This is a genomic window from Streptomyces sp. NPDC051987 (assembly GCF_040680735.1).
Classification (GTDB): domain Bacteria; phylum Actinomycetota; class Actinomycetes; order Streptomycetales; family Streptomycetaceae; genus Streptomyces.
In genome coordinates this window covers 1-57,671 of record NZ_JBFAXI010000020.1, presented here as the reverse complement: position 1 = coordinate 57,671, position 57,671 = coordinate 1, and the positions used below count along the sequence as shown (strand labels likewise).

49 protein-coding genes and 3 pseudogenes are annotated in these 57,671 nt (G+C 72.7%); 33 read left to right on the top strand and 19 right to left on the bottom strand.

Going from position 1 to position 57,671, the window contains the following annotated elements; all coding sequences use genetic code 11:
* Positions 1-108 precede the first annotated feature (108 nt).
* Together AB0M11_RS13760 and AB0M11_RS13755 are read left to right on the top strand one after the other, a co-directional pair.
* A complete protein-coding gene (locus tag AB0M11_RS13760) occupies positions 109-1,392 on the top strand; it encodes an adenylosuccinate synthase (RefSeq protein ID WP_365704771.1) in 1,284 nt (427 codons plus the stop codon).
* A 172-nt stretch (positions 1,393-1,564) separates the two neighbouring features.
* On the top strand, positions 1,565-3,397 hold the full coding sequence (locus AB0M11_RS13755) for a 5'-nucleotidase C-terminal domain-containing protein (protein ID WP_365704769.1): 1,833 nt from the start codon (positions 1,565-1,567) through the stop codon (positions 3,395-3,397).
* A 135-nt stretch (positions 3,398-3,532) separates the two neighbouring features.
* On the opposite strand, the gene AB0M11_RS13750 is transcribed toward AB0M11_RS13755, so the two are convergent.
* On the bottom strand, positions 3,533-4,381 hold the full coding sequence (locus AB0M11_RS13750; protein ID WP_365704767.1) for a LysR family transcriptional regulator: 849 nt from the start codon (positions 4,379-4,381) through the stop codon (positions 3,533-3,535).
* A gap of 102 nt (positions 4,382-4,483) precedes the next feature.
* Between AB0M11_RS13750 and AB0M11_RS13745 the strand changes: the two genes are divergently transcribed.
* Positions 4,484-5,212, top strand: a complete 729-nt coding sequence (locus AB0M11_RS13745) for an SDR family oxidoreductase (RefSeq protein ID WP_365704765.1) — start codon at positions 4,484-4,486, stop codon at positions 5,210-5,212.
* A 79-nt stretch (positions 5,213-5,291) separates the two neighbouring features.
* Positions 5,292-5,681 carry a hypothetical protein gene (locus AB0M11_RS13740; protein WP_365704762.1) on the top strand — a complete coding sequence of 130 codons (390 nt, stop codon included), beginning with the start codon at positions 5,292-5,294 and terminating at the stop codon, positions 5,679-5,681.
* Here AB0M11_RS13740 and AB0M11_RS13735 read toward each other — a convergent pair whose 3' ends face one another.
* Both AB0M11_RS13735 and AB0M11_RS13730 read right to left on the bottom strand, forming a co-directional pair.
* Positions 5,682-5,921 carry a DUF397 domain-containing protein gene (locus tag AB0M11_RS13735; RefSeq protein ID WP_365704759.1) on the bottom strand — a complete coding sequence of 80 codons (240 nt, stop codon included), beginning with the start codon at positions 5,919-5,921 and terminating at the stop codon, positions 5,682-5,684.
* Positions 5,918-6,760 carry a helix-turn-helix transcriptional regulator gene (locus AB0M11_RS13730; protein WP_365704757.1) on the bottom strand — a complete coding sequence of 281 codons (843 nt, stop codon included), beginning with the start codon at positions 6,758-6,760 and terminating at the stop codon, positions 5,918-5,920. The genes AB0M11_RS13735 and AB0M11_RS13730 overlap by 4 nt, the downstream gene beginning before the upstream one ends.
* Before the next feature lie 124 nt (positions 6,761-6,884).
* Between AB0M11_RS13730 and AB0M11_RS13725 the strand changes: the two genes are divergently transcribed.
* Both AB0M11_RS13725 and AB0M11_RS13720 read left to right on the top strand, forming a co-directional pair.
* Positions 6,885-7,292 carry a hypothetical protein gene (locus tag AB0M11_RS13725; protein ID WP_365704755.1) on the top strand — a complete coding sequence of 136 codons (408 nt, stop codon included), beginning with the start codon at positions 6,885-6,887 and terminating at the stop codon, positions 7,290-7,292.
* A 137-nt stretch (positions 7,293-7,429) separates the two neighbouring features.
* On the top strand, positions 7,430-7,777 hold the full coding sequence (locus AB0M11_RS13720) for a hypothetical protein (RefSeq protein ID WP_365704753.1): 348 nt from the start codon (positions 7,430-7,432) through the stop codon (positions 7,775-7,777).
* Between the two features lie 120 nt (positions 7,778-7,897).
* Here the strand turns inward: AB0M11_RS13720 and AB0M11_RS13715 are convergent, their stop codons facing one another.
* The 4 genes from AB0M11_RS13715 to AB0M11_RS13700 all read right to left on the bottom strand — a co-directional run bounded on the left by AB0M11_RS13715 (position 7,898) and on the right by AB0M11_RS13700 (position 13,456).
* Complete coding sequence (locus tag AB0M11_RS13715; protein ID WP_365704751.1) at positions 7,898-8,548, bottom strand: hypothetical protein; 651 nt, start codon at positions 8,546-8,548, stop codon at positions 7,898-7,900.
* A gap of 78 nt (positions 8,549-8,626) precedes the next feature.
* A complete protein-coding gene (locus AB0M11_RS13710; protein WP_365704749.1) occupies positions 8,627-11,050 on the bottom strand; it encodes a dolichyl-phosphate beta-glucosyltransferase in 2,424 nt (807 codons plus the stop codon).
* Positions 11,047-11,748: a GntR family transcriptional regulator gene (locus AB0M11_RS13705; RefSeq protein WP_365704747.1), complete on the bottom strand. Its 702-nt coding sequence runs from the start codon at positions 11,746-11,748 to the stop codon at positions 11,047-11,049. Before AB0M11_RS13705 ends, AB0M11_RS13710 begins: the two co-directional genes overlap by 4 nt.
* Positions 11,749-12,100: 352 nt before the next feature.
* A complete protein-coding gene (locus AB0M11_RS13700; RefSeq protein ID WP_365704745.1) occupies positions 12,101-13,456 on the bottom strand; it encodes an aspartate aminotransferase family protein in 1,356 nt (451 codons plus the stop codon).
* Positions 13,457-13,672: 216 nt separating this feature from the next.
* On the opposite strand from AB0M11_RS13700, the gene AB0M11_RS13695 reads away from it, so the two are divergent.
* Positions 13,673-15,496, top strand: a complete 1,824-nt coding sequence (locus AB0M11_RS13695) for a serine/threonine-protein kinase (protein ID WP_365704744.1) — start codon at positions 13,673-13,675, stop codon at positions 15,494-15,496.
* Between the two features lie 64 nt (positions 15,497-15,560).
* Here AB0M11_RS13695 and AB0M11_RS13690 read toward each other — a convergent pair whose 3' ends face one another.
* Positions 15,561-16,715, bottom strand: coding sequence for a Gfo/Idh/MocA family oxidoreductase (locus AB0M11_RS13690; protein ID WP_365704742.1), 1,155 nt, complete (start codon positions 16,713-16,715; stop codon positions 15,561-15,563).
* A 312-nt stretch (positions 16,716-17,027) separates the two neighbouring features.
* Positions 17,028-17,780, bottom strand: coding sequence for an SLATT domain-containing protein (locus AB0M11_RS13685; protein WP_365704740.1), 753 nt, complete (start codon positions 17,778-17,780; stop codon positions 17,028-17,030).
* A gap of 262 nt (positions 17,781-18,042) precedes the next feature.
* On the opposite strand from AB0M11_RS13685, the gene AB0M11_RS13680 reads away from it, so the two are divergent.
* The 10 genes and pseudogenes from AB0M11_RS13680 to AB0M11_RS13635 all read left to right on the top strand — a co-directional run bounded on the left by AB0M11_RS13680 (position 18,043) and on the right by AB0M11_RS13635 (position 26,204).
* Entirely contained in the window at positions 18,043-18,387 is a 345-nt protein-coding gene (locus AB0M11_RS13680) for a YbaB/EbfC family nucleoid-associated protein (protein ID WP_365704892.1), read from the top strand.
* Between the two features lie 93 nt (positions 18,388-18,480).
* Positions 18,481-19,080 (top strand): recombination mediator RecR, encoded by a 600-nt coding sequence (recR, locus tag AB0M11_RS13675; protein WP_181805265.1) that lies wholly within the window; start codon positions 18,481-18,483, stop codon positions 19,078-19,080.
* Complete coding sequence (locus AB0M11_RS13670) at positions 19,073-19,738, top strand: DUF5063 domain-containing protein (protein WP_365704737.1); 666 nt, start codon at positions 19,073-19,075, stop codon at positions 19,736-19,738. The genes recR and AB0M11_RS13670 overlap by 8 nt, the downstream gene beginning before the upstream one ends.
* 68 nt (positions 19,739-19,806) lie before the next feature.
* Positions 19,807-20,004: pseudogene (locus tag AB0M11_RS13665) on the top strand (VOC family protein); the annotation flags it as partial.
* 12 nt (positions 20,005-20,016) lie between these two features.
* The gene (locus AB0M11_RS13660; RefSeq protein ID WP_365704890.1) at positions 20,017-20,199 is read left to right on the top strand and encodes a DUF397 domain-containing protein; all 183 of its coding nucleotides are present in this window, start codon (positions 20,017-20,019) and stop codon (positions 20,197-20,199) included.
* A gap of 263 nt (positions 20,200-20,462) precedes the next feature.
* Positions 20,463-21,035 (top strand): Uma2 family endonuclease, encoded by a 573-nt coding sequence (locus tag AB0M11_RS13655; RefSeq protein ID WP_365704735.1) that lies wholly within the window; start codon positions 20,463-20,465, stop codon positions 21,033-21,035.
* Between the two features lie 282 nt (positions 21,036-21,317).
* A complete protein-coding gene (locus tag AB0M11_RS13650; RefSeq protein WP_365704733.1) occupies positions 21,318-22,589 on the top strand; it encodes an aspartate kinase in 1,272 nt (423 codons plus the stop codon).
* A complete protein-coding gene (locus tag AB0M11_RS13645) occupies positions 22,586-23,665 on the top strand; it encodes an aspartate-semialdehyde dehydrogenase (protein WP_365704731.1) in 1,080 nt (359 codons plus the stop codon). Before AB0M11_RS13650 ends, AB0M11_RS13645 begins: the two co-directional genes overlap by 4 nt.
* A gap of 512 nt (positions 23,666-24,177) precedes the next feature.
* Positions 24,178-24,780 (top strand): SigE family RNA polymerase sigma factor, encoded by a 603-nt coding sequence (locus AB0M11_RS13640; RefSeq protein ID WP_365704888.1) that lies wholly within the window; start codon positions 24,178-24,180, stop codon positions 24,778-24,780.
* A gap of 245 nt (positions 24,781-25,025) precedes the next feature.
* On the top strand, positions 25,026-26,204 hold the full coding sequence (locus tag AB0M11_RS13635; protein ID WP_365704729.1) for a hypothetical protein: 1,179 nt from the start codon (positions 25,026-25,028) through the stop codon (positions 26,202-26,204).
* 19 nt (positions 26,205-26,223) lie between these two features.
* On the opposite strand, the gene AB0M11_RS13630 is transcribed toward AB0M11_RS13635, so the two are convergent.
* Entirely contained in the window at positions 26,224-27,012 is a 789-nt protein-coding gene (locus AB0M11_RS13630) for an SURF1 family protein (RefSeq protein WP_365704727.1), read from the bottom strand.
* Positions 27,013-27,065: 53 nt separating this feature from the next.
* Here AB0M11_RS13630 and AB0M11_RS13625 point away from each other — a divergent pair, with 53 nt between their 5' ends.
* Complete coding sequence (locus AB0M11_RS13625) at positions 27,066-27,446, top strand: hypothetical protein (RefSeq protein ID WP_365704725.1); 381 nt, start codon at positions 27,066-27,068, stop codon at positions 27,444-27,446.
* 106 nt (positions 27,447-27,552) lie between these two features.
* Positions 27,553-29,361 (top strand): prolyl oligopeptidase family serine peptidase, encoded by a 1,809-nt coding sequence (locus tag AB0M11_RS13620; RefSeq protein ID WP_365704723.1) that lies wholly within the window; start codon positions 27,553-27,555, stop codon positions 29,359-29,361.
* Positions 29,362-29,431: 70 nt separating this feature from the next.
* Here AB0M11_RS13620 and AB0M11_RS13615 read toward each other — a convergent pair whose 3' ends face one another.
* The gene (locus AB0M11_RS13615; protein ID WP_365704886.1) at positions 29,432-31,384 is read right to left on the bottom strand and encodes an NAD-binding protein; all 1,953 of its coding nucleotides are present in this window, start codon (positions 31,382-31,384) and stop codon (positions 29,432-29,434) included.
* Positions 31,385-31,555: 171 nt separating this feature from the next.
* Between AB0M11_RS13615 and AB0M11_RS13610 the strand changes: the two genes are divergently transcribed.
* Both AB0M11_RS13610 and AB0M11_RS13605 read left to right on the top strand, forming a co-directional pair.
* A complete protein-coding gene (locus AB0M11_RS13610; protein WP_365704721.1) occupies positions 31,556-32,614 on the top strand; it encodes a permease in 1,059 nt (352 codons plus the stop codon).
* The gene (locus AB0M11_RS13605) at positions 32,611-33,411 is read left to right on the top strand and encodes a TIGR03943 family protein (protein WP_365704718.1); all 801 of its coding nucleotides are present in this window, start codon (positions 32,611-32,613) and stop codon (positions 33,409-33,411) included. Before AB0M11_RS13610 ends, AB0M11_RS13605 begins: the two co-directional genes overlap by 4 nt.
* A 142-nt stretch (positions 33,412-33,553) precedes the next feature.
* Here the strand turns inward: AB0M11_RS13605 and AB0M11_RS13600 are convergent.
* Positions 33,554-33,670, bottom strand: a pseudogene (locus tag AB0M11_RS13600) (potassium transporter TrkA); the annotation flags it as partial.
* A gap of 439 nt (positions 33,671-34,109) precedes the next feature.
* Positions 34,110-34,478: a peptidoglycan-binding domain-containing protein gene (locus AB0M11_RS13595; RefSeq protein ID WP_365704716.1), complete on the bottom strand. Its 369-nt coding sequence runs from the start codon at positions 34,476-34,478 to the stop codon at positions 34,110-34,112.
* 149 nt (positions 34,479-34,627) lie between these two features.
* Between AB0M11_RS13595 and AB0M11_RS13590 the strand changes: the two genes are divergently transcribed.
* Genes AB0M11_RS13590 through AB0M11_RS13580 form a run of 3 tightly spaced genes read left to right on the top strand, consistent with a single transcriptional unit; the run spans position 34,628 to position 36,578 of the window.
* Entirely contained in the window at positions 34,628-34,762 is a 135-nt protein-coding gene (locus AB0M11_RS13590; RefSeq protein ID WP_365704713.1) for a hypothetical protein, read from the top strand.
* Between the two features lie 26 nt (positions 34,763-34,788).
* A complete protein-coding gene (locus tag AB0M11_RS13585; RefSeq protein WP_365704711.1) occupies positions 34,789-35,787 on the top strand; it encodes an ATP-binding cassette domain-containing protein in 999 nt (332 codons plus the stop codon).
* On the top strand, positions 35,784-36,578 hold the full coding sequence (locus AB0M11_RS13580) for an ABC transporter permease (RefSeq protein WP_365704709.1): 795 nt from the start codon (positions 35,784-35,786) through the stop codon (positions 36,576-36,578). Before AB0M11_RS13585 ends, AB0M11_RS13580 begins: the two co-directional genes overlap by 4 nt.
* Here AB0M11_RS13580 and AB0M11_RS13575 read toward each other — a convergent pair.
* From AB0M11_RS13575 to AB0M11_RS13555, 5 genes are all read right to left on the bottom strand, one after another.
* Positions 36,556-39,789, bottom strand: coding sequence for a BTAD domain-containing putative transcriptional regulator (locus AB0M11_RS13575; protein WP_365704706.1), 3,234 nt, complete (start codon positions 39,787-39,789; stop codon positions 36,556-36,558). The genes AB0M11_RS13580 and AB0M11_RS13575 overlap by 23 nt on opposite strands.
* A 146-nt stretch (positions 39,790-39,935) precedes the next feature.
* Positions 39,936-41,546, bottom strand: a complete 1,611-nt coding sequence (locus tag AB0M11_RS13570) for an adenosine deaminase (protein ID WP_365704884.1) — start codon at positions 41,544-41,546, stop codon at positions 39,936-39,938.
* Positions 41,547-41,981: 435 nt separating this feature from the next.
* The gene (locus AB0M11_RS13565) at positions 41,982-42,815 is read right to left on the bottom strand and encodes a class I SAM-dependent methyltransferase (protein ID WP_365704703.1); all 834 of its coding nucleotides are present in this window, start codon (positions 42,813-42,815) and stop codon (positions 41,982-41,984) included.
* A gap of 79 nt (positions 42,816-42,894) precedes the next feature.
* Entirely contained in the window at positions 42,895-44,184 is a 1,290-nt protein-coding gene (locus tag AB0M11_RS13560) for a permease (RefSeq protein ID WP_365704701.1), read from the bottom strand.
* Between the two features lie 129 nt (positions 44,185-44,313).
* Positions 44,314-44,973: a zinc ribbon domain-containing protein gene (locus AB0M11_RS13555; protein ID WP_365704698.1), complete on the bottom strand. Its 660-nt coding sequence runs from the start codon at positions 44,971-44,973 to the stop codon at positions 44,314-44,316.
* 173 nt (positions 44,974-45,146) lie between these two features.
* On the opposite strand from AB0M11_RS13555, the gene AB0M11_RS13550 reads away from it, so the two are divergent.
* From AB0M11_RS13550 to AB0M11_RS13510, 9 genes are all read left to right on the top strand, one after another.
* Positions 45,147-46,445 carry an acyltransferase gene (locus AB0M11_RS13550; protein ID WP_365704695.1) on the top strand — a complete coding sequence of 433 codons (1,299 nt, stop codon included), beginning with the start codon at positions 45,147-45,149 and terminating at the stop codon, positions 46,443-46,445.
* A 286-nt stretch (positions 46,446-46,731) separates the two neighbouring features.
* The gene (locus AB0M11_RS13545; protein ID WP_365704692.1) at positions 46,732-47,679 is read left to right on the top strand and encodes an ATP-binding cassette domain-containing protein; all 948 of its coding nucleotides are present in this window, start codon (positions 46,732-46,734) and stop codon (positions 47,677-47,679) included.
* Positions 47,676-48,515: an ABC transporter permease gene (locus tag AB0M11_RS13540; protein WP_365704690.1), complete on the top strand. Its 840-nt coding sequence runs from the start codon at positions 47,676-47,678 to the stop codon at positions 48,513-48,515. The genes AB0M11_RS13545 and AB0M11_RS13540 overlap by 4 nt, the downstream gene beginning before the upstream one ends.
* A gap of 28 nt (positions 48,516-48,543) precedes the next feature.
* A complete protein-coding gene (locus AB0M11_RS13535; RefSeq protein ID WP_365704881.1) occupies positions 48,544-49,845 on the top strand; it encodes a sensor histidine kinase in 1,302 nt (433 codons plus the stop codon).
* The gene (locus AB0M11_RS13530) at positions 49,842-50,510 is read left to right on the top strand and encodes a response regulator transcription factor (protein ID WP_365704688.1); all 669 of its coding nucleotides are present in this window, start codon (positions 49,842-49,844) and stop codon (positions 50,508-50,510) included. The genes AB0M11_RS13535 and AB0M11_RS13530 overlap by 4 nt, the downstream gene beginning before the upstream one ends.
* A 464-nt stretch (positions 50,511-50,974) precedes the next feature.
* Positions 50,975-52,462 carry a hypothetical protein gene (locus AB0M11_RS13525; RefSeq protein WP_365704686.1) on the top strand — a complete coding sequence of 496 codons (1,488 nt, stop codon included), beginning with the start codon at positions 50,975-50,977 and terminating at the stop codon, positions 52,460-52,462.
* A gap of 5 nt (positions 52,463-52,467) precedes the next feature.
* Positions 52,468-53,418, top strand: coding sequence for a lysylphosphatidylglycerol synthase domain-containing protein (locus tag AB0M11_RS13520; protein WP_365704684.1), 951 nt, complete (start codon positions 52,468-52,470; stop codon positions 53,416-53,418).
* A gap of 153 nt (positions 53,419-53,571) precedes the next feature.
* A complete protein-coding gene (locus AB0M11_RS13515; protein WP_365704681.1) occupies positions 53,572-54,054 on the top strand; it encodes a hypothetical protein in 483 nt (160 codons plus the stop codon).
* A gap of 144 nt (positions 54,055-54,198) precedes the next feature.
* The gene (locus tag AB0M11_RS13510; protein ID WP_365704879.1) at positions 54,199-55,833 is read left to right on the top strand and encodes a multicopper oxidase family protein; all 1,635 of its coding nucleotides are present in this window, start codon (positions 54,199-54,201) and stop codon (positions 55,831-55,833) included.
* 55 nt (positions 55,834-55,888) lie between these two features.
* Here the strand turns inward: AB0M11_RS13510 and AB0M11_RS13505 are convergent.
* Positions 55,889-57,671, bottom strand: a pseudogene (locus AB0M11_RS13505) (hypothetical protein); the annotation flags it as partial.

Sequence of the window (57,671 nt, the reverse complement as noted above, 5' to 3'; positions counted from 1 at the left end):
CGGTCCGACGGTTGTGCGGCCAACGACGGTCGCGGTGGTACGCGGCGCTGAACAATACGCGTACGCCCCTGACCTTGGACATGCCCCGCCCGGAAGGGGTGTACGCGCGTGCCCGCACTTGTGCTGCTCGGTGCTCAGTGGGGTGACGAAGGCAAGGGAAAGGCGACGGACCTGCTAGGCGGCTCCGTCGACTATGTGGTGCGCTACCAGGGCGGCAACAACGCCGGTCACACGGTCGTCGTCGGCGACCAGAAGTACGCGCTCCACCTCCTCCCTTCCGGAATCCTCTCGCCCACGTGTGTCCCGGTCATCGGCAACGGTGTCGTCGTCGACCCGTCGGTCCTGCTCTCCGAGCTGAGCGGTCTGAACGAGCGTGGCGTCGACACGTCCAAGCTCCTGATCAGCGGTAACGCGCACATCATCACGCCGTACAACGTCACCGTCGACAAGGTGACGGAACGCTTCCTCGGCAAGCGGAAGATCGGTACGACCGGGCGCGGCATCGGCCCCACCTACGCCGACAAGATCAACCGGGTCGGCATCCGGGTCCAGGACCTCTACGACGAGTCGATCCTGACCCAGAAGGTCGAGGCGGCCCTCGACGTCAAGAACCAGATGCTCACCAAGCTCTACAACCGGCGCGCGATCGCCGTCGAGCAGGTCGTCGAGGAACTGCTGGGCTACGCGCAGAAGCTCGCTCCGTACGTCGCCGACACGGTCCTGGTCCTCAACCAGGCCCTGGAGCAGGACAAGGTGGTCCTCTTCGAGGGCGGCCAGGGCACGCTCCTGGACATCGACCACGGCACGTACCCGTTCGTCACCTCCTCGAACCCGACCGCGGGCGGCGCCTGCACCGGCTCCGGTGTCGGCCCGACGAAGATCAGCCGGGTGATCGGCATCCTCAAGGCCTACACGACCCGGGTCGGCGCCGGGCCGTTCCCGACGGAGCTGTTCGACGAGGACGGCGACGCGCTGCGCCGGATCGGCGGCGAGCGGGGCGTGACCACGGGCCGGGACCGCCGCTGCGGCTGGTTCGACGCCGTCATCGCCCGTTACGCGACCCGCGTCAACGGCCTCACCGACTTCTTCCTCACCAAGCTCGACGTGCTCACCGGCTGGGAGCAGATCCCGGTCTGCGTCGCGTACGAGATCGACGGCCGTCGGGTCGAGGAACTCCCCTACTCGCAGACCGACTTCCACCACGCGAAGCCGATCTACGAGACGCTGCCCGGCTGGTCCGAGGACATCACCAAGGCCAAGTCCTTCGCCGACCTGCCGAAGAACGCGCAGAACTACGTCAAGGCGCTGGAGGAGATGTCCGGCGCCCCGATCTCCGCGATCGGCGTGGGTCCGGGCCGCGACGAGACGATCGAGATCAACTCGTTCCTGTAGGCCGTGAAGTCGTGTGTACGCACGTCCACTTGGGCCGGTCTTGGGAATCCTTGACCGGCCCTTGGGCTTTCCGTGGTTACGCCGGTAACGGGCGGGGGTCAGCATCTACGCGGGTAGCCCGCCGCGCCCCGCACGCCAACACCCGTTCCCCGCGCCCCTTCAGGAGCCCTGAATGCCCGTCAATCCCATGAACCGACGTGAGTTCGTGCAGAAGTCCGCCGTCACCGGCGCTGCCGTGGCCGTCGCGGGAACCGTCGGTACCGGCAGCGCGCAGGCCGCCGAGGCCGGCCACGGCCACGCCAAGCCGCCGAAGGCGCCCAAGACCTGGAGCTTCTCCATCCTGGGCACCACCGACCTGCACAGCCACGTCTTCAACTGGGACTACTACACCAACGCCGCCCCGGTGGACTCCAAGGGCAACACGTACGGCATCGCGCGCATCGCCACCCTGGTGAAGAACCTGCGCAAGGAGAAGGGCGAGGACAGAGTGCTCCTCGTCGACGCCGGCGACATCATCCAGGGCACGTCCCTCGCGTACTACTACGCGAACGTCGACCCGATCACCGGCAAGGACGGCAAGCGCGGGCCCAAGCACCCCATGGCGATCGCCATGAACGAGATGCGCTACGACGCGGCCGCGCTCGGCAACCACGAGTTCAACTACGGCATCGAGGTCATCCGCACCTTCGAGAAGCAGTGCGACTTCCCGCTGCTCGGCGCCAACGCCCTGGACGCCAAGACGCTGAAGCCGGCCTTCCGGCCCTACACCGTCAAGCACATCAAGGTCCCGCACGGCCCGGACATCAAGGTCGGCATCCTCGGCCTCACCAACCCGGGCATCGCCCTGTGGGACAAGGACAACGTCTCCGGGAAGCTGGCCTTCACGGGCCTGGTCGAGCAGGCGAAGAAGTACGTGCCGCGGCTGCGCGCCCTCGGCTGTGACGTCGTCTTCCTGACCGACCACTCGGGCCTGGACGGCTCGACGTCGTGGGGCGACGAACTCCCCTACGTGGAGAACGCGTCCAACCTGGTCGCCGAGCAGGTCCCCGGCATCGACGCGATCCTGGTCGGGCACACCCACGTCGACGTCCCGACCTACACGGTGAAGAACGCGGAGACGGGCGAGGAGGTCCTCCTCTCCGAGCCGTACTGTTACGGCTACCGCCTCTCCGTCTTCGACTTCGAGCTGGAGCACGTGCACGGCTCCTGGAAGGTCACCAGGAAGACCGCCACCACGCTGAACAGCAACACCGTCGCCGAGGACCCCAGGATCACCGAACTCCTGGCCGCGGACCACCAGTTGGTGGTCAAGTACGTCAACACGGCGATCGGCACGTCGACTCAGGAGATGTCGACGGCGGAGGCCTGCTGGAAGGACGTGCCCGCCATCGACTTCATCCACGAGGTCCAGACCGAGGCGGTCAGGGCGGGCCTGTCGGCGGCGGACGCGGCGCTCCCGCTGATCTCGGTGGCGGCGTGCTTCAGCCGTACCGCCGACATCCCGGCCGGCAACGTGACCATCCGCGACATCGCCGGCCTCTACATCTACGAGAACACGCTGTACGGCAAGAAGCTCACCGGCGCCCAGCTCAAGGACTACCTGGAGTACGCGGCGAAGTACTACCACCAGGTCCCCAGCGGCACGAAGGTGGACACCGCCACCCTCACCAACGCCAACAGCTTCTGGGACTACATGTACGACACCGCGTCCGGCGTCTCCTACGAGATCGACATCGCGGCGGCCGAGGGCTCGCGCATCAAGAACCTGACCTACAACGGCGCGCCGGTCCCCGACGACCAGGTCTTCGTCGTCGCCGTCAACAACTACCGCGCCAACGGCGGCTCAGGCTACCCGCACATCGCCGCCGCGGAGACCGCCTACAGCTCCACCAACCAGGTCCGCGACCTGATGATCGCCTACGCCACGGCCAAGGGCACCATCGACCCGTCGACCTTCGCGGCCACCAACTGGAAGCTGACCCAGGACGGCACCCCGGTCTTCTAGCCCCCCGGCCCGGCTGCTTCACGGTTCCGCACCCTCCGATGCGCAGGGTGGTGGCGCTGCCGAGTGCAGTGCCACCACCCCGGTACAGCAGCAGGTCCCCGCGCTGCTGGTCACCCGGACGCCGGGTCGGCGGGGTCAGAGCTGGGTGGCGGTGCGGACCAGGTCGGCGACGGCTCGGGAGCGGCTGTGCGGCGGCCAGGCGATCACGGTGGTGACCGGCGGCGCGTCCACCACCGGTACGGCGGTGAGGTCCTCGCGCAGGAGCGTCCGGACGGACTCCGGTACGACACAGCAGGCGCGGCCCAGCGCGATCAGCTGGTACAGCTGGGCCTGGTCCCGGACCTCCGGACCGGCTCCCTCCGGATACCTGCCGTCGCGCTCCGGCCAGCGCGCCAGGGGCAGCCCGGCCGGCTCGCCGACCTCGGCCGTCCGCACCTGCTCCCGGAGGGCGAGGGGATGCCCGGACGGCACCACCAGCACCTGGCCCTCCGTCAGCAGTTCCTCGCTGTCGAAGCCCGCCGTGGAGTCGAACGGCAGGTGCAGCAGCGCCACGTCGGCCCGTCCGTCCCGCAGCATCCGCTCCTGCTCGCCGATCCCGCACAGCAGCAGGTCGACGGCGACCGCGTCCGGTTCGGCGGCGTAGGCGTCGAGCATCTTCGCCAGCAGTTCGCCGGACGCGCCCGCCTTCGTGGCCAGCACCACGCCCGCCTGGCCGGACGCGGCGAGCGCCGCGCGCCGGGTGCGCTGCTCGGCGGCCGCCACCGCGTCCAGCGCCGCGCGGGCCTCCCGCAGCAGCACCGACCCGGCCTCGGTCAGGGTGACCGTACGGCTGGTGCGTTCCAGCAGCGCCGCTCCGAGCCGGCGTTCCAGCCGGCTGATCGCTCGCGACAGCGGGGGCTGCGCCATCCCGAGCCGCCGGGCCGCCCGCCCGAAGTGCAGCTCCTCGGCGACGGCCACGAAGTACCGCAACTCCCGCGTCTCCACGCCCCCCATGCTACCGAGCCGGCCCGGACCGATACCCCTGCGGTATCGCTGCCCACCCGATCGGTCCTGGCCCATCCGCCCCGCCCCGGACAGGATCGAGGCATGACCGAACAGCAGAAGACCGCGCTGGTCACCGGCGCGAACAAGGGCATCGGGTACGAGATCGCGGCCGGCCTCGGCGCCCTCGGCTGGCGCGTCGGCGTCGGCGCCCGGAACGAGGAGCGCCGCGAGACCGCCGTGGCCAAGCTGCGGGCGGCCGGCGTCGACGCGTTCGGCGTGCCGCTCGACGTCACCGACGACGCGAGCGTGCAGGCTGCCGCCGCGCTGATCGAGGACCACGCCGGACGCCTCGACGCCCTCGTCAACAACGCCGGCATCACCGGCGGCATGGCGCAGACACCGACCGCCGCCGACCTCGCGACGGTGCGGGAGGCAGTCGAGACCAACGTCATCGGCGTCATCCGCGTCACCAACGCGATGCTGCCGCTGCTGCGCCGCTCGCCGTCCCCGCGGATCGTCAACGTGTCCAGCAGCGTCGGCTCCCTCACCCGGCAGACCACGCCCGACGCCCAGGTGGGCCCGATCGCCGTGGCCTACTCCCCGTCCAAGACGTTCCTCAACGGTGTCACCGTCCAGTACGCCAGGGAACTCCAGGACACGAACATCCTGATCAACCTCGCCTGCCCCGGCTACTGCGCCACCGACCTCAACGGCTTCCAGGGTCACCGCACCCCGCAACAGGGCGCGGCGACCGCGATCCGCCTCGCCACCCTGCCCGACGACGGCCCGACCGGCCGCTTCTTCGACGACGACGGGGAGGTGCCCTGGTGACCCACCCCGGGCACGAGCCCACATGGGTTGAGTAGCCGTACTCAGGCGGGGACGCGCGGGCACTGGCGCAATGGGAGGCATGAGTTTTCCACCGCCTCCGTACCCCCCGTCCTACGGTCCGGGGTTCCCGCCGCCGCGTCCTGTGCCGGGCAGGCCGCTCACCGTGGTCTTCGCCGTGACGGCCGGGCTGCTGCTCGCGGCCGCGGTCGCGGTCAACGGGCTGTTGTTCTTCGGCATGCTCTTCGCCAGTGACAGCTGCGGCACCGCGGCCGGGACAGCCCGGTTCTGCGACGACTCCGGCGGCTGGATGCTCGTGGCCATGTTCGGGCCGACGGTCGCGCTGGTCGCCGCGGCGGTCACCGTCGTGCTCGGGACGGTGCGGGCCCGACGGCCGTGGACCGCCCTGGCGGCGGGCGTCCTCGTGTACGCGGCCGGGCCCGCGCTGGCCCTCTTCACCGTCTTCGGCTGATCACCCGGCCGACGTCAGGAAGGCGACCCAGGCGGCGGGGGAGAGGGTGAGGTGGGGACCGTCGGCGCCGGTCTTGGAGTCGCGGACGTGGACGGCGTGGGGGCAGGGGGCTATTTCGAGGCAGTTCCCGCCGTCGTCGTCGCTGTGGGAGGACTTGCGCCAGGTGTAGGCGGTTTCGAGGCACTGGCCGCCGCTGTCATCGCTGTAGCTGGACTTGAACCACTGCAGAGTTCCCGTCATGTCCGCTCTTCTCCCGCCAACTTCCGGATGAGGCTGAGTGAGTCATCCGAACTCAGAGCCTGCGTTCGGATCTTGGCATACCGGTGGGTGAGGCGAGCGACTTTCGCTGGGTCGCTGACCAGGAGACTCTCCTCTTCGATCTCCAGGTAGACCAGGTCGTGGTGCTCCTTGGTCTTCACCAGGACCATGTTGCCGCGTGCGCCTGCATGGCCAGCCCGCAACCCCCGCTCCAACGGCAATACCTGCACGCTCACATTGTCACGCTCAGCGTCCTCCGCGAGCGACCGCAATTGGTCACGCGTCACCTCCCAGCTCCCGAACGGCCTCCGCAGCACCGACTCCTCCAGAATCACCTCGATCATCGGCGTCGGATCCGCCCGGTCGAACAGCGCCCGTCGTGCAACCCGCGCCTCGACCAGCTCCTCCACCTTCTCCTCCGGCAGCTTGGGGTAGCCGCCGCCGATCAAGGCCCGTGCGTACTCCGGTGTCTGGAACAGGCCGTCGATCACGAACGTCTGGTACGACGACAGGGTCACCGCCTCCTGCTCCACCAGCGCGAAGTTCTTGAACTGGGGCGGGTACTTGTCCAGCAGCACGAACTTGCGAGCCTTCTCGAAGATCCCCAGCCCGCCGCCGATCGCCTCCTCCAGCTTGGCGAGCATCTTGTCGCTGGCCGGCTGCGCCCCCGTCTCCATCGCGCTGATCGCGGACCCGGTGTAGCCGATGCGCTTGCCCAACTCGTCCTGGGTCAGTTGCTGTTGCTCACGGAAGGCCTTCGCGAGGGCGGCAAGGAGCTGTGCCGTACCCCCCGCTTCCTCTTTGTTCTCGGCTCGCGCCATTGCGGTCACCCCCGAACTCAACCGAACTCAACCGGACACAACCGACGCCCCCTGGTTTCTGACCGTATTCAGTGGTCAACTCAGAGTTATGGAAAAGCTAGCCGCGTCTGCCGACACTGGTCTCATGAACACCCAAAGTGACTCCTTAAATCTCGGCTGGCTGCCCGCCGCCGGGGTCCAACTCCGCAAGGCCGGTGTCCAGTTCGACGCGGTGCGGGTGGACGACGGGGAATGGGGGCGGCGGCTCGCCGACCGGCTCGCGGAGATGACCGGGGGTGACCCCGGGCCCGTCATCGAGGTCGCCAGCGGGCGGCGGTACGTGTACTTCCTGGTACCGGCCGGGAGTACGGACCACCTGCCCTGGCCTGCGGAGGTGACCCGGCTGACGGCCGTTCCGGCCCGCGTCTCCTACATCCCGATTCCCGCGCTGGACGACATGACGTGGCCCCTGTCGTGGCGCTATCGGCCCTCCGCGCACGGCCGTTTCGTGCACACGCGATTGCTGCGGACCGCTCTTCACTCTGCGGAGTGAATTGCGTCAACACGGTGGTACGAAAAAGGGATTGTGGCTTGCGCTCGGCTCTTTGTGTGGCCATAGAGTCACGATCAACAGATTGCCCCCGCGGTGCGCCAACACCCGGGGGCTCGACACAAGGAGCTAACCCTCCCGTGCGCGTTCATCGTACGGCGCCCCTGCGCGCCTTCGCAGCCCTCGCCACCTCCCTTTCCCGGGACCGACGTCTGTCCTGGGGCGCGGTAGGCGTACTGGCGTACCTCTTGAGCCTTCCGAACGGCTGCTGGATCACGGAGCGCATCCTCGCCGAGCGGCGTCGGGAAGGGTGCATGACGATCATCGCCTCCCTCCGTGAGCTGGAGGAACGGCGTTATCTGCGGCGGGTGGTGCACCGGGACCCGGTGACCCGGCAGTACTCGACGGTCTGCGAGGTATTCGAGAAGCCGTACGAATTCGCTGCACCGACGGGTGAATTGCAGAAAGTTCACCTCGGGGCGGCGTAGAAACGACCGTCGAGTGGCCGCGCGGCCGTGCGGTACTCACCAGGGCCCCGACGCGTCACCGGGGCACGGGCACCGCACCGTCCGGATCGTCGAGAACCGACCTCCTCGCCGCCCCGCCCGTCAGCTGAAGACGATCATCGAGCCCTGGGCCAGGCTGCGGGTCGCCGCCGCGTGCAGGCCGAGCCACACGTGGCGTTCGCGGGCGAAGGGGCTCGGGTCGTAGGGGGCGGGGACGGCCGGTTCCTCCAGGCCGGTGGGGGCGGCGGGGGGCTGCGGCGCGGCCGGCGGGTTCGCCGGGTCGATGCCGATGGACGGGGCGACGTACTCCAGCTCGCGCAGCAGCGCGTGGGAGGAGCCGAGGGGGCCGCCGCTGGCGAGGAGTTCGTCGCTGGAGAGCGGGTTCGGGAAGTCGACCGGGACGTAGGCGCCCGCGTGGTCGTAGTGCCAGACCAGGTGCGACTGCTGGGCCGTCGACTCGAACATCTCCAGCAGCTGCTCGTAGTCGCCGCCGAGGTCGTCCACGGGGGAGACGGGCAGGCCGCAGACCTGGAGGAGATAGGCGCGACGGAGGAAGTGGAGCGCGTCGTAGTCGAAGCCGGCCACCGGGGCGACCTCGCCGGACAGGCCCGGCATGTACTGGTACACCGGCACCGGGGGCAGCCCGGCCTCGGCCAGCACCTTGTTGTACTGCGCGAGTTCCTCGGCGAACGGATTGTCGGGGGTGTGGCACAACACGTCGACGAGCGGTACCAGCCAGAGGTCACAGGCCAAAGAGGGCTCCTAGTGTCAGCGCGTGCACAGCAAGTGCTCAGCCAGGTGGTCAGGGAAGAGTAGTCCGTGCGGCACCGGTCAGCTCCCCTCGTGCAGGTCCCATACCCAGACCCCACCGGTCCACTTACCGGGTTTTCCGGTCAGAGCCTCCACCGCCTGTCGTAGTTTGTCGTCGTTGGGTTGCGGGGCGACCACCAGGACCCCCGCCTTCCAGTACGCGAAGTCCTTCCTGGCCTGCGCCCGCCAGTTCTTGCCGATCACCGGCACCTTCCCGCTGTAGCGGACGTCCCGCAGCATGTCGGAGGTGAAACGCGGGACGGCGCCGTAGATGCCGGTGCGGTCCGCGCCGTAGGGGCCGTTGAAGTATCCGCCGGGGACCTTGAAGCCCATGTCGACGCTGGTCTGCCAGTGCAGGGCCTCGGCCGCGCCGGGGTCCGGGAGCGGGAGCGGGACGAGGGACTCGCCCTTGCCCACGTACGACTTCCACATCCCGCTGCTGATGAACTCCGGCACCGGCACCCGCGGATCGGCCTTGAGCGGGGCGGGGACGATCGGGAGCAGGGCGAGGGCGACGGCCAGCAGGCCGGCGTACTGGGCACCGATCCTGCGGGTGGCGAGGATCCGCTCCAGGGCCACGGCGAGCAGGACGCCCAGCGCGGGGGCGCAGATCATCGCCACCCGGCCCTCGATGACGGACTCGAAGAGCGGGAACTTCCGCACCAGCGCCCAGGGGCCCGGATACACCGTCTGCGTCAGCGGGATCCGGATCTTCGGGCCCATGGACAGGACCGCCGCGGCCACCGACGTGAACGCCAGCGCCTTGACCAGCGGCCGCTCCCACAGCCGTACGACGATCCCGAAGGCGACCAGGACCAGCGGCCAGCCGTAGAAGGCGTTCTGCTCGGTCGGGTTGAGGGAGAGCTCGTTGGCGCGGCCCGCGTCCCCGAAGAGCATCGAGCGCTCGGCGAAGGCCAGCAGGGAGAGCGGGCTGTTTCCGGCGTTGTCGCCGTGCAGGACGCTGTGGTAGCTCTGCGGCCCCGTGAACTGCCAGTACAGGGGGTAGGCGACCAGAGGCAGGCAGACCGCCCCGGCGATCAGCAGGCCCTTGGCCAGCGGGCGCCAGGCCTCCTTCGCCACCTGCGGGCGCGCGGCCGCGTACGCCAGGGCGAACAGAGTCATCCCCAGCGCCGCCAGCAGGAACGGCTCCTCGCCCAGGAAGACCTGGTAGGCAGCCATCAGTCCGAGCACGATCCCGTCCCGCCGGACCCGCTCGCCGGAGGCGAGGCGCAGGGCCCGGTCGATGATCAGCGGGATCATGAACAGGATCACGAAGTTGGGGTGCGCGTTGGCGTGGCTGACCATCGGCGGCGCGAAGGCCGCGAGCGCCGCGCCGACGAAGGCCGCGCCCCGGTGCCGTACCACCCGCTTCACGATCAGCCAGTACCAGGCGACGGCGGTCGCGGCGAGCCCGAGCGCCATGCAGACGGAGAGCGAGACGGCCGGACCGGCCAGCAGCGTCAGCGGGGCGAAGGGCACGGACAGACCCAGCATGACCGTGTTGGCCATGAGGTTGACGCCGTCGGGGAAGTTCTGCAGGTCGGAGAAGAGCGGGTTGCGCAGGTGCGCGAGGTTGTCCGCGGTCACCGCGAAGAACCACTCCCACTGGTTCTGGTCCTGGAGGGAGTCGGTGAGATAGCGGTGGCCGGGGTCGAAGAAGCGGCCCGAGTACAGGGCGATCGACAGGACCAGGAAGAGGACCGGGACCAGCAGGTCCGCCGGGCGCAGCCGGCGCAGCCTCAGCCGGACCAGGTCGGCGAGGACCCTCGGGTAGTCCAGCGGGCCCACCTTGGAACCGGGCTGGTGGCTCCAGCGGACCGGGACCTCGGCGATCGGGTGGCCGTCGCGGTGCAGGTGCCGGAGGACCTCGACGTCGATGCCCCACCCGTCCAGCCGGGAGTCGGCGAAGGCCTCCCGGGCCAGGTCGCCGTCGAAGAGCTTGAACCCGCACTGGGTGTCGCGGATGCCGGGGACGGCGGTCGCGCGTATCAGCAGGTTCCCGGCCCGGCCGAGCAGCTCGCGCAGCCGGTTCTGGTGGTCGGCTATCTCCGCGCCCGGCACCGCGCGCGAGCCGATCGCCGCCGCGCTGCCCTCGCTGAGCGCCTTGTCCAGCCGCTCCAGCTCCTCGATCGGCGCCGCGAGATCGGCGTCGGTGACCAGCACGCGGCTGCCGGCGGTCGCGGCGACACCGAGGCGCAGGGCGTTGCCCTTGCCCCGGTTGCGGTCGGCGGCGACCAGCCGGACGCGCGGATGCCCCAGGGCGGCGACGTCGCGCGTCCCGTCCGTCGAGCCGTCGTCGGAGACGATCACTTCCCAGGAGCCGAAGCGGCTCTCGTTGTCGGCGAGGTAGCGGGTGACGGCGCCGAGCGTGGGGCCGAGCCGCTCTTCCTCGTTGTACGCCGGGATGACGACGGATAGGTCGACGGTCTCCCTGCTCTCGGTCATCCGTTCTTCTCCGCCAGTCGCTCGATCAGGGCGAGGGAGTGCGTGTTGTACGCGGCGACGATCCCGCGGGCGGCCTCGGCGTCCCGGCGGGACAGCGCGTCGACCAACTCGGTGTGCCGGGACCACAGATACCCGCGTAGATCGGGCAGCCCGCGCAGATGCTGCACCGCGCACACCCAGGACTGCACGCGCAGCCGGTGCAGGAAGTCGGCGAGGTAGGGGTTGCCGAACAGCGCGGCCAGCTCGCGCCAGAACCGCAGGTCGTAGCCGATGAGTATGGTCAGGTCACCGGCGGCGGCGGCGCGCTGCGCCTCGTCGCCGCGGCGCCGGACCGTGGCCAGGGCGGCCGCCACCCGCGGTTCCTCGGGGTCCTTGAAGGCGGGGTGGAGGCCGTCGGTGAGGGCCTGGAACATGCCGTCGGTGACCAGGCTGCGGGCCTCGATCATGCCCCGGTAGTCGGCGGACGTGTACTCCGGCACCCGGAAGCCGCGGTGCTGGTCGGCGTCGAGGACGCCCTGCGCCGACAGGTCCACCAGCGCCTCGCGGACGGGCGTGGCGGAGACCCCGTACTGCTCGGCGATCTCCTTGACCGTGAACTCCCGCCCCGGCTGCAGCCGCCCGGCGAGCACCTCGTCACGGAGCGCGTCCGCGATCTGCTGGCGCAGGGTACTGCGGGTCACAGCGCCGTTGCCGGGCATCGTCGGGTGCCTCTCCTCACGCGTGCGGGTGACGTGCTCGCTCACAGATACATGTACGAGCACGCCACCTTACGCGTTCGGGTTCCGCGTGTACTCCATCTGCACCCGGGAAGCTACCCGTGGGTCCTTTCTACGGCTCGTCTGAGCCACCTGGGAGAAGCGCCCCGTGAGGGCGCCGGGGCGTACTCGGACGTGCGGCTACCGCCGCGTGGGCGCGACCAGCAGCCCCACGGCGCCGCACTGATCCACGGCGCGGGCGCCCCTTCAGGGGCGCGGGGCGTAGTCGGATCTGCGGCTACCGCCGCGTGGGCGCGACCAGCCCCCACCGGCCCGCGCCCGGCAACGGCGGCCCTTACACCGTGTACTCGTCGGCCACGCTCAGCGCAGCGTCCAGCGCCGCGAACCCCTCCTTCAGCTCGGCCTCACTCACGTTGCACGGCGGCACGACATGCGTCCGGTTCATGTTCACGAACGGCCACAGGCCGTGCTTCTTCGCGGCCGCCCCGAACGCGGTCATCGCCGCGTTCGCCTCCCCGGCCGCGTTGTACGGCACCAGCGGCTCCCGGCTCTCCCGGTCCCGCACCAGTTCGAGCGCCCAGAACATGCCGACCCCGCGCACCTCCCCGACGCTCGGGTGCCGCTCGGCGAGCGTGGCGAGCGCCGGTCCCACGACCTCCGCCCCCAGCCGCTTCGCGTTCTCGACGACCCCTTCCTCCGCCATCACGTTGATCGTCGCGACCGCGGCCGCGCAGGCCAGCGGATGCCCCGAGTACGTCAGACCGCCCGGGTAGGGCCGCCTGGCGAAGGTCTCGGCGATCTCCGGGCCGATGGCCACCCCGCCGAGCGGCACGTACCCGCTGTTCACCCCCTTGGCGAAGGTCATCAGGTCGGGTACGACCCCGAACAGGTCGGCGGCGAACCACTCCCCGGTCCGCCCGAACCCGGCCATCACCTCGTCCAGGACGAAGACGATCCCGTACTTGTCGCAGATCTCCCGGACGCCGGTCAGATACCCGGCGGGCGGAACCATGATCCCGGCGGTCCCGGGGATGGTCTCCAGCACGATCGCCGCGACCGTCCCCGGCCCCTCGAACGCGATCGTGGTCTCCAGGTGCTCCAGCGCCCGCGCGGTCTCCTGCTCCTCGGTCTCCGCGTAGAAACGGGAGCGGTACAGGAACGGCGCCCAGAAGTGCACGACCCCGGCGGCCGCACTGTCGGAGGCCCAGCGGCGCGGGTCCCCGGTGATGTTCACCGCCTGCTGGGTGCCGCCGTGGTACGAGCGGTAGGCGGACAGCACCTTCGGGCGCCCGGTGTGCAGCCGGGCCATCCGCACGGCGTGCTCGACCGCGTCCGCGCCGCCGTTGGTGAAGAAGATCTTGTCGAGGTCACCGGGCGTGCGCTCGGCGATCAGCCGGGCCGCCTCCGACCGCGCCTCGACGGCGAAGGCGGGCGCGAAGGTCGTCATCCTCGCGGCCTGCTCCTGGATGGCGGCGACGACCTTCGGGTGCTGGTACCCGATGTTGGTGAAGACGAGCCCGCTGGTGAAGTCCAGGTAGCGCCGGCCGTCGTAGTCCCAGAAGTACGACCCTTCGGCGCCGGCCACGGCGAGCGGGTCGATGAGGTCCTGCGCGGACCAGGAGTGGAAGACGTGCGCGCGATCGGCCGCCTTCACGGCGGCTCCGGCCTGGGGATGGGGCTGAGGGGTCATGGCCGGGAGCGTAGGAGCGCCCGGCACGGGAGCGGTATCGGCGACATGTTCCGTGGTCCGGGGGATTCCGCGACAGGTTGTCCAGCATGGGGGGACCCGGCCGGGCGACCGGCACCCGTGCCTGTTACGTAACCGTAGACATGGCGCCGCGCGATCCCCGGAAGGCCCGCATTATTCTCGGCTCGATCACAAGTGTGAGCGAGGGGCGGATCTGCCATGGAGAAGCTGGGGCCGGGGGATCCGCAGCACATCGGGAGCTACCGGCTGCTGGCGCGGCTGGGCGCGGGCGGCATGGGGCACGTCTATCTCGCCCGGTCGGAGCGGGGCCGCACGGTCGCCGTGAAGCTGGTCCGGGCGGAGCTCGCCGAGCACGAGGAGTTCCGGGCGCGCTTCCGGCAGGAGGTCCGCAACGCCCAGCGGGTCGGCGGGTTCTGGACCGCGCCCGTCCTCGACGCCGACACCGAGGCCGCGGTGCCCTGGGTGGCCACCGGCTATGTGGCCGGGCCGAGCCTGCAGCGGGTCGTCGAGCACGACCACGGGCCGCTGCCCGAGCGGTCGGTGCGCATCCTCGCCGCCGGGCTGGCGCACGCGCTCGGCAACATCCACGCGGCGGGGATCGTCCACCGTGACCTGAAGCCGTCCAACGTGATGCTCACCATAGAGGGGCCGCGGGTCATCGACTTCGGCATCGCGCGGGCCCTGGAGACGCTGCCCGGCGAGGGGCTCACCCAGACCGGCTCCCTCCTCGGCTCGCCCGGGTTCATGGCCCCCGAGCAGGTGCGCGGCGACCGGATCACGCCGGCCTGCGACGTCTTCTGCCTCGGCTCGGTGCTGGCCTACGCGGCCACCGGCCGGCTCCCCTTCGGCTCCGCGGAGGGCGGCGCGCACGCCCTGATGTTCCGCATCGCCCAGGAGGACCCCGACCTCTCCGGCCTCCCCGAGGACATCGCCGACGTGGTCCGCGACTGCCTGCGCAAGGACCCGGCGGCCCGCCCGTCCCTGGACGCGATCCTGGCCCGCACCGGAGCCGGGGACACCGTCTGGGAGGGCCGGTCGAGGGATCCCTGGCTGCCGGGTGCGCTGGTGGCGCAACTGGGCCGCCATGCCGTGGAGCTGCTGGAGGTGGAGGACCCGACGATCCACGGGGCCCTGACCGGGTCGTCCGGGTCCGCGGCGACCGATCCGTGGGCGCAGGGGCCGGCGGACCAAGGGGCGCGGGGCGTCGGAGAGTCCGCGGCCGCCGCCGCGGGGGCGCGACCGGCCACGAACCATCCACGGCCGGGACTCGGCACCCCGTCCCCCGAACACGCCCCCGCCCACCCGGCCTACGGCTACCCGAACCAGCCGCACCAGCACCCGCAGCCGCCGTACAACCCGTACGCGCAGACGGCCCCCGACCTCACCCCCGACCCCACCCAGAGCTACCCGCCCGTCCCCCCGCCCCCGCTCTACGACCCCCTTCCCGCCGACGAGCCGCGCCGCACCCCCCGCTCCACCGCCCTCCTCGTCGCCGTCGCGCTGATCGTGCTGCTGGCCGCGGGCGGCTCGGTGTACGCGCTCCTGAACAGCGGCGGCGACGGCACGGACGACAAGGCGGCCGACCGGACCACCCCCACCGCGACGGCCACCGGCCCCACCACCGCGGGCGAGCCGGCGCCGTCCGCGTCACCCTCCGCCTCGGCCACCGGGGCGGGCACCGGCCCCGTCCCCAGCGGCTTCCTCGGCACCTGGGCCACGTCGATAGACAACGACACCGGCCACAACACCCGCGAACTGACCATCCGGCAGGGTGCGGTGGGCGACACGGTGCTCACCCTGGTCGCGGACGGCCCCGGCTACCACTGCGAGTTCACCGCGCCGCTCGCCGACAAGCCCGGCACGAAGGGCCCGTTGGAGATCGGCCCGTCCAAGGTCACCTCCGGCAAGCCCCGTTCGGCGTGCACCGCCGGCGAGGCGACCGAGGTGACCCTGCTGCCGGACGGCAAGCTGAGGCGGGTGCAGAAGGACGGCGGCGAGAGCCTGACCTACGGCAAGGAGTGAACACCCGCCCCGTACGGTTCAGTTGGACGTCCGGCGAACATCGTCGCCGTGGTCTTCGCGGAGGTCAGCGCAGGCTCACCCAGGTGCGCTGCTCGGCCGAGCGGCTCATCGCGTCGAGGGCGGTGGCGCTGTGCACGGCGTCGTCGAGGGTGGGGCCGTGGTCGGTGCCGTCGGCGATCGACCGCAGGAAGGCTCGGGCCTCGATCACCTTGAGGTCGTCGTAGCCCATGGCGTTGGCCGCGCCGGGCTGGAAGGCGCCGTACTCGCCGTGGCCGGGGCCGACGAACACCGTGCTGACGGGCTGGTCCTGGTAGGAGGTGCCGCGGCTGACTCCCAGCTCGCCCATCCGCCGGTAGTCCCAGAAGACGGCGCCCCTGGTGCCGTGCACCTCGAAGCCGTAGTTGTTCTGCTCGCCGACCGAGACCCGGCAGGCCTCCAGGACGCCCCGGGCGCCGGAGGCGAAGCGCAGCAGGCAGTTGACGTAGTCCTCGTTCTCGACGGGCCCGAGCTCGCCGCCGGTGGCGAGGGTGTGGCCGGCCGTCGCGCCGGTGGGCCGGGCCCGCTCCGGGATGAACACGGCCGTGTCGGCGGCCAGCGACTCGATGTCGCCGAGCAGGAAACGGGCCAGGTCGACGCCGTGCGAGGCGAGGTCGCCGAGGACGCCGCCGCCCCCGCGCGCCCGCTCGTACCGCCAGGTCAGGGCCCCCTCCGGGTGAGCCGCGTAGTCGCTGAAGAGGCGGACGCGGACGTGCGTCACGGTGCCCAGCTCGCCGGAGGCGATCAGCTCGCGGGCGTGGGCGACGGCGGGGGCGTTGCGGTAGTTGAAGCCGACGGTGCCCCGCACGCCGGCCTTGGCGACGGCGTCGGACACGGCCCGCGCGTCCTCGGCGGTCAGCCCGACCGGCTTCTCGATCCAGATGTGCTTGCCGGCCTCGGCCATCGCCATGCCGATCTCGCGGTGCAGGAAGTTCGGCGCGGTGATGCTGACGGCGTGCACCCGGGGGTCGGCCGCCACGTCCCGCCAGTCCCGGGTGGTGGACGCGAACCCGAACTGGGCGGCGGCCTCCTCGGCCCGCCCCGGCACCTCCTCGGCGACGGCCACCAGCTCGGCACGGACCGGCAGCTCCGGGAAGTGGTGGGGGACGCGCTGGTAGGCCTGGGTGTGCACCCGCCCCATCCAGCCGAATCCGACGACGGCGACGCCGAGCGTACGCACCATGGGCTGCCCCTCCTTGGACCGTCCAGAGCCTGCGTGCTCACGATGAGGGGGCCGTCTTGACGATGTCAAGACATTCGGGCGTCCGGACAATTCCGGGTGCACCGCCGTCGTAGTCGGCCGCGCAGTTCCCCGCGCCCCTACGGGGCGCCCCCACGCCCCCGCCGCTTCAGCGCCCCTGAAGGGGCGCGGGGAACTGCGCGAATGCCACCACGGCGCCGCACCGGACCATGGCGGGAAGCCCCCTGAGGGGGCGCGGGGAACTGCGCGAATGCCACCGCGGTGCTGCACCGGACCGGCGGCGCGCGGCCCCCCTCACCGAGGCTCTGGTGGCCTCTGTCTCGGCATGTTGGGGCGAGCCCCGTTGGCCGGCGGCAGCGGAAAGCGGCCGTTCAGGTGGCCCGCGTCGGCCCGCGGCCCCGCCGCCACCGTCGCCTGCATGCCCAGCGGCGTCGGCCCCGTCCGGAACTCCACCATCCAGTCGGCCGTCTCCGTACGGACCAGCTCCGTCACGTCCTCCGAGAACCGCCGCAGCACCCCCAGACACCGCTCGGCCGCCTCGCTCGCAGTACCCTCCGCCGGCCCCAGCACCTCCCGCACGCTCTCCGACGCCCAGTCGAACTGCAGCACCTGCAGCCGCCGCTGCACGGCCTGCGCGGTGGCCATGTCCCTTATCCACCCGGACGTCACCCCGAAGAACCGGTCGACGCCGACGCAGGACACCGCCAGCAGCAGCGCCAGATACCCCCACGGCGCGACCCCGCCGACCGCCCCGGTCAGGTCGAGCAGCGGCAGCGCCGCCCCCAGCACCGCCCCCACCGCCGCCCCGCACCGCAGCGCCCGCGCCCCCCGCCGCTTCCACACCCGGTCCGTCAGATACCACCCGGCCGTCTCCAGCGCCCCGCGCTCCACCCACCGGTACAGCTCGTCGAGCCGCTCGGCCGGACGGCCCCAGTCCCCGAGCGGGAACGCCCGCCCGGTCAGATCACCCGGCCGCAGTCCGGCCGCACCCTCGCCGCCCCGCCCCTCCTGAGCCGGCCCCTCGGGCTGCATCTCCGGCTGACCCACCCGGTACTCCCTACTGATCCCGGCCGGTCACGTTCCGTGACTGGCGCTGGACCTGACCATGGATGCTGACGACGGGAACCCTTCCTACCGCCCAACGGGTGGCGAAGGCGGTGCTTTCGTCTCTTTTCAGCCCGGAAGGGGTGCTTGATCAGGTATAGGGCCGCCGGGAATCTCACTCGAAAGAGTGGCGGGGCGATGGCTGCGTCGACCACGTAGGCTCATGCACAGCAGAGAATGTCCGGACCCGACCCAGGAGCTGATCGTGATCCCCGGTGGTGGCCAGCCCAACATGCAGCAGCTGCTCCAGCAGGCCCAGAAGATGCAGCAGGATCTGGCACGGGCCCAGGAGGAACTCGCGCACACGGAGGTCGACGGACAGGCGGGCGGCGGCCTCGTGAAGGCCACCGTGACCGGTTCCGGCGAGCTGCGCGCGCTGAAGATCGACCCGAAGGCGGTGGACCCGGAGGACACCGACACCCTCGCCGACCTGATCGTCGCGGCGGTCCAGGCGGCCAACGAGAACGCCCAGGCGCTCCAGCAGCAGAAGCTGGGCCCGCTGGCGCAGGGGCTGGGCGGCGGCAGCGGCATCCCCGGCCTGCCGTTCTGATGTTCGTCGCCCGCGCGTCATCCGTACCGCCTTCCTAGGACAGGCGGCAGCCAACTACCGTACGTACCGAAAGTCTCCAGGAAGGGCAGTCCGTTGTACGAAGGCGTGGTCCAGGACCTCATCGACGAGCTGGGGCGGCTGCCCGGCGTCGGTCCGAAGAGCGCGCAGCGGATCGCCTTCCACATCCTGCAGGCGGAGCCCACGGACGTACGGCGTCTCGCGCAGGCCCTCCTGGAGGTGAAGGCGAAGGTCCGCTTCTGCGCGACCTGCGGCAACGTGGCACAGGAGGAGCTGTGCAACATCTGCCGCGACAGCCGCCGCGACCCCACCGTCATCTGCGTGGTGGAGGAGCCGAAGGACGTCGTCGCGATCGAGCGCACCCGCGAGTTCCGCGGCCGTTACCACGTGCTCGGCGGCGCGATCAGCCCGATCGAGGGCGTCGGCCCCGACGACCTGCGGATCAGGGAGCTGCTCGCCCGCCTGGCGGACGGCACGGTCACCGAGCTGATCCTCGCCACGGACCCGAACCTGGAGGGCGAGGCGACCGCCACCTACCTCGCCCGCATGATCAAACCCATGGGCCTGAAGGTCACCCGCCTGGCCAGCGGCCTCCCGGTGGGCGGCGACCTGGAATACGCGGACGAGGTGACCCTCGGCCGCGCCTTCGAGGGGAGACGACTCCTAGATGTCTGACGCCACGCTGCACGCGACCGCGCAGAACCCGGACGACTTCGCGGTCCAGATCGCGGACCAGGTGGAGAGCTTCCTGGTGGCCGTGACGGAGGTCTCGAAGGGCGACGAGCCGGACTCCGCGGTTCCCTTCCTCCTCCTGGAGGTCTCCCAGCTCCTGCTGGCCGGCGGCCGTCTCGGCGCGCACGAGGACATCGTCCCCGACGAGCGCTACGAGCCGGACCCGGGCCCGGAGCCGGACGTCGACCAGCTCCGCGAGAACTTCGGACGCCTGCTCGACCCCGTCGACGTCTACTCCGAGGTCTTCGACCCGTACGAGCCCCGCAAGGCGCCCGTCCCGGCCCGGATCTCGGACGACCTGGCCGACATCGTCACCGACCTCCGCCACGGCATGGCCCACTACCGCGCGGGCCGCACCACGGAGGCGCTGTGGTGGTGGCAGTTCTCCTACTTCTCCAACTGGGGCCCCACCGCCTCCGCCGTCCTGCGCGCCCTCCAGTCCGTCCTCATCCACGTCCGCCTCAACCAGCCCCTGGAAGAACTGGACGGCCTCGACACCGACCAGGCCACCATGGGCGACGAAACCCTCGAGTTCGAGGCGGGCCAGGTCATGCAGCAGGAGATCGGCGGGGCGATGGGGCTGGGCTCCTCCTCCAGGTAGGACAGTCCCCGTCCCAAGCGGTCCCTACGGTCGTCGGCGATGTTTCCGACACCGGTGAGGGGATCGCCATGCCCGAGCGGACCAGAGGCAACGCCACTCCGGAGGGGTACACCACCCTCGCGCCCTGGGTCGTCACCGACGACACGGGCGCGTTCCTGGACTTCGTCACCCAGGCGTTCGGGGGCGAGGAACTGGGGCGGGTGCGCACCGAGGACGGACTGATCGGGCACGCCGAGATCCGGATCGGCGACACCGTCGTCCTGGCCGAGCGGATCAGCGTGGGTGACCGGCTGAAGTGGTTCAAGTCCAGCTACAGCGACAACGAGGGCGGCAACTGCGTCGAAGTCGCCTTCTCCGCCGCCGTCCACATCCGGGACTCCAAGGTCCCCTCCGACCCCCGGCTCCGCGTCGCCGCCCCCGCCTGGTCGGCCTTCATCTCCGCAGTTCAGCCCGGAGCTTGAGCCTCGGGCTCCGCGCCTCGGGTTCCGAGCTCCTCCATTGGTTTTCCGGGTTGGCTGGAGACGCCGGAGGGCGAGCGCATCCCGCAGATGCCGGCGACTTTTCTGTCGAGGCCGATGCTCACAGCCGGGGAAGTGCACGAGTGGGCCACGCAGGTACGTGCGGCGGGCGGTCTGCGCTCTCCCGGAGGTCGGGCGCTGCGGAGGGGTGTATGAGCGTGCAGGAGGTGCCGGTCGGGGCAGTATGGGGTCGAGGAGGCGACGCCATGACCCCCGAGTACCAGCCCCAGATGTCCGTCGAGGAGTTCGAGGAACTCGAACGCCATGCCCCGGAGACCGTGTGGCTGGAGTTCATCAACGGAAGGGTCGTGGTCAAGCCCATGGGGGACGGTAACCATCGCGAGATGATCGCGTGGCTGCAACGGACGTGCATGCAGCATCGTCCGGATCTGTGGCTGCACGCCGAGAGCGGCCTGAAGACGGAGCGATATCGCAAGGGCCGCGCTCGTGCCGATGGAGTGCTCATCAAGGTGGGCGGGCTCAAGGGGCACGGGGAATGGTCCGAATCCGAGGGTGCCCTGATGGCCGTCGAGGTCACGTCGTACGACTCCGACACCAACAAGCGCGACCGCGTGGAGAAGCCCGACGGTTACGCCGCCGCCGGTATCCCTGTCTATCTCCTCATCGACCGTGACGACTGCTCGGTCGTCGTCTTCAACCAGCCGGAGGACGGACGCTACCGACACGAGGAGAAGTTGCCGTTCGGCGCGGTGGTGAATCTCCCGGAGCCGGTGAACATCACCCTCGACACCGAGCCGCTCAAGGAGTTCGCGGACTGATTCGCCGTACCGCGAAGGTCACGCTCGCGCCGAGCAGCACGAAGCCGGTCAGCGGTGTCAACGTCGTTCTCATGGGGTGACTGGCCACACCATGGCGGCGGAGGCGCGCTGCGCAGCGGTGATTGTGAGCCAGGGCACTTTTCCGCGTGGCGTTCCGTTCCCTGGGCAGGTACCGGCTGCGAGCGCGAAGGCCGGACGAGTCTCACCATGCGGGAGCAGTCGGGTGGAATTCGGACGCTCGTTAGACTGAGCCGACACAAACGAACCGAGCGAGGAGCGCACGTGGGCCTTGTCGTGCAGAAGTACGGAGGCTCCTCCGTTGCCGATGCCGAGGGCATCAAGCGCGTCGCCAAGCGGATCGTGGAAGCGAAGAAGAACGGCAACCAGGTGGTTGTCGTCGTTTCCGCGATGGGCGACACGACGGACGAGCTGATCGATCTCGCCGAGCAGGTATCCCCGATGCCTGCCGGGCGTGAGTTCGACATGCTGCTGACCGCCGGAGAGCGTATCTCCATGGCCCTGCTGGCCATGGCGATCAAGAACCTGGGTCACGAGGCCCAGTCGTTCACCGGCAGCCAGGCAGGCGTCATCACCGACTCGGTCCACAACAAAGCCCGGATCATCGACGTCACGCCGGGGCGGATCAGGACGGCGCTGGACGAGGGCAACATCGCCATCGTGGCGGGCTTCCAGGGCGTGAGCCAGGACAAGAAGGACATCACCACGCTGGGGCGCGGCGGGTCCGACACGACGGCCGTGGCGCTGGCCGCCGCGCTCGACGCCGAGGTCTGTGAGATCTACACCGACGTCGACGGCGTGTTCACCGCCGACCCGCGCGTGGTGAAGAAGGCGCGGAAGATCGACTGGATCTCCTTCGAGGACATGCTGGAGCTCGCCGCCTCCGGTTCCAAGGTGCTGCTCCACCGCTGTGTGGAGTACGCCCGCCGCTACAACATCCCGATCCACGTCCGGTCCAGCTTCAGCGGACTGCAGGGCACGTGGGTCAGCAGCAAGCCGATTGGGGACAAGAAGGTGGAGCAGGCCATCATCTCCGGTGTCGCGCACGACACCTCCGAGGCCAAGGTCACGGTCGTCGGTGTGCCCGACAAGCCGGGTGAGGCGGCCGCCATCTTCCGGACCATCGCCGACGCCGAGATCAACATCGACATGGTCGTGCAGAACGTGTCCGCCGCCGCCACCGGCCTGACGGACATCTCCTTCACGCTCCCGAAGACCGAGGGCCGCAAGGCCATCGACGCGCTGGAGCGCAACCGGTCGGGCATCGGCTTCGACTCGCTGCGCTACGACGACCAGATCGGCAAGATCTCGCTGGTCGGCGCCGGGATGAAGACCAACCCGGGGGTCACCGCCTCGTTCTTCGAGGCGCTGAGCGACGCCGGGGTCAACATCGAGCTGATCTCGACCTCCGAGATCCGCATCTCGGTGGTGACCCGCGCCGACGACGTGCCGGAGGCCGTGCGCGCCGTGCACACCGCCTTCGGACTGGACTCCGACAGCGACGAGGCCGTGGTCTACGGAGGCACCGGCCGATGACCGACAAGCCGACGCTCGCGGTCGTGGGAGCGACCGGGGCGGTCGGCACGGTCATGCTCCAGATCCTGTCCCAGCGCGCGGACGTCTGGGGCGAGATCCGCCTGCTCGCCACCCCGCGCTCGGCCGGCCGCAAGCTGACCGTGCGCGGGGCCGAGGTCGAGGTCGTCGCCCTCTCGGAGGAGGCCTTCGACGGCGTCGACGTCGCGATGTTCGACGTGCCCGACGAGGTGTCCGCCCGCTGGGCACCGGTCGCCGCCGCCAGGGGTGTCGTCGTGGTGGACAACTCCGGCGCCTTCCGGATGGACCCCGACGTCCCGCTGGTCGTCCCCGAGGTCAACCCGCACTGCGCCCGCAACCGGCCGCGCGGGATCATCGCCAACCCGAACTGCACCACCCTGTCGATGATCGTCGCCCTGGGCGCGCTGCACGCCGAGTTCGGGCTGCGCGAGCTGGTGGTGTCGTCGTACCAGGCGGTCAGCGGGGCTGGGCGGGCCGGCGTGGAGACGCTGCGGGCCCAGCTGTCGATGGTGGCCGGTACGGAGCTGGGCACCAAGCCCGGTGACGTGCGCCGGGCGGTCGGCGACCTGACCGGGCCGTTCCCGGAGCCGGTCGCGCTCAACGTCGTCCCGTGGGCCGGGTCGCTGCGGGAGGACGGCTGGTCGTCGGAGGAGATGAAGGTGCGGGACGAGTCCCGCAAGATCCTCGGGCTGCCGAAGCTGCCGGTCGCGGTGACGTGCGTGCGGGTCCCGGTGGTCACCACGCACTCCCTGACGGTGCACGCCCGCTTCCAGGGCGAGGTCACCGTCGGCAAGGCCCGGGAGATCCTGGACACGGCCCCGGGCGTCGTCCTCTTCGACAATCCGGCCGCCGGCGAGTTCCCGACCCCCGCCGACGTGGTGGGCACCGACCCGACCTGGGTCGGACGGGTGCGCCGGGCGCTCGACGACCCCACCGCGCTGGAGCTCTTCGTGTGCGGGGACAACCTGCGCAAGGGAGCCGCGCTGAACACCGCTCAGATCGCCGAGCTGGTGGCGGCGGAACTGACCGGCCGTTCAGGAACCGTGGATATCGTGTGAAAGGGCCGTGACCACGGCGAACGCCCCGGAGACGCCCCGTATGGGAGCGCGCCCATGGGTAGGATCAGCGTAAGAAATGTGGCCGGGAGCATGGTCCACACCTCTTGAACCGCGGCCGGTCCGCGTTCGAAGATTTTCCTCCCCGTCCTCCGCAACCAAGCGGGTGGCGGGGAGCGTCTTTGCGGTCGCCCACTTACCGGGCGCTTACACGACCGGGCCTTCGGCGGGCCGTGGGGACGCATGATCCTGGCGTGGGGACGCCGTGATCGGGGCGTGGGGACGCCCGTTCATATGGGACATAGGGGAAGAGCGGGACGCATGGCGGCAATTGAGGCTCCGTCCGGCAGGCTCGGCGTGCGCGCGTCCGGCAGGCCCGGTGCGAAAGTGATGCCCGGCACGTACAACCCCGGCGGGGTCAGACGTGTCCAACTGGCGTGGCAGAGGTACTCGAACTCCGTGCGCCCCGCGGCGCGACGGCCCTGCGGCCGCCCCGCGCCGGCCTGCGCCCCCGCATGCCCGGCACGCCCGGCGGCATGCCGGTGATCGCGCCCATGCCCGCAGCGCGGCCCACCCGCATACCCAGCCAGCGCGACGGCTCCGAGGAGACGACGACGGTCGCGGCCGGCACCACCGTCGACCACCTCACCGAGACCTACCGGGCGCACTACCGCTCGCTCCTCGGCCTCGCCGCGCTCCTCCTCGACGACACCGCCTCCTGCGAGGACGTCGTCCAGGAGGCCTTCATCCGCGTCCACTCCGCCCGCAAACGCGTCCGGGACCCGGAGAAGACCCTGGCCTACCTGCGCCAGACGGTCGTCAACCTCTCCCGCTCCGCGCTGCGCCGCCGCATCCTGGGCCTCAAGCTCCTCTCCAAGCCGATGCCGGACGCGGCCAGCGCCGAGGAGGGCGCCTACGACCAGCTGGAGCGGCGCGACCTGATCAAGGCGATGAAGGGCCTCCAGCGCCGCCAGCGCGAGGTCCTCGTGCTGCGCTACTTCGCCGACATGACCGAGGCCCAGGTCGCCGAGACGCTCGGCATCTCACTGGGCTCGGTGAAGGCGTACGGGTCGCGCGGTATCGCGGCCCTGCGGGTGGCGATGGAGTCGCAGGCATGACGGACCGCCCCGCGGGAGGCGACTCGCATGATCGCCACGAGCCCTACGCCTGGCACGAGCCGACGGGGAAGCACACGCCCGGTCCGGGGCACGGATCGGAGCGCGGCTCGGGGGAGCCGACACGAGGTGGCTCGGGGGAGCCGACACGAGGTGGCTCGGGGGAGCCGACACGAGGTGGCTCGGGGGAGCCGGCGCCTCGGCAGGACGAGCAAGAGCACACGCAATCGCACGCTGGGAACGGAACTGTGAACCACGGCCCCGAAGAAAAGGGTCCCGAGGGCCTGCGACCGGGCCCCGACGGGCTCGGCAGCGGCCCCGGCGCCGGATTCGGCGCCGGATTCGGCGCCGCCTTCCGAGCCGACGCCCACGGCCCGGACGGCCACGACGCCGGCCGTCCGGACGCCCTGGACGGGCTCGACGCGGACGAGCTGGCCCTGCGCCGGCTGCTGCACTCCGCGGTCGGCGACGTCACCCCGCGCGACGGCGCCCTCGACCACCTGCGCCGCGCGGTGCCCGCCCGCCGGGCCCGCAAGCGCCAGGCCGCCGTCGGCATGGTGGCCGCGGCCCTGTTCATCGGCACCGCGATCCCGGCCCTCGTGCACGTCTCCCACTCCGGCGGCGCCGACCCCAACACCTCCATGGCCGGCCAGGCCTCCCAGGCGCAGGGCGGCTCCACCGGCGGCAAGAACCCGGACGGCGGCTCCGGCACCTCGGGCGGCAGCGGCGGCCAGGCCCCCGGCGCGAGCCCCGGCGTCGGCAAGGGGGGCGGCAAGGGCGAGAGCACCGGAGCCGGCGGCGGCACCAAGGTCCTCCCCACGTCGAGCGCCGCCAGCAGCGCCCCGGTCTGCACGGCCGCGCAGCTCGGCACCCCGACGTCCACCGTGGACGCCCCCGACTCGACGGGCGTCGTCTACGGCACCTTCCGCGTCGTCAACGTCTCGAAGACGAGCTGTACCGTCGGCGGCCCCGGCACCGTGGGCGTCCTCGCGCAGGGCGCGGCGGACAGCAGCAGGATCAGCGCCGTCCGGCACGTCTCCGGTGACGCGGCGGCCGGGCTGCCCGACCCGACCACCGAGCTCACCGGCCTGGTCCTGGCGCCCGGTGCGGCCTACCAGGAGAAGTTCGGCTTCGTCCCCACGGAGACCTGCCCGACCAGCGGCTCCAGCACCGGCGGCACCGACACCGGCGGCACCGGAGGCGGCACGGCCTCCCCGAGCCCCTCCGAGGGCGCCAGCAGCAGCGCCGGTACGACCACCTCCGGGTCGGACGGCACCACCACCCAGCTGCTCACCGAGGACGGCACGGCCGACGGCGGAATCGCGGTCTCGTACACCCCGCAGGCCGGGTCCCCGACCGGCTCGGCGACGGTGACGAACGCGTGCGCCGGCACCGTCTACTGGACCGGCGTCCTGCCGGCGGTGTGAGGACCGCCGGGCCGGCCGGTCAGACGCCCGTCGGCTGCTGGGCCTCCTCGTCCGGGACCAGGCCGAGCGCCGCGTCCCGGGCGAACTCCGCCTCGCGGCGCAGCAGCCGGAACCACATGAACACCACGAAGCCGGCGAACACGAACCACTCACCGGTGTAGCCGAGGTTCTGGAACGCCTTCAGGTCGAGCCCCGAGTTCTCCGGCGCGGTCGCCGGCACGGCCGTCATCCCCGAGTCGGCCTTCTCCAGGGTGATCCAGGCGTCGTACACCGGGTAGGGCACCAGGTTCACCAGCGAGGCCGCGCTGATCGCCGCCGTCTGCCCCGCCGGGAGGCCGCTCTGGTTGCTGACGCCGTTGTCCCCCGGCGTCTCGGAGGCCTGCAGCGCGCCGGTGACGGTGACCTCACCCGCGGGCGGGGCGGGCGCCTCGGCGGCATCCGCCCGGCCCGGCAGCCAGCCGCGCACGACGGGCAGGGCCTTGCCCGAGTCGGTGCGCAGCAGGGTCAGGACGTAGAAGCCGTCCTTCCCGTCGACCTGACGGTCGGGGACGAGCAGCTGTGTGCCGTACCGCCCGCTGACGGTGGCCCGCTTGCCCGACGTCGCCTGGTCGACGGGGAGCAGATCGGCCAGCGGCCGGGCCGGTTCCGTCTTCGCCGTCTCGACCTGCTCGTCGGCGCTGCGATGCGCCGCGACCCGCGCGTCGAACCGGCTCAGCTGCCAGGACCCCATGAACACGCAGAACGGGATGGCGAGCAGCACGAAGACGTTGATGCCCCACCAGCGGGGTGTCAGCAGAAAGCGGTACACCCCGTCCACGGTACGGGGCGGTTCATGGCGGTTTACGGGCGGGGTGGGCGGACGTGACGGTCTCGCCGGGTCGATCTTCCGGACGGTCCGCGGAGGTTCGGACGCCACGCTCGGACCGGGGCCTGCCGGGCCGGAATGTTCGGGACGAGAACTGGCGCAACGGCCTGCGCGTCCTGGCCCTGTCGCCCGGCGCCGCACAGACCGAGTTCTTCGACGTGGCGGGCCAGGAGGCCGCCTCCGGCGTACGGCGGTTGCAGACCCCGCGGGAGGTCGTCGCCACCGCGCTGAACACCCTCGATCGCCGCAACCCGCCCCCCAGCATCGCGGTCGGCAGGACGAACCGGGCGATGCTCGCCCTGACCGGACTCGTCGGCCGAAGGCGCTCGGTGATGTTCATGGGCGCGCTGACCGATCGGGCCGCCGGAGCAGCGTGAGGAATCCAGAGGCTCACCTGGAGGTTCGCAAAGTTATCCACAGGCTGCGGACACTCCTCGACGCATTGCGGGCGGGGGCAGGCACTATGGGGCCATGACTGCGGCCATGAGTGAGAGCGACATGCCGGACTGGGAGAAGCGCTTCCGCGCCCCTCGGGTCTCCCTGCCGGACTGGGCGGAGGACGCCCCTGACCGTTCCCTGTTCGTGTCGAACGCGACGGGGACGTACGAGTTGTACGCCTGGGACCGCGCGAGCGGGGAGCAGCGCCAGGCGACGAACCGGCCGAACGGCACGACGGACGGGCTGCTCTCCCCGGACGGCGCGTGGATCTGGTGGTTCGACGACAAGGACGGCGACGAGTTCGGCGTCTGGCGCCGTCAGCCCTTCGCCGGCGGTCCGGACGAGGAGGCGGCGCCCGGCCTGGAGCCCTCCTACCCCTCCGGCCTGGCGCTCGGCCGGGACGGCCGCACGGCGGTCGTGGGCCGCTCCACGGACGACGAGGGTACGACGATCTACCTGGTCAGAGACGGAGAGGCGCCGCTGGAGATCTACCGGCACGCCGAGTCGGCGGGCGTCGGCGACCTCTCCCACGACGGGTCGCTGATCGCCATCGAGCACACCGAGCACGGCGACGCGATGCACTCGGCGCTGCGCGTGGTCCGCCCGGACGGCACGACGGTCGCAGAGCTCGACGACACCGACGGCGGCACGGAGGAGCTGGGCCTGGAGGTGCTGGGCTTCGCCCCGGTCGACGGCGACCCGCGCCTGCTCATCGGCCACCAGCGGCGCGGCCGCTGGGAGCCCCTGGTCTGGGACGTCGTCTCCGGCGAGCAGACGGATCTGACCCTCGACCTGCCCGGCGACGTCAGCGCGGAGTGGTATCCGGACGGCAGCGCGCTGCTCGTCGTGCACAGCCACAAGGCCCGCAGCGACCTGTTCCGCTACGACCTGGCCACGCGCGAGCTGACCCGTGTCCCGACCCCGCCGGGCTCCGTCTCCGGGGCCACGGCCCGGCCCGACGGCACCGTCGAGTACCTCTGGTCGTCGGCCGCCGAGCCGCCGGTGGTCCGCTCGACGACCGGCGAGGTGGTGCTGGACCCGCCCGGCATGAGGTGCCCGCCGTCGGTCCCGGTCTCGGACGCGTGGGTGGAGGGCCCCGGCGGCCCGATCCACGCCCTGATCCAGAAACCGGCCGGAGCGACGGGCCCCCTGCCCACCGTCTTCGACCTGCACGGCGGCCCGACCTGGCACGACAGCGACAGCTTCGCGGCCGGACCGGCGGCCTGGGTCGACCACGGGTACGCGGTGGTCCGCATCAACTACCGCGGCTCCACGGGCTACGGCCGGGCCTGGACGGACGCGCTGAAGCACCGGGTGGGCCTGATCGAGCTGGAGGACGTCGCGGCGGTCCGGGACTGGGCGATCGAGTCCGGCCTCGCCGACCCTGACCGGCTGGTCCTGACCGGCGGTTCCTGGGGCGGCTACCTCACGCTCCTCGGCCTGGGCACCCAGCCCGAGTCCTGGACGGTGGGCATCGCGGTCGTCCCCGTCGCCGACTACGTCACGGCGTACCACGACGAGATGGAGTCACTGAAGGCGATGGACCGCACGCTGCTGGGCGGCACGCCGGAAGAGGTCCCCGACCGCTTCGCCGCCTCCTCGCCACTCACCTACGTCGACGACGTCAAGGCCCCGGTCTACATCTCGGCCGGTCTCAACGACCCCCGCTGTCCGATCCGCCAGATCGACAACTACGTCAACCGCCTGGCGGCCCGCTCGGCCCCCCACGAGGTCTACCGCTACGACGCCGGCCACGGCTCCCTGGTGGTCGACGAACGCATCAAGCAACTCCGCCTGGAAATGGAGTTCGCCGAGCGCCACCTGACGCCTACGGCGGTGACACCGACAGACTGAGCCCCCCGAACCGCGGCGGGGGGCGCCCCGTCAGGGGCGCGGGGCGCCGGAACCCGCACCCCTCGGCCTCTCAGCGGAGCGAACGGGCCGGCGGTACTCCGCCCGTCAGCTCCGCCAGCCCCCTCCGCGTGGCCGCCACCACCACCCGATCCCCACCCCGCAACACGTACTCCCCCGCGGCAACCCCCTGTCGGCCCTCGATCGCCAGCACACGCCACGCCCCCGCCCGAAACGCCCCCTCCACCGTCCGCCCCTCCAACTGCGGATGCCCGCCCACCTCCACCACCGCCACCAGCAACACCTTCCGCTCCACCGGAATCGCCCCGAGGATCTGCCGCCCCAGCATCGCCCCCGCGAAGGACGGCGCCGCCAGGTACGAGACACTCCGGCTCCGGGTGATCGCCTGCGGATGCGCCGCCCGCAGCGTCCGGTACACGGCGGTCGCGAAGTCGTCGTCGTACAGCCGCAGCACCGCCGTCAGATCGGGCCGCACGGACCGCGCGTACAGCACGGCCTCCAGATTCGTCGTGTCCGCGCTGGTCACCGCGAGCAGCGCCTGCGCCCGATGGATCTTGGCGGCCTCCAGGACCCCCTCCTGGGTGACGTCCCCGAGCACCACCGGCACCCGCAGCCGCCGCGCCACCGCCAGTCCGCGCGCCTCGGGGTCCGACTCGACGCACACCACGGGCACATGCAGTTCCCGCAGCCGCGTCAGCACGCGCGTCCCGATCTTCCCCAGCCCGAGGAGCACCACATGCCCGCTCAGCCCCCGCGGCGGCTTGCGCAGCGCGGACGCGCTCCGGAAGGTCCCGAGCGCCTCCAGCACCGCGGCCAGCAGCACCGGCAGCAGCAGCAACCCGACCAGCCCCGACAGCAGTTGCAGGATCTGCCGGCCGACCGGAGCCCCGATCGCGGGATTGTCGATGGCGAACAGGTCGAGAAGCGTGTAGTAGAAGGCCCGTACCGGATGGATGCCCGTCACCACGGACAACGCGACCGCGAGCGCGACCACGCACGCCACGCTCCCGGCCAGCGACCACCTCAGCCGTCGCGAGAAGAGCGAGGCGAGCGGCGGGACAACCCCGACCCCGCGCCCGGCGGGCTCCGCCTCCCCGGCGGACGACGACACGTGCTCCAGCACCATCACGCCCCGCTCGCCCGCGGCGCGCACCTGCTCCGCGTCCGGCAGCAGCCGCGGCCCCCGCTCCCGGCCGCCGTCGGCGGGCTCCGGCCCGGTGCCGTTCGGCGAGAGCAACGCCAGCGGGAACAGGCCCTGTTCGGTGGTGTCCTGATCCGCGACGGCGCCCGGCGGCAGGTCCACCGCGCGCAGCACCAGCCCCTTGGTGTGGATGACTCTGCCGCGCCCGGCGAGCGCGGTGGCGGCGAGCGCCGGCGCGGCGGTGTCGGCGTCGGACAGCACGATGGTGGAGGCGTCCCCCACCGTCCCGGTCTCGCCGCCGTCCGCGTCGGCGACCGCCAACGCGGCCGCCTGGTCGAGGAGATCCTCGATGTGCTGTCCCAACCGGCGGTTGTACAGCCGCAGGACGAGCCGCAGCCGCGGATTCAGCCGGCGGGCGGTGAGGGCGGCCCGGATGTTGGTCTCGTCGTCGTCGTACACGAGCGCGAGCGCGGCGGCCCGTTCCACGCCCGCCTCGGCGAGCACCGCCTCACTGGCCTCGACGGCCTCCAGCACCCGCTCCCCACGCGGCCCTTCACCGGCAGCGCCACCGGCACCGGAACCGGCGACAGAACCACCCCCACCGGACCCGCCACCGTAACTCCCGCCGGAACTCCCGCCGGAGCCACCGCCGTTGCCGCCCCCGTTTCCGCCGCCCGTCCGTCCCACGGCCGCGCTGACCACGCGGTCGAACAGCGCGGCCGAGGCGGCCCGAGCGCGTCCGACGACCGGTGGCCGGGCGACGCGCACGTTCGGTGGTACGACAAGGGTGACCTGTTCGCCGTAGACCGTGCGCAACTCGGCTGCCAGCCGGTGCGCGAGCCCGTCGTCCCCGCACACCACCATGGACGCCGGGACCCCACCACCCTGATACGGAACGCTCGCCACGAGGGAAAGACTGCCTCAACGGGATGCATGGTTCCAGCAAGGAAGTGAACAGCCACCCCTGACCGCCCGTAGGGAGGGTGAGGGAGCATAATCCCCGGATCTGACCGAAGTGCCGGAGGTATCCGACCCGTGGCCATCACCGAGAAAGCCGCCCCGCCCGGCGCCGTGCCCGCGGACGGGCCCCCGGGCGGCGACGGCACCCCCACCCCGCCCGGCCAGGAGCCCGGCCAGGAGGGCGGCTGGCACCTCAGCTCTCCGCTTGCCCTGACCCTGCTCCTCCTCGTGGTCGTCGTGTTCCAGGGACCGGTGCGCGGGGCGCTGTCGAAGCCGGTGATGCAGAGCTGGATGACGGTGTTCGTGGCGGTGGTCGTCCAGGCGCTCCCGTTCCTCGTCCTCGGCGTGCTGCTGTCCGCGGCGATCGCGGTCTTCGTCCCGCCCTCCTTCTTCGCCCGCGCGCTGCCCGGCCACCCGGCTCTCGCGGTACCGGTCGCGGGGCTGGCCGGCGTGATCCTGCCGGGCTGCGAGTGCGCCTCGGTCCCGGTGGCCGGTGCCCTGGTCCGACGGGGCGTCACCCCGGCCGCGGCGATCGCCTTCCTGCTCTCCGCGCCCGCGATCAACCCGATCGTGCTGACGGCGACGGCGGTGGCGTTCCCCCGCAACCCCGAGATGGTGGTGGGCCGGTTCGCCGGCAGCCTGCTGGTGGCGTGCGCGATGGGCTGGCTGTGGCAGCGGCTCGGCCGTACCGACTGGCTGCGGCTGCCGACGCACGCGCACCACGAGGGCGAGACCAAGGGGGAGGCGTTCTGGTCCTCGGTCCGGCACGACACCATGCAGGCGGGCGGCTTCCTGGTGCTCGGCGCGATGGCGGCGGCGACGCTCAAGGCGGTGGCCCCGGCGGAGTGGCTGCGTACGGCCGCGGCCAACCCGGTGGTCGCGATCCTCGCCCTGTCGGTGCTGGCCGTGCTCCTGTCCATCTGCTCGGAGGCGGACGCGTTCGTGGCGGCTTCCCTGACCCAGTTCTCCCTGACCGCGAAGCTGGCCTTCCTGATCGTGGGCCCGATGATCGACCTGAAACTCTTCGCGATGCAGGCGGGCACCTTCGGCCGCGGCTTCGCCCTGCGCTTCGCCCCGGCCACCTTCGTGACGGCGATCGCGGGCGCGGTCCTGACCGGGGCGGTGCTGCTGTGAACCGGCAGGCGCAGGCGGCCGTGATGTTCCTGGTGGGCGCGGCCCTGCTGCACGCGGGCGCGACCAACCTCTACCTGCGCTACGTCAAGGCGGGCCTCCAGTGGCTGGTGCTGGCCGGGGGCGCCGTCCTGATCGTCTCGGCGCTGGCGACGGCGTGGTACGAGTGGAAGCACGCCCGCACCCGCAAGGCCGAGCGGCAGGCCGCCGTTCCGGCAGCCGCGGAGCAGACCGCAGTTCCGGCAGCCGCGCGGGAGGCCGAGCCCGAGGCGCATGCGCACGCGCACGTCCACCCGGAGCCCCGCATCTCCTGGCTGCTGGTCCTGCCCATCCTCGCCCTGATCCTCATCGCGCCGCCCGCACTCGGCTCCTACAGCGCGATGCGCGCCGGTACCGCCCTGCAACATCCCTACGGCTACCTGAAGTTGCCCGCGTCCGACCCGATCCCGATCAACCTGGTCGACTACGCGGGCCGCGCGGTCTACGACCACGGCCGGTCGTTCGGCGGCAGGAGCGTGCGCCTCACGGGTTTCGTGGCCCTGGACAAGAGCGGCGCCCCCTACCTGGTCCGCATGGCCCTCAACTGCTGCGCGGCGGACGCCCAGCCGGTGAAGGTGGCCCTGACCGGCAAGGTCCCCCCCGTCCTCCAGCCGGACGCCTGGCTCCAGGTGACGGGCACCTACACCGCCCGCGTGACACACGATCCGGTGAACAACGGCCCGATCCCCTACCTCAACGTCACCGAGGCCAAGCCGGTCCCGGTGCCGTCCGACCCGTACGACGAGAGCTGGAACAACTGACGGGCGGACGTCACAGGAGGGGGCGTCGAAGCGGAGTGCGGGGTCCTGCGGGACCCTGCTGCCACGGTCAGGGGCGGACCGTGTCCGGGTCGGGGGTTCCGGGATCCGGGACCGGGGCGGGTTCCCCGGGCTCGGACCGGCGGGTCCGTGAGCCGTCCCGGTGCGTGACCACGGACACCCGGCCCTGCTCCCGTGTGGCGAGGTCGTAGCGGACCCCGATCCCCGGCAACGGCGTCCTGCTCAGGCGTGGAGCACCCAAGGCTGTCTCCCCTGTCTCGTCGTCTCGCCCCTGATTCTTTGCGTTTTCTTTAACCACACCCTAACGGTGCGGCCGGGGGAGACGGGCGGGCGGGGAGACGATGCGGCCGGGGGAGACGGTGTGGGCCGAGGGCATAGTGCCGACGGGGAGCAGGTGCGGCCGGGGGAGGTGGTGCGGGCGGGGGAGACGGGCGGGCGGGGAGACGATGCGGCCGGGGGAGACGGTGTGGGCCGAGGGCATAGTGCCGACGGGGAGGTGGTGCGGCCGGGGAGCCAGTTCGGGTGGGGGAGTCGGTGCGGGCGGGGAGAGGGTTCGGCCGGGGAGACGGTGCCAGCGGGGGAGGTGGTGCGGGCGGGGAGAGGGTTCGGGTGGGGGAAGTGGTTCGGGCGGGGGAGATGGTTCCGTCCGAACCGCCCGCCGTGCCGGGCGGGCCCGGGGGTCAGGGCGGGTAGGGGACGTAGCAGTCGAGGGCCGGGTGGTACAGCACCTGCCAGGTGCGGCCCTCGACGACACCGCTGGCCGGTAGGCCGTGGCAGGTCTGGATCCACTCGATCTTCCGCTGCATGACCGGGCCGTAGAAGCCGTCGGCGGCCAGCTTGGGCGGCCGGCCGCCCCACGCGTTGCTGAGGCACTGCGCCTGCCTGACCGCCGCTCCGGTGTCGCCGTACGCGAGCGTCGGCCGGTAGCCCGCGGCCACGTAGGAGCAGTTCTGGCCGGGGGCGGCCACCGCGACGTGGGGCACCGCCGGGCCCAGGGCGACGGCCGCGCCCAGTACCGCGGCCGAGGTGAGCAGTCGGTTGCGTCTCATGCCCGCTCCTTCGAGAGCGACTCGACTTCTGCCCATGGTCGCGCGGGAGCGGCGCCGCCCGCGAGTCGAGCGGCCGCCACATGGGTCCCTCGCCGCCCGCCGCCCGCCGCCTGCCGCCTGCCGCCCGCCGGTCGCCTACGGCGGTGCGCGTGCCGAGCACCGCCGTCGCCAGGCAGCCGGGAGCGACGGCGGTGGAGCAGCCGGGCGCGACGGCGGTGGACGCGTTCGGTTTCAGCGCCGCCCAGCCGTCCGGCCGCGCTGAAACCCGGCTGAAGCCGGGTTGAATTCCGGTGGCCGCACGCTCTGCGGCATGACGACGACACACGAACCCGGACTCGCGATCGCGGCCACCGGGCTGCGCAAGGCCTACGGGGACAAGACCGTCCTCGACGGCATCGACATCCGCGTGCCCGCCGGCACGATCTTCTCCCTCCTCGGGCCGAACGGCGCCGGCAAGACCACCGCGGTCAACATCCTGTCCACGCTCATCTCCGCCGACGGCGGCACCGCCCGGATCGCCGGGCACGATCTCACCGCCGAGGCCCAGAAGGTACGGGCCGCGATCGGCGTCACCGGCCAGTTCTCCGCCGTGGACGGGCTGATCACCGGCGAGGAGAACATGCTCCTCATGGCCGACCTGCACCACCTGTCCAAGCGGGACGGACGGCGGGTCACCGCCGACCTGCTGGAGCGGTTCGATCTCACCGAGGCCGCGAGGAAGCCCGCCTCCACCTACTCCGGCGGCATGAAGCGCCGGCTCGACATCGCCATGACCCTGGTCGGCAGCCCGCGGATCATCTTCCTCGACGAGCCGACCACCGGCCTCGACCCGCGCTCCCGCCACACCATGTGGCAGATCATCCGCGAGCTGGTCTCCGGCGGCACCACCGTCTTCCTCACCACCCAGTACCTGGAGGAGGCCGACCAGCTCGCCGACCGCATCGCCGTGCTCGACGGCGGGCGGCTCGTCGCCGAGGGCAGCGCCGAGGAGCTCAAGCGGCTGGTCCCGGGCGGCCACGTCCGGCTGCGGTTCTCCGACCCGGTGTCGTACGAGCAGGCGGCGACCGCGCTGCGCGAGACCACCCGCGACGACGAGGCCCTCGCCCTGCAGATCCCCAGCGGCGGCACCCAGCGTGAGCTGCGCGCCATCCTCGACTGGCTCGACGCGGCCGGCATCGAGGCCGACGAGCTCTCCGTCCACACCCCCGACCTGGACGACGTGTTCTTCGCCCTGACCGCCACCACCGGTGACAAGAACACCGCCGACAACCACCACACCGACGACACCGCCAAGGAGACCGCCCGATGAGCACCGCCGGCTACGCGTTCCGCGACAACCTGACCATGCTGCGGCGCAACCTCCTGCACGCCCGCCGCTACCCCTCCCTCACCCTGAACCTGCTGCTCACCCCGGTCATCCTGCTGCTGCTCTTCGTCTACGTCTTCGGCAACGTGATGAGCGCCGGCATCACCGGCGGCCACGCCGACCGGTCCGAGTACGTGGCCTACCTCGTCCCCGGCATCCTCTTCCTCACCGTGGCCATGACCTCGCTCGGCACCGCGGTGGCCGTGTGCACCGACATGACCGAGGGCATCATGGCCCGGTTCCGCACGATGGCGATCTCCCGCGCCTCGGTGCTGATCGGGCACGTGATCGGCAGTGTGATCCAGACCATGGCGGCGCTGGTCCTCGTCCTCGGCATCGGCCTCGCCATCGGCTTCCGGCCCGACGCGTCGCCGGTGGAGTGGCTCGCGGCGGCCGGGCTGATGGCCCTGGTCAGCCTCGCGCTGACCTGGCTCGCCGTCGGCATCGGTCTGATCAGCCCCAACCCCGAGGGCGCCAGCAACATCGGCACGCCGCTGGTGATGCTGCCGTTCCTGTCCAGCGCGTTCGTGCCGGTGGCCGCCATGCCGGGCTGGTTCCGCTGGTTCGCCGAGTACCAGCCGTTCTCGCCCTTCATCGAGACCCTGCGCGGTCTGCTGCTGGGCAGCGAGATCGGGACGAAGAACGCGGTGCTGGCCGTCGGGTGGGGACTCGGCCTGACCGTGCTCGGCTACCTGTGGTCCAGGGCGCGGTTCAGCCGTGAGCCCCGGCAGTGAGCCCGTGCAGCGCCTGCCGGGCCGCCGCCCGCAACTGATCCGGTCCCAGGGCCGCGTACCCCGACCTCGCGTCGGCGTACGCGGCCCTGTCCGCGTCCTCGGCGGCCTGCCGGGACCGGGCCGAGGAGAGGGTCGGCAGGTCCCGCATCACCGGCAGCGCCTCCGCCAGCGCCAGCAGCCGCACCGCCGTCGGGTCGCCCTCGGCCAGTCCGGCGTAGCCGAGCGCGAGCAGCACCGAGCCGTAGACCGGCAGTTCCAGCAGGTCCCCGGGGGCCGGACGGTCGCCGGACAGCATTCCCAGCAGCCTCTCCCTCAGGTGCCCGGCCAGCCCGGCCACCGGCTCCAGCCGGCCGTGCTGCGCGTGCGCGGCGAGGGCGGCCGCCTGCACCTGGAGCGACCAGGACTCGAAGAACGGGTCGCCCGCGGCCTGCGCACCCGCCTCCCGGATACCGGCCGCCGCCTGCCGCCAGAGGCCGAGGCCCACCTCGGTCAGCCCCCGGGCCAGCGCGATCTCCGCGCGCGCCTGCAGCAGTTCCGGGCTGAAGGCCTGCGCGGACTCCGGCTGCGGGTCCGGTGCGGCGCGGCCCAGCCAGTACTCCGCCTCCGCGACCTCCCCGCGCTGCAGACAGGCGGACACCAGCCCGTAGCGGACCCCGATCGCGTCGGACCAGGTACCGGCCCCGCTCAGCGCGTCCGCGGCCCGGAGGTGGTCGTACGCCTCCGCGCCGCGCTCCGTCTTGAGGCACAGCTCGCCGATCCGGCCGTGGCTGAGCAGCAGCATGATCGGGTTGCCGAGCGGTGCCACCGCGGCGAGCATCCGGCGCGCGTAGCGGAGCGCGCGTTCCGTCTCGTACGCGGATTCCCACAGGTAGCTGGCGACGCCCGCGGCGGAGCCCGCCAGCAGGGGCTCGGAGGCGTCGCACAGTTCCTCCAGCCGCGTGTACTCGGGCGGCCGCATGTCCGGGACCGCGCACAGCACCGCGGCCAGGGCCCGCGGCACCGTGTCGGCCGGGGCGGGCGGCAGGCGGCGCAGCGTGACGAGCTGGCGTACGGCGTGCGGGCCGTAGCCCATGAAGAGCCCGGCCGCACACACCGCCGCCGCGCTCCGGGCCGTCTCCACGTCCTCCGGGTGCTCCGGTCCCGGGCGGAAGTGGGACAAGGGCCCGCCGGTCTCGGCGGCGAGGGTGACGAACCGGGTGTAGCTGTTGCCGACGGACCACAGGGCGGCCAGGACGGCGGTGACGGCGGCGATGGCCGGAGCGTCGGCGCGGGCCAGGGCGTGCCGCAGCGCGAGGACGAGGTTGTCCTGCTCGGCCCGGATGCGCTCGAAGGCGGCCGACGCGTCGGTGCCGTACATCGCGCCGTGGTGGGTCCGCCCGAACTCCCGGGCCCAGGCGAGGAACCGGCCCGTCACGGCCTCGGTCTCACCCGCCTCCGCCCGCCGGGCCGCGCCGAACTCCCGCAGCGTCTCCAGCATGTGGAAGCGCACCCCGGCAGGGCTCTCCCCCACCTTGATCAGGGACTGACCGGCCAACTGCTCCAGCAGCTCCATCACGTCCCCGGTGCCGGTGCCGGTGCCGGTGCCGGTGCCGGTGCCGGTGCCGGCGCCAGTGTCCGTGCCGGTGTCGGTGCCGCCCAGCACGTACTCCGCCGCGGCCGCGTCGAAGCCGCCGGGGAACACCGACAGCGCGCGCAGCGCCGCCCTCCCCTCGGGTTCCAGCAGGTTCCAGCTCCACTCGACCACGGCCCGCAGCGTGCGGTGCCGTTCGGGGGCGTCCCGGGCGCCGCCGCGCAGCAGGGCGAACCGGTCCCGCAGCCGGTGCGCGATGTCCGCCACGGAGAGCACCCGCACCCGGGCCGCGGCCAGCTCCACGGCCAGCGGCAGCCCGTCCAGGTGCCGGCAGATCTCGGCGACCCGGTCGGCCGGCAGCTCCACCCCGGGCCGGGCGGCCCGCGCCCGCTGCCCGAAGAGCTCGACGGAGGTCGCCAGAGAGAGCTCCGGCAGCGCGTACACCGACTCCGAGGTCAGCCCGAGCGGGGCCCGGCTGGTGGCCAGCACCCGCAGCTCCCTCGACCGCGACACCAGCGCCTGGACGAGCGCGGACGCGCCGGCGATCACGTGCTCGCAGTTGTCCAGGACCAGCAGCGCCGGCCGGGGACCCAGTGCGGCGACGATCGCGCTCACCGTGTCCGCGCCGCCGCCCGGGAGCTGGCGGCCCTCCCCGCCGCCGACGGCCGAGGCGACCTCGTCGGCCACGTCGTCGTCAGTGGCACCGGCCAGGGTGACGAAGTGGACGACGGGCTGTTCGGCCGCCCGGCTCACCGCGTGCGACAGCCGGGTCTTGCCGAGCCCGCCCGGACCGACGACCGTGACCACCCGGGCGTCGCGCAGCAGCCCGGCCACGGCGGCGATGTCGGCGTCCCGGCCCAGCAGCGGGTTCGGCTCGTGCGGCACCCCGTGCCGGACCGGCGCCGCCTCCGCGCTCAGCAACTCCTGGTGCAGCGACCGGAGTTCGGCGCCCGGATCACTGCCCAGCTCGTCCCGGAGCCGGCGCCGGTAGCCGTCGTACCGGGTCAGCGCCGCGGCCCGCCCGGCCCCGGCGGCCTCACAGCGCAGCAGCTCCGCCAGCACCTCCTCGTCCCGGGGCAGCGCCCGGTGCAGCTCGGCCAGCGGCGCGACGGCCTCCGCCCGCCGGCCCAGCCGGGCGAGCGCGAGGGCGTGCGAGCGCACCAGTGCCCGGTACGACCGCACCCGCTCCGCTCGCAGCGCCACCACCGGGTCGTGCAGCTCCTCGTCCGCCCCGGCGCCCACGCTGCCGTCCCACAGCGCAAGCCCCGCGGCGGCCCGCGTCAGGGCGCCTTCGTGGTCCCCGGCACGGGCGCGCTCGGCGGCGGCCGCCTCGTGCACGAGGAGCGCGGAACTGTCGACCCGCGTCTCGGCTAGCCCGAGCCGGTATCCGGTCGGCGTGCTCAGGACCAGGTCGGCGCCCAGCTGCGACCTGAGCCGGGAGACCAGCACCTGCACCGCCTTGCCCGGCCGCTCCGGCAGCTCGTCCGGCCACAGCCCCTCCACCAGCCGACCGGTGCTGCAGCCGGCGCGCAGATCCAGCGCGAGCAGCGCCAGCAGCCCGCGCAGCCGGGGTGCGGTGATCTCCCTTCCACGACAGGAGACTTGGGGCAACAGGATCAGCTCGGGGGGTTCGGTGGCCACCCGTGCAGACTAAGGGGATCCGGCAGCGCCCCAAAGGGGCGCGGGGCCGCATCCCTGTGCGGCACCGCCGCGTGGGCGCGACCAGCCGCGACGGCGCCTCGGTCGGCGGACGGCATATCGCTCCACTCTCCGCAGGCTTACCCGCTTCACGGTCGTGGCGCGGCCCGCCCCAAGGTCTTTTCGAAGGCCCGCCCGAAGGTCCGCTCGAAGGACGCCGAGGCGACTTCCTGGCGCCACTGGACCGCGGCCTTCACGCTCGCGCCGAGCAGCGCCCGGCACTCCGCGCCCGGCGGGCGGCCGCTGCCGGGGAGCCGGCCGGCGCAGGCGGCGACCGGGCGGTAGCCGTCGCGGGTGGGGTTGCCCCGCCACAGGCTCGGGCCGGGCAGGAAGGCGTACTGCACGGAGGCGCGGGCCAGATCCTTGAGCTCCGGGTAGCTCAGGCCGTAGGTCTCGGCCGCGTACTGGTACTCGTGACTGATGTCGGTGCGCGAGACACCGGGGTCATCGGTGGCGAGGACCACCGGCACCCCGTACGCCCGGTAGGTGTCGAAGGGATGGGCGGCGCCGCGCACCCCGAGGATCTGCGCGTTGCTGGTGAAGGGCACCTCCACGGCGATCTGCCGGGCGGCCATCGTCCGGGCCGTCCGCTGCCACTCGTCCTCGTGGCGGAGGTCGACGCCGTGGCCGACGCGCTCGGTGCCGGCGATGTCCACGGCCTGCCGGATGTGGAACCGCAGGTCCTCCGGCGGGACCAGCCCCGGTCGCAACTCGCCCGCGTGCAGGGTGACATGGGCCTTCGGATAGACCGTGTGCAGGAACCTCACCATGCGCATCTGCAGGGTGTAGTCGGCCAGCGCGACGGGCCCGTCCTCGGGCTGGACGAGGTTGACGGCGAGGAAGCGGGGGTCGCGTGCGGCGAGCCGCATGCCGAGGGCCAGTTCGGTGAAGACGCGGGCCGGGGACTCGCCGCGGAAGGCCTGGTAGACGAAGCGGACGGTGAGCCGGCAGCCGGGGCGGGGGCGGTCGGTGCCGCAGCGGGCGGCGGCCCGGAACTCGGCGTCCGCGTCGTCCGTCGCCGCGCGCGCCTCGGCGACCACCGCGTCGAGGCGGCCGCCCTCGACGAGCCGGGCGTGCAGGGCGGCGAGGTCGGGGTCCCAGCCGATCTCGTCGGCGAGCCGCTCGGCGAGGTCGGAGGCCGGGTTGACCATCGTCTCCAGATAGGCCTGGTGCTGCGCCGCGACCGAGTCGGCGACCTCGGCCAGCACCCTGCCCGGGTGCCGGGCGGCCACCAGCCCGAACTTGTCGAAGGTCGCGAAGAAGTGGTCGTGGCCGCTCCGGTCCGGCGGGAAGCCGTACATGGACCAGGCCCGCAGGATCGCTGCGCGGAAGCCGGGGGCGGTGCGGGCGTCGGCGGCCGGCCGGGTGCCGGGTCCGCAGGGCGGTACGACGGCGGTCAGCGTCGCCGTGTCGACGCACAGCCCGTCCTCGGCGGCGAGCGCGATCAGGTACTCGGTCCTGACCGCGCCGAAGAGATGGTTGTGCAGGTCGCCGCCCTTGGGCAGCGCCAGGAAGAACCTGCGCAGCGCCCGCGGGCCGTCCGGCGCCGCCGCCCGCAGCGACGTCAGGTAGGCGTCCACGCGGGCCTCGGCCTCCGTCGAGGGGCGGGGAACGGCGCGGGGCCGGGGGATGGCGGGGGCGGCCGGCGCGGCCGACAGGCAGGTCAACAGGGCCAACAGGCCGCAGAAGAGCAGGGGCAGGGCGGCGGACGCCGTGCGGCGGGGCGGGCCGGCGGTGCGAGCGCCGTCGTGGGTCGTCACGGACCGATGATCATCAAGTCGGCCCGGCCGGGAGCGGACAGCCACGCGGCACGCCCCCCGGAGCCACCCGAGCGGCCGCAACGAGCCGCGCGCCCTCGCGGCCACGAATCCGGACCGCGGGTCCGAGGTCGGGTCAGGTCTGGGGCCCGGTGCGGACAGCCACGCGGCACGCCCCCCGGAGCCACCCGAGCGGCCGCAACGAGGCGCGCGCCCCTCGGGGCCACGGATCCGGACCGCGGGTCCGAGGTCGCGGGTCCGATCTGGGTCCGGGTCCGAGGCCGGTCCGGGTCCGAGGTCAGGTCCCGGTCCGAGGCCGGTCCGTGGCCGAGGCAGGGGCCGGGTCCGGGTCCGGGGCCGGGGCTGGTCCGGGTTCGGTCAGGTGGCGGGCGGTGGGCGGTGGGCCGTTACGACGTAGTAGTCCAGCAGGCCGTCGCGGTAGGCCGGCAGGAAGTTGCGAGGCCAGCGCACGGGCATCTCGATCCCGGCGAGGAAGCGGTCCAGCCCCGGCCAGACCTCGCCGCCGATCGACTCGGCCCGTACGCCGGTCAGTCCGGCGGAGCCGAGCGCGTCCAGCAGGGACACCAGCGGGTGGGCCACGTCCAGGCCGGAGGCGAAGCTGTCCAGCCGTGCGGCCAGTTCGGCGCCCGCGTCCTCCGCACCGGCCGGCAGGAAGAAGCTGGTGACGGCGAGCCGGCCGCCGGGCCGCAGCACCCGCGCGGCCTCCCGGGCGAACGCCGCGAGGTCGCGGAAGTGCTGGGCGGCCTCCACCGAGTACAGCCGGTCGAAGTGCCCGTCCGCGAACGGCATCCGCTCGGCCGCCCCGTGCGCGAAGCCGAGCCGCTCCGGCGCGCGGGCGAGCAGGGCGGCGTTGGCCCGGCGGGCCCGCTCCAGCTGGTCCGGGTGGATGTCCAGCCCGGTCACCGCGGCGAAGCCGAACTCCTCCAGGGCGAGCGCGGCGCCGACCCCCAGCCCGCAACCGACCTCCACCGCGCGGGCGTCCGCGCCGTCCAGGGTGCCCAGCACGTGCCGGTAGAGGTCGCGCTGGCTGCGGACCCGGTCCTCCGCGGTCAGCGGCCGGTCGAGCGGGATCCCCGCCCAGTGGCCGAAGTTGATGAACCCGCCCGCGAACGCCGGTGCTGAGCTGAGGTCCTGGGGCCCGTAGACGGCCCGCACGGCGGGCGCGACGGCGAGGTCGCGGCTGCGGTCCACGTGATCTCCTTCTCCACGACGAGAGTGCCCGACCCGGACGTTCTCCCCGCCCACGGCGTCACTCAGTCGGCGCGCGGGATCAGGGCCGGTGCTCGCCGTGCGTGTGCTGGTGCTCCCCGTGCGCGGGCGCCTCCCCGTGCCCGTGCGCCTCTCCGGGGCCGGCTTCTCCGTGCCCGTGCGCGGACCCGTGCCCGTGCGCGGACCCGTGGCCGTGGCCCTCCTGGTGGTCCCCGTCGGCGTCGGGCGAACCGCCCATCATCCGGAGCATCGCCGGGCCGCCGGTGCGCAGGAACCGCACGACCAGCGCGGCGGCCAGCAGCAGGAAGGCGATGTTGAGCCAGGTGGTGTAGTTCCAGCTGATCCCCTCGTCGGGGATCTTCGCGTCGGCCTGGTCGGGGACCAGTCCCAGCCCCCCGAACACCAGCTCCACGGCGTATCCGGCCACCACCATCGAGGCGTAGAAGGTGCCCAGCAGGAAGGCGGTCATCCGGGCGCCGTAGTACTTCCGGTAGATGTTGAGGATCGGCAGGATCAGCAGGTCGGCGTAGATGAAGGCGATGACGCCGCCGAAGCTGATGCCGCCCTTCCAGAGGACCACGGCCAGCGGCACGTTGCCGATGGAGCAGACGAACGAGGCGATGGCCACCAGCGGCCCGATCAGCGGCCCGGTCAGCTTGGCCGCGACCGGGTGCCCGGACAGGAAGAGGCTCTGCCAGAAGTGGTCCGGCACCCACGCGGCGATCGCCCCGGCGATCAGCAGCCCCACCACCAGGTCGCGCAGGATCGCCGCCCACTCCATGACGAAGATGTGGGAGACGGACGTGAACCCGTTCCGGGACAGCAGCCTGCGGACGAAACCGCCCTCGCCGCCGACGGACATGTCCATCGCCGCGTGCCCCTCCATGGAGCCCGCCACGCCGCGCTCGGCCTGCTCCCGGGCCCCGCGCAGCAGCCGCTCCCGCAGCAGGACCCGGAACAGCACGGCGAGCACCACGATCATGATCGGCCCGCCGACGAACTCCGCGGCGGTGAACTGCCACCCCATCAGCAGGGCGAGGATCACGCCGAGTTCGATCACCAGGTTGGTGGAGGCGATCTCGAAGGCCATGGCCGCCGTGAAGTCCGCGCCCTTGCGGAACAGGGAGCGGGCGAGGGCGACGGCCGCGTAGGAACAGGACGAGGAGGCGGAGCCGAGCCCCGCGGACAGCGCGAGCGTACGGGGCCGGTCGTCCCCGAGCAGCCGGACGACCGTCTCCCGGCGCACCACGGCCTGCACGATCGCGGAGAGGGCGAAACCGAGGATCAGGGCCCAGGTGATCTCCCAGGTCATCGACCCGGCGATGGCGAGCGCGTGCCCGATCGCATGCATGGTGTCCACCTTCCGCAGCCGGCCGTGACCCTCAGGTTATATACCCCCTGAGGGTATGAGGCCAGTGGGGCCAGGGCGCACCCCGGACACCCCGCACACCCCGCACACCCCGCACACCCCGCCGGTCCGCTACCTGCGCGCACCGCATCCCGGGCAGAAGGCCGCACCGTCGGGTACCACGGCGGAGCAGGAGGAACACGTCGCGGACTGGGCCAGTCGGTGGCCGCAGCCCGAGCAGAAGGCGGCGCCGTGGGTCTCGGTGCGGCAGTTCGGGCAGACCAGCTGGCGGGGCGTGGTGGGGTCGTAGCTCTGCCCGGCCTGCTGCCCCGCCGCGTACGCCCGTTGCGAGGCCATGTCGTTCAGGCCGCGCTGCTGGGCCGCCATCGCCTCGGCCGCCGTGTCCGGAGCGCAGCGCAGGCACAGGCCCTGGGCCGCGTTCCAGCAGCGGCCGCACACGTAGTCGGTGCAGCGTGCGCAGCGGTTGAAGTGCCCCTGCGCGTTGTTGATCGCCCGCTGGAACGCCTCGTCGCGGGACCGTCCGTAACCGGCCCCGGCCAGGCCGTCGGCCGCCGACGTCAGCCCGGTGCCGGTGCGGCCGAGCAGCCCCCAGGCCACGTCGACGCCCTTGCGGAGCCAGGTGGCCGCCCGTTCCCCGGCGTACGGCTCGAACGGCGAGCGCCACGTGTCGTAGCAGCGCGCGCAGGAGAACTCGAACTGGAAGCCGGCCCCGGTCCCGTTCCGCTCGCACAGGTCCCGGTAGTTGTTGCTGAAGTAGATCTCGGCGCTCATGTGGTCCCCCCACAGGTCTGGCCATCGGCACACATGCCGTACGACGCTGGGAAAACGGTACTGGTTCTGGCCAAAGGCGCAGAGTTCAGGCCACATCGCCGGGCCGGGCCCCTGACGACTGCTCAGGCTCCCGGGGTGTGTGAGTCCGGCGCGCCTGGGCAGACGCGGCCATCATGAGCACCCTGTACCGGAGCACGGCGGCCGAGCCCGCGGAGCAGAGCGCGGTGGCGCGGGCGACGTCGCCCGCCGTCGCCGCGCCGTCGACGCGACCGCACGGAGGCGGCGGGCGGGGCGGTGACGGCCGGGGCGGTGACGGCGGTCGCGGTGGGCGGCGCGGTGCGCGGGGCTTCTCGCCGGCGGCGCGGGGTCGCGGCCGGGTGGCGGGGCTGGACGGACTGCGGACGGTCGCGGTGGTGCTGGTGATCGTGTACCACGTGGAGCCGGACCTGCTGCCCGGCGGCTCGGTGGGCGTGGACGTGTTCTTCACGATCAGCGGCTTCGTCATCACCCGGCTGCTGGTCGCCGAGTACGCCCGTACCGGCCGGATCGACCTGCGGTCGTTCTACCGGCGGCGCTGGCTGCGGCTGATGCCGGCCCTGCTGGTGATGTGCGCGGTCACCGTCCTGCTGAGCCTGGTGTTCCCGCTGCCGCTGTTCGACGGGGCGTGGGTGTCGGCTGTGCTGGCCGCGGGGTCGGTGGTCAATCTCGTACGGGCCGGGGACGCCGGGACGTACTCGGACCTCACCGCGCCCCTCGGTCACACCTGGTCCCTGGGGGTGGAGGAGCAGTTCTACCTGCTCTGGCCGCTCCTGCTGCTGGCGCTGCTGCGGCACCTGACGGCCCGCGCGGTGCTGGGCTGGGTCGCCGCGCTGTGCGTCCTGCCGGTGCTCTGGCGGACGGTGCTCTGGGACCCCACGGCGGCGCACCGCATCTACAACGGCCCCGACACCCGCGCCGACCAGCTCCTCGTCGGCGCTCTGCTGGCGCTCGTCCTGGCCCGGCTGCGCGCCGACGACCCCCGCCTGGCGCTGCTGCGCCGCTGGGCCGGACGGCTCTGCGGGCCCGCGCTCGCGCTGCTGGCGCTGATCGCCTGGCGGATCCCGATCACCGAGCCGAGCGGATGGCGTCCCGTCTGGTACACGGCCGGGTTCCTGGCCGCGGCCGTCCTGTCGGCCTGCGCGGTGGCCGCGCTGGAGCTGTGCCCGCGGGCGTGGGCCGCCCGGCTGCTGTCCCTGGCCGCGCCCGCCTGGGCCGGGCGCAACCTCAGCTACGGGATGTACCTCTGGCACTACCCCGTCCTGCGGCTGCTCGCCGATCTCGGGGTGCGCGGCGACGGGCTCCTCACCACCGGCCTCGCGGCGACGCTCGCCGCGGCCCTCGCCTCGTACGCCCTCGTCGAGCGCCCCCTGCAGCGACGCGGCCGGTTCCGCGCGCACCACCTGGAACCGGCTCCGGCCACGGCCGTCGCCTGAACACCGCGGCCTGATCACCACCGCCTGAACATCGCCGCCTGAACATCGTCGCCGCCCTTTCGCCGCCGCCCCTTCGCCGTCGCCGTTCGTGCGTCGGCGGCGTGAGCCGGGCGCCGTGGGTCGGCCGGTGCGACCGCAGGTGCAGCGGTGTGTAGTACCGCGGTACGACCCGGCGGGCGTGGATCAGTCCGCGGTACCACCGAATCGGGGCGTTTCGCCTCTTAGCGTGGTCGGTGAGGCGTCGAGGGCGACAGGCGGGCGCCGGTTCCGACAGGAAGGGACGCGCATGATCGACGCACAGCGGCTGACCAAGAGGTACGGCGAGAAGACGGCCGTCGACGGGCTGGACTTCGCCGTGCAGCCGGGCACGGTGACCGGGTTCCTGGGGCCCAACGGCGCCGGGAAGTCCACCACCATGCGCATGATCGTCGGGCTCGACGCCCCGACCAGCGGTTCGGTCACGGTCAACGGGCAGCGCTACGACCGGCACCGGGCGCCGCTGCAGGAGGTCGGGGCGCTGCTGGAGGCGAAGTCGATCCACCCCGGCCGCTCCGCCTACAACCACCTGCTGGCGCTCGCGCTGACCCACGGCATCCCGCGCCGCCGGGTCGACGAGGTGATCGAACTGGCGGGCCTCGGCAGCGTGGCGAGGAAGCGGGCCGGCGCGTTCTCCCTCGGCATGGGGCAGCGGCTCGGCATCGCGGCGGCGCTGCTGGGCGATCCGCAGACCGTGATGCTGGACGAACCGGTCAACGGCCTCGACCCGGAGGGCGTCCTGTGGATCCGCAACCTGCTGAAGGCCCTGGCCGGCGAGGGCCGGACCGTGTTCGTGTCGTCGCACCTGATGAGCGAGATGGCCCTGGTCGCGGACCATCTGATCGTCGTGGGGCGCGGTCGGCTGCTGGCCGACACCACCGTGGCGGACCTCGTCCGGGAGGCGGGCGGCGACACGGTGCAGGTGGCCACCCAGGACCCGGCCCGGCTGCGCGAGGTCCTGGCCGGACCCGGCGTGGGCATCACCGGCCGGGCCGGTTCCGAGGAGTTGCAGGTGACCGGGCTCAGCGCCCGGGAGATCGGCCTGAAGGCGGCCGAGCACGGGATCGCGCTGTTCGAACTGACCGCGCGCACGGTGTCGTTGGAGGAGGCGTTCATGAACCTGACCAGGGATGCCGTGGAGTACCACGGCTCGACGACCGGCATCGAGAGCCGCGTCACCGAGGGGAGTGCGGCATGAGCACCCTCACCGCGCCCGTCGAGGCGCCCCAGGCCACCCCGCCCCGGCCCGCCTACCGGGTCACCGGCCGGCGCGTGCTCGCCTCGGAGTGGTCCAAGCTGTGGTCGCTCCGCTCGACCTGGATCACCCTCGGCCTCGGCCTGCTCTTCCTCGTCGCCTTCGGGCTCATCGCCGCGAACCACTACAAGTCGGGCGTAGGCTCTCCGCGCCAGGACCGCGACTTCGCCACCGCGACCGCCGTGAGCCTGTCCCTCTTCGGCACCAACTTCGCCCAGCTCGCCCTCGGCGTGCTCGGCGTGCTGGTCACCGCGGGGGAGTACTCCACCGGGATGATCCGCTCCACGCTCACGGCCGTACCGCGCCGGCTGCCCGTGCTGTGGTCCAAGGCGGCCGTGTTCGGGCTGGTCGCGCTGGTGGTGGCGACGCTGGGGGCGTTCGTGGCCTTCCTGTTCGGCAGCCAGATCGTGTCCGGCACGCCCGCCGCCATGGGCCTCTCGCACGCGGGCGTCGTCCGCAGCCTGCTGGGCGCCGGGCTCTACCTCGGCCTGGTCGGCGTCATCGGCACCGCCCTGGGCGCCCTGCTGCGGTCGGTGGCCGGCGGCATCTCGGTCCTGGTCGCCGCCCTGATGCTGGTCCCGGGCCTGATCTCGCTGCTGCCCAGCTCCTGGCAGAACGACATCAGCCCCTACCTGCCGTCCAACGCGGGCGAGTCGATGTTCGCCCTCACGCACGACTCCACGACCCTGTCGCCGGGCGCCGGACTGCTGGTCTTCCTGGGCTGGACGGTGCTCGCACTGGCGGGGGCGGCGTACCGGCTGGTGCGCAGCGACGTCTGACGCCCTGCACCATGGGCGGGTGACCACCTTGACGACGACCACCTCCGCCGGGGGCTCCGGCGCGGCGGGACCGCTGGCCGCCCGGTTCACCCGGGCCGGCCAGCGGCTGCGGCAGGCGGACCGCGCCCACCCCTGGGTGCTGGACACCGCCGTCGCGGCGCTGGTCTTCCTCATGTTCTGCCTGCCGGACCTGCTGCACCACGGCGGCGCGGGGCGCGGCGACGGGGACTCCCGGCCCAGGTTCCAGTTCGCCTTCACCCACCTCCCGCTGGCGGCCGTGCTGGCGCTGCAGGCCGGCCTGGTGCTGCCGCTGCTGTGGCGGCGGCGCCGGCCCATGGCCACCTTCGTCGCCATCGCCGCCGTCTTCGTCCTGCAGTGGTCGCTGTATGCCGCGCTGCGCGCGGACGTCGCCCTGTTCGTCGCCCTGTACAGCCTGGCCCTGCACGGGCGGCTGGGCCGGCTGCCGTGGGCCGCCGCGGTGATGACGGCGTGTCTGGTGCTGGTCGCGGTGCGGGTCTCGCCGGCCGTCTCCGTCTGGGACGCCCTCTTCTTCCTGCTGAGCACGGCGACCGCGGCGCTGGCCGTCGGCCTGATGGTGCGCACCCGGCGGGCGCAGCTCGCCGGGCTGCGGGAGCGGGCCGCGCGGCTGGAGACGGAACGCGACCAGCGCATCAGGCTCGCGACCGCCACCGAACGCGCCCGGGTGGCCCGCGAGATGCACGACATCGTCGGCCACAACCTGTCCGTCATCATCACCCTCGCCGACGCCGGCGCGTACGCCACCGACACCGCGCCCGAACGCGGCAAGGAGGTCCTGCGGCTCATCGGCGACACCGGCCGCACGGCCCTCGGCGAGCTGCGCCGGGTGCTCGGCGTGCTGCGCGAGGCGTCGGACGGCGCCCGCCAGGCGCCCGAACTCAGCCCCCAGCCGGGCCTCGCCGACATCGAGGCGCTGTGCGACGGCGTACGCACCGCGGGCCTGGAGATCGTCTACCGGACCGTCGGCGAGGTGGACGCCCTGGACCGCGGGATGCAGCTGACGGTCTACCGCATCGTCCAGGAAGCCCTGACCAACACCCTGAAGCACGCCGGTGCCGGCACTCGGGTGAGCCTGTCGGTCGCCGTCGGGGACGACCGGCTCGTCATCCGGATCCGCGACAACGGTCAGGCCAAGGGTCCCGGACCATGGAACGAGGAAGGACACGGACTGGTGGGCATGCGCGAACGAGCGGCGCTGTACGGGGGGACGGTGAGCGCCGGACCGGCGGCCGACGGGGGCTGGGCGGTGGAGGCGGCGCTCGACCTGGCGCCGCGGGGAGGCGCCCGGTGACCACGGTGCTCGTCGTCGACGACCAGCAGCTGCAGCGCTACGGCTTCCGGGTGCTGCTCGACTCCATGCCCGAGACGGAGGTGGTCGGGGAGGCCGCCAACGGTGCGGAGGCCGTGCGCAGGACCGCCGAACTCCGTCCCGACGTCGTGCTGATGGACGTACGGATGCCCGGCATGGACGGCATCGAGGCGACCCGCCGGATCGCCGAGGCCGGGGGGCGCTCCCGGGTCCTCGTGCTGACCACCTTCGATGTCGACGAGTACGTGCACGCCGCCCTGCGGGCCGGAGCCAGCGGATTCCTCCTCAAGGACGCGCGCCCCGACGAACTCCTCGCCGGGATCCGCGCGGTCGCCGGGGGCGACGCGGTGATCGCGCCGGCCCTCACTCGCCGCATCCTGGACGAGTACGCCCGGCACGTGCCCGACGGAAGGGGCGGCCAGGCCGAGGACCCACGTCTGGCCTCCCTCACCGAACGCGAGCGCGAGATCCTCGTCGCCATCGGCAAGGGCTGGACCAACGGCGAGATCGCCGCCCGCTTCGTCGTCTCCGAGTCCACCGTGAAGACGCACGTCGGCCGCGTCCTGGCCAAGATCGGCGCCCGCGACCGGGTCCAGGCCGTCATCTTCGCCTACGACCACGGCATCGCCCGCCCAGGCACCACCTGATGAACACCCCCTCGCCCCTACAACCGCCGCGCACCTTGGGCCGCCGGCCGCCCGCCTTGGGCCGCCCGCCTTGGGCCGGCCGACTGCCCACACGCGTCTTTGGGCCGGCCGTCGGCCGCTGCCTGCTGCCCGCCGCCCGGTGGCGTCTGGCGTCGCCTGCCGCCTGCTGTCCGTCGCTCACCAGCCGCCACTCGCCTCCTGCCGCAGGCACTTGGTCGCCCCTGCCCGCTGCCAGCAGTCTGGTGCCCGGCGGCCGCTGCCCGCCGCTCCTCGGCCCGTGTCCCTCGGCCCGTGTCCCTCGGTCGGCGCCGGGCGTTGTGGGCGGGTGTCGTCGGGTGGTTGCGTAGACGGGGTGATGAGTGTCTTCTCACTCCCCTCTCACCCTACAAGTCGTAGGGTGGGTTGTTCTCCTGTCCGTGGCAGGAGGGTCCGACTGTGCGGCGTGCGACGAGGTGAGGTGTGCGATGGCCGACGGCGCGAACGCCACGACGACCGGTGTGCCCCGCACCCGTCTTCCCGCGCAGGCCGTCCGGCCGCGGCGGCCGCGAGGTGAACCCTGGCTCGGGATGGTCGCCGGCGCCTTCACGCTCGCCCAACTCGTCCTCGTACGGCCGGACCTCGGGCTCGGCTGGGACGAGGCCGTCTACGTCAGCCAGGTCAGCGGCGACGTGCCCGCCGCCTACTTCAGCGCGCCCCGCTCCCGCGGCATCTCGCTCCTCGTCGCCCCGATCGCGTCCTGGTCCGACTCCACCGTCCTGCTCCGGATCTACCTGGCCGTCCTCTCCGGCCTCGCCCTGTACCTCGCCCTGCGCGTCTGGCGCGGGCACCTCGCACCCGCCGTCCTGGCCCTGGCCGGCGGCCTGTTCGCCTCACTGTGGGTGACGCTGTTCTACGGCCCCCAGGCCATGCCCAACTACTGGGTCGCCGTCGGCGCCCTGGCCTGCGTCGGCTGCTTCCTGCGCGCCCGCGCCAACCCCCGTGACCGGGCGGCCTGGTGGGGTGTCCTCGCCGGCGCGGCACTGATGGCGGGGATGCGCCCGACGGACGCGGTCTACGTCGTGCTGCCCCTGCTCGCGCTCTCCCTGCGCCGCCCGCGCCTGTTGGCCGTGCTGCTCGCGGGTCTGGCGGCGGGAGCCGGCGAGTGGGTGATCGAGGCGTACACGAGCTACGGCGGCCTCGCACAGCGGCTGTCCGACGCCTCCGCCATCCAGGGCGGCCTCGGCTGGCACCTGGCCGTGCTCGACCAGCTGCGCAGCCTCGGCGGCCGCACCCTGTGCCGGCCCTGCACCGGAGCCGCCCCCGGCCCCCTGGTGACCCTGTGGTGGTTCGCGCTGCCCCTCCTCGCCGTCCTGGGCGCGGTGGTGGCCGTCCGCGCCCGCAGGGCCCTGCCCGTCCTCCTCCCGTCGGCCTGCGCCGTCACGGCCGCGGTCCCCTACCTGTTCCTCATCGGCTACGCGGCCCCCCGCTTCCTGCTGCCCGCCTACGCTCTGCTCGCCCTCCCCGTCGCCCACGGCCTCGTCCACCTGGTCACCGCCCCCGCCCACCGGGCCGGGCGCGTCCTGGCCGCCGGCCTGGTCGCGGTCGGCCTGGCAGGACATCTGGCCGTGCAGTACGTCGTCCTGGAGCACACCGTGCACAGTTCCGCCGCCTCCCGCGCCGACTGGACCCGCACCGCCGCCGCCCTCCACACCCGTGGCGTACGGCCGCCGTGCCTGCTCAGCGGCTACGACGCCGTCCCCGTCGCCTACGCCGCCGGCTGCGGCTCCGCCCAGACGGCCGGGCATGACGCCAGCACCACCCTGGCCGAGCTGACCCGCGCCGCGCACCGCACGTCCTTCGCCGTCCTCGTCCGGCCGGGAAGCCGCCCGCCGGCGTACGCGCGCGCCTGGCCCGTGACCCGGGTCGGCGCGCTCCGCGCGTACCTGGCGCCCGGCGCGCGGCAGGGCAGGTGACCGCCGTGGCCGAGGCCGAGAGCCCGCCGATCACTCTGGGCAGGCGCCTGTACGTCCAGCTCGGCGTCACCGTGGTGGTGCTCGCCGCCGTCGGCGGGACGCTCGTCGCCCACCGGGCCACGCTGGACAGCGGCACCGAACGGCTGGCCGCCGCCGACGGCGAGTGGCTGGTGCTCGCCTGCCTCGCCGCCCTGGCCACCTGGGTGTGCGCGGCCGTGGCGCAGCAGGGGGCGGTGGTCGAGCCGCTGCCCAAGGGGCGGCTGGTGGCGGCGCAGTTCGCGGCCGGCGCCGCCAACCACCTCCTGCCGGCGGGGGCCGGAGCGACGCTGGTCAACCTGCGGTTCCTGACCCGTTGCGGGCTCTCCACCCGGCGCTCGGCGACGGCGCTGGCGGTGAAGGCGGCCGCTGGCGCAGCGGTCCGGTGCGCGCTGGGCGTGACCCTCCTGCTCGTGTCGCCCGGCACGCTCCGGCTCTCCGCACGGACCCCGCATCCGCTGCCGTACCTGCTGGTCCTGCTGCCGGTGGCGGCCGCGGTCGGTGTCCTCGCGGTCGTCTTCAACGGCCGCCTCAGACGAGCGGCGGGCGGGGCCCTCGCCGACGTGCGGGACGTGCACCAGTGCCGGGCGCGGGCCTGCGCGCTGTGGGGCGGGTCGGTCGGGTTCGCGCTGCTGCACGCCGGGGTGATCGTCGCCGTGGTCCACGCGATCGGCCTCGGTCTTCCCACGAGCGGCGTGGTCATGGCCTACCTGGTCGCCAGCGGCGCGGCGGCGCTGCTGCCCACGCCGGGCGGACTGGGCTCGCTGGACGCCGCGCTCGCGCTCGCGCTGACGGCGGCCGGCGCGCCGGGACCGGAGGCGGTCTCGGCGGTCCTCGGCTACCGCCTGCTGACGGGATGGCTGCCGATGGTCCCCGGCCTGCTGGTCCTGGCCCTGCTGGCCCGCCGGTCGGCCCTGTGAGCCCCCTCACCACCGGAACGGGGCGACCGGCGCTCACCTGCGATCAGCGGTCGAACGTCCCAGGAGCTGCCGCCACCGACTGGACGGCATACCCCTCCCCGGTATAGTGCGAGTCTGGCAGGCGACAGCGGACGACAGCGGACGAGGAACGCGATGACGGAAGCGACGTGCCGGCGGCTCAGCCGCCCCCGCGGCAGCGCGACGCGCTGGACGTGGGCCGCGGTCGTGGCGCTTCTCGCCGCTCTCGCCGTCCTCCTCCACCACGACACGGCCGCCCCCGCCGGTCCCGTCGCCCCCGTCACCGCCATGGGCGGGATGCCCGGGATGACGCACACGACGGCACCGGCGACCGGCCGGACCGGACCCGCCGAGGCCGCCCCGTCCTCGGCCACCGCCCCGACCCCGGCCCCCGGCCAGGATCACGACGATGACGACGGCGGGCCCTGCTCCGGCCCCGCCATGCAGCACTGCTCGGCCGGGGACGTGAGCGGGCCGCAACTGCTCGCGCCGCCGTCCGCCGTGCGTCACGCCGTCCAGGGCTTCCTCGCTCAGCGCGTCCCTGCCGGGCACGTCCCCTCCGGAATCCCGCACCGCGCGCCGCCGGACCTCTCCCTCCTCTCCCGGCTGCTGATCTAGGCCCGCCGTTGCGCGGACCGCTGCCGCCTCCCGTACCAGGGAGGCGGAGCTGCCGCACGCGCCCAGGTCAACAGCTTGTCGAGCTCGCCGAGTTCATCGGGCACACCGAGCTCACCGAGAAGAGGAACCTCTCCCATGAACAGCATGAACAGCATGAACCGCCGCTCCGTCCTGCTGGCCGGGCTCGGCGTCGCGGGCGCGGGGGCGCTCGCCGCGTGCAGCAGCGGATCCGGCAGCTCCTCCGGCGAAACCGCGCTGGTCGGCCCCGACAGCAAGGTGGTCGCCGCCACGGACAGGCGACGCAAGGCCACCGGCACGGTGCGCGACGTGACGCTCACCGCCGCGTCCGCCATGCTCGACCTTGGCGGCGGGGTGACGGCCAGGAGCTGGGCCTTCGGCGGCCGCACCCCCGGCAAGGAGATCCGGCTGACCACCGGCGACACGCTCGCGGCCGAGCTCTCCAACCAGCTGCCCGACAGCACCACCACGTCCGTCCACTGGCACGGCATCGCCCTGCGCGCCGACATGGACGGTGTGCCCCCGGCCACGCAGACGGCCGTCCGGGCGGGCCGCACCTTCACCTACCGCTTCGTCGCCGACGCCCCCGGCACCTACTTCTTCCACCCGCACGTCGGCGTCCAGCTCGACCGCGGCCTGTACGCCCCGCTGATCGTCGAGGACCCGCGGGAGCCGCTGTCGTACGACGACGAGTGGGTCGTCGTCCTCGACGACTGGGTCGACGGCGTCACCGGAACCCCCGACGAGGTCTTCGCCGAACTCAGGCACGGGATGGGCGGCATGGGCGCGGGGGGCATGGGCTCGGACGGCGGGGACATGGGCGGCATGGGCTCCGGGGGCGGGGACATGGGCGGCATGGACATGAGCGGCGGAGGCGCGGACGGGGCGAGTGCCTCGCCGTCCGGCTCCGGTGGCATGTCGACGCGGTTCATGCTCATGGGCGCCGAGAGCAGGCTGCTCGGCGGCGACGCAGGCGACGTCAAGTACCCCTACCACCTCGTCAACGGCCGCGTCCCGGCCGACCCCGACGTCCACACCGGCAAGCCCGGCCAGCGGATCAGGCTGCGCGTCATCAACGCCGGCGGTGACACGGCGTACCGGGTCGCGCTCGGCGGCCACCGGCTGACCATCACCCACACCGACGGCTTTCCCGTCCGGCACCAGCAGGTGGACACCCTGCTGGTCGGCATGGGGGAGCGCTACGACGTCCTGGTCACCCTCGGCGACGGCGTCTTCCCGCTCGTCGCCCTCGCCGAGGGCCGGAACGCGAGCGGCATGGCCCTGGTCCGCACCGGGTCCGGCAGCGCGCCGGCGCCCGGCGTCCGCCCGCGGGAACTGGACGGAAGGATCCTGACCGCCGCCCAGCTGGCGGCGGCCGACGAGGTCCGGCTGGAGACGAAGCGCGCCGACCGGGTCCATCGCGTCGAGCTGACCGGCGGCATGGGCCGGTACGACTGGGGCATCAACGGCAAGCGCTTCGCCATGGACGACCCCACCGCGAACCCGCTGCTGGTCAGGCAGGGCGAGCGGGTCCGGCTCGACTTCGTCAACCGGACGGACATGTGGCATCCGATGCACCTGCACGGCCACACCTACCAGCTCGGCACGGGCGGACCGCGCAAGGACACCACCATCGTGCTGCCGAAGACGACGGTGTCCGTGTACTTCGACGCCGACAACCCCGGCCAGTGGATGCTGCACTGCCACAACGCCTACCACGGCGAGGCGGGGATGATGGCGCTGGTGGCCTACCAGGTGTGACAGCGCGAGGGGGGAGCGGGCCGGACCGCCCGCTCCCCCCTCGACCCGCTTCCGCTCAGCGCACGTCCACGTAGTCGTGGGAGCTCTCGGCGTCCACGTAGGAGCCGGACGCCAGGTAGACGCCGACCCAGGTGCCGTCCTGCTTCGCGGTGAAGCGGGCGGTGAAACGGCCGCGGGAGTCGGTCTTGACGGAGCCCAGCGCCGTCCAGGACTTCTTGCCCTTGGCCTGGAAGAGGACGTAGACGCGCTGCTTGCCGAACGCCACCCACTTCGTACCGCTCAGCCGCTGCAGGGTGCCGGTGGTGGTCACGGTGTGGCCCTTGCGCACCGGCTCGGGACCGGCGTTGAAGCCGGCGATCCTGGTGGCGGTGCGGTTGAAGTGCACGGAGTTGGAGTAGCCGGCCTGGTAGTCCGACGACCCCGCCGAGTACAGCCGCCAGTAGCCCTTCGGCACCGCCACGTACGCTTCGAGATCGAAGGTGCCGTTCGACTTCGCGGTGAACCAGCCGAGCGACTTCCAGCCGGACTTGCCGTCGGCCGACTGCTGGAGGTACAGCTTCCGGTTCGGCGGCACCTTGCCGTTGCTGGCGGTCATGCTGCCCTGGATGTGCAGGTCGGAGTATTCGTCGATCCAGCTCGAACAGAAGCAGATGTTCGTCCGGTTGACGACGTCGACCTTGAGCTGCGCGGTCGAGGGAGTCAGATACGGGTTGGCCAGGTAGCTGCCCTGGGTGGTCTCCACGGTGAACGTGCCGTCGTCGGAGAGCAGGTACGGGTAGGTGAGCTTGAAGCGTCCGTCGGCACCGCTGGTCGCCGTGGCGTAGTCGTTCATGTCGAGGGCGATGCCCTTGGCCGGGCGCCAGGTGCCGGCGTACAGGTACTCCACGACACCGGACGAGGACACCTTGTCGCCGTACTTGATCCGCACACTGGAGTGGTCCAGCCGGATCCGGCTCGGGCTCACCACGAACGACAGGGTCTTGCTGTCGACGAGCACATAGGTGCTCGTGCCGTCCGGGTTGGTGATCCAGAAGGAGAGCGAGACCGGCACGGACGTGCCGTCCAGGTCGTCCAGCCGCGGTACCAGGTCGATCGCGTAGCTGCCGTCGGCGGCGGTGGCGGCGCTGTAGGAGTAGTGGTCGACCACCACGCTCAGCGCCTGGCCGGCCAGCGGCGAGGTGTCGCCGGTGATCGGGTCGAAGAGCGAGACGCGGCCGCCGAGCCTGAGGTGCGTGTGCTCGAAGTCCAGCACGTCGGGGCTGATGGCGCGGTCGGCGAAGACCGGCTTCGGCTCGACGTCCACGGTGGTGACGTGCGGCGCCGAGGCGCTGTCGCCGTCGCTGTCCTGGGCGCTGACCGTCACGTCGTACGTGCCGTACGAGGGCAGGTGCGACATGCGCGGCGAACGCCAGACGCCGTCCTGCGGTGTGCCGGAGACGAGCGTGAAGCCGGTGACCGCCACGGTCGCCGGGTCCGTGCCGTGCACCTCGGTCAGCTGGGCGGACACCTCGGTGACCGCCGAGTCGGAGGAGACGGCGACCGTCAGGAAGCCGGTGTCGGAAGGGTCGGATCCGACGGTGCCGAACACCGGGGCACCGGCAGGCGAGTCGGAGGGGGCCGGGGTGTCCGACGGGGTGTCGGACGGGGCCGGGGTGTCCGACGGGGCCGCCGTGTCCGTTGGGCCCGGCGTGTCCGACGGGGCGTCGGACGGGGTGCTGGTGGGCGTGTCCGTCTGCGTCGCGGCGGTCGCCGGGTTCGTGCTCGCGGTGGCGGCCGGGTCCGGCCCGGCCACCGTGCCGCCGTGGGGCGCGGAGGCCCCCCCGGGCGCGGGGCGGTGG

Bases quoted from the DNA above. Each gene is read 5' to 3' on its own strand.
- AB0M11_RS13755 (WP_365704769.1), top strand. From the start codon at position 1,565: ATGCCCGTCAATCCCATGAACCGACGTGAGTTCGTGCAGAAGTCCGCC.
- AB0M11_RS13745 (WP_365704765.1), top strand. From the start codon at position 4,484: ATGACCGAACAGCAGAAGACCGCGCTGGTCACCGGCGCGAACAAGGGC.
- AB0M11_RS13740 (WP_365704762.1), top strand. From the start codon at position 5,292: ATGAGTTTTCCACCGCCTCCGTACCCCCCGTCCTACGGTCCGGGGTTC.
- AB0M11_RS13735 (WP_365704759.1), bottom strand. From the start codon at position 5,921: ATGACGGGAACTCTGCAGTGGTTCAAGTCCAGCTACAGCGATGACAGC.
- AB0M11_RS13730 (WP_365704757.1), bottom strand. From the start codon at position 6,760: ATGGCGCGAGCCGAGAACAAAGAGGAAGCGGGGGGTACGGCACAGCTC.
- AB0M11_RS13725 (WP_365704755.1), top strand. From the start codon at position 6,885: ATGAACACCCAAAGTGACTCCTTAAATCTCGGCTGGCTGCCCGCCGCC.
- AB0M11_RS13710 (WP_365704749.1), bottom strand. From the start codon at position 11,050: ATGACCGAGAGCAGGGAGACCGTCGACCTATCCGTCGTCATCCCGGCG.
- AB0M11_RS13705 (WP_365704747.1), bottom strand. From the start codon at position 11,748: ATGCCCGGCAACGGCGCTGTGACCCGCAGTACCCTGCGCCAGCAGATC.
- AB0M11_RS13700 (WP_365704745.1), bottom strand. From the start codon at position 13,456: ATGACCCCTCAGCCCCATCCCCAGGCCGGAGCCGCCGTGAAGGCGGCC.
- AB0M11_RS13695 (WP_365704744.1), top strand. From the start codon at position 13,673: ATGGAGAAGCTGGGGCCGGGGGATCCGCAGCACATCGGGAGCTACCGG.
- AB0M11_RS13690 (WP_365704742.1), bottom strand. From the start codon at position 16,715: ATGGTGCGTACGCTCGGCGTCGCCGTCGTCGGATTCGGCTGGATGGGG.
- AB0M11_RS13670 (WP_365704737.1), top strand. From the start codon at position 19,073: ATGTCTGACGCCACGCTGCACGCGACCGCGCAGAACCCGGACGACTTC.
- AB0M11_RS13655 (WP_365704735.1), top strand. From the start codon at position 20,463: ATGACCCCCGAGTACCAGCCCCAGATGTCCGTCGAGGAGTTCGAGGAA.
- AB0M11_RS13645 (WP_365704731.1), top strand. From the start codon at position 22,586: ATGACCGACAAGCCGACGCTCGCGGTCGTGGGAGCGACCGGGGCGGTC.
- AB0M11_RS13640 (WP_365704888.1), top strand. From the start codon at position 24,178: ATGCCCGGCACGCCCGGCGGCATGCCGGTGATCGCGCCCATGCCCGCA.
- AB0M11_RS13620 (WP_365704723.1), top strand. From the start codon at position 27,553: ATGAGTGAGAGCGACATGCCGGACTGGGAGAAGCGCTTCCGCGCCCCT.
- AB0M11_RS13615 (WP_365704886.1), bottom strand. From the start codon at position 31,384: ATGGTGGTGTGCGGGGACGACGGGCTCGCGCACCGGCTGGCAGCCGAG.
- AB0M11_RS13595 (WP_365704716.1), bottom strand. From the start codon at position 34,478: ATGAGACGCAACCGACTGCTCACCTCGGCCGCGGTACTGGGCGCGGCC.
- AB0M11_RS13585 (WP_365704711.1), top strand. From the start codon at position 34,789: ATGACGACGACACACGAACCCGGACTCGCGATCGCGGCCACCGGGCTG.
- AB0M11_RS13580 (WP_365704709.1), top strand. From the start codon at position 35,784: ATGAGCACCGCCGGCTACGCGTTCCGCGACAACCTGACCATGCTGCGG.
- AB0M11_RS13560 (WP_365704701.1), bottom strand. From the start codon at position 44,184: ATGCATGCGATCGGGCACGCGCTCGCCATCGCCGGGTCGATGACCTGG.
- AB0M11_RS13555 (WP_365704698.1), bottom strand. From the start codon at position 44,973: ATGAGCGCCGAGATCTACTTCAGCAACAACTACCGGGACCTGTGCGAG.
- AB0M11_RS13550 (WP_365704695.1), top strand. From the start codon at position 45,147: ATGAGCACCCTGTACCGGAGCACGGCGGCCGAGCCCGCGGAGCAGAGC.
- AB0M11_RS13545 (WP_365704692.1), top strand. From the start codon at position 46,732: ATGATCGACGCACAGCGGCTGACCAAGAGGTACGGCGAGAAGACGGCC.
- AB0M11_RS13540 (WP_365704690.1), top strand. From the start codon at position 47,676: ATGAGCACCCTCACCGCGCCCGTCGAGGCGCCCCAGGCCACCCCGCCC.
- AB0M11_RS13525 (WP_365704686.1), top strand. From the start codon at position 50,975: ATGGCCGACGGCGCGAACGCCACGACGACCGGTGTGCCCCGCACCCGT.
- AB0M11_RS13515 (WP_365704681.1), top strand. From the start codon at position 53,572: ATGACGGAAGCGACGTGCCGGCGGCTCAGCCGCCCCCGCGGCAGCGCG.
- AB0M11_RS13510 (WP_365704879.1), top strand. From the start codon at position 54,199: ATGAACAGCATGAACCGCCGCTCCGTCCTGCTGGCCGGGCTCGGCGTC.